44 protein-coding genes and 3 pseudogenes are annotated in these 50,838 nt (G+C 60.4%); 35 read left to right on the top strand and 12 right to left on the bottom strand.

Features of this window, described 5'->3' with window-relative positions:
• A pseudogene (locus SOP97_RS13460) lies at positions 1–134 on the top strand (group II intron maturase-specific domain-containing protein); the annotation flags it as partial.
• Between the two features lie 86 nt (positions 135–220).
• Here the strand turns inward: SOP97_RS13460 and SOP97_RS13455 are convergent.
• Entirely contained in the window at positions 221–859 is a 639-nt protein-coding gene (locus SOP97_RS13455) for a 2'-5' RNA ligase family protein (RefSeq protein WP_322949532.1), read from the bottom strand.
• Positions 860–863: 4 nt separating this feature from the next.
• The gene (locus tag SOP97_RS13450; protein ID WP_322949530.1) at positions 864–2,060 is read right to left on the bottom strand and encodes a CaiB/BaiF CoA transferase family protein; all 1,197 of its coding nucleotides are present in this window, start codon (positions 2,058–2,060) and stop codon (positions 864–866) included.
• Positions 2,061–2,238: 178 nt separating this feature from the next.
• Here SOP97_RS13450 and gtfA point away from each other — a divergent pair, with 178 nt between their 5' ends.
• The 3 genes from gtfA (at position 2,239) to recJ (ending at position 6,208) form a co-directional block, all read left to right on the top strand.
• Positions 2,239–3,681, top strand: coding sequence for a sucrose phosphorylase (gene gtfA / locus SOP97_RS13445; protein ID WP_322949529.1), 1,443 nt, complete (start codon positions 2,239–2,241; stop codon positions 3,679–3,681).
• A gap of 73 nt (positions 3,682–3,754) precedes the next feature.
• Entirely contained in the window at positions 3,755–4,294 is a 540-nt protein-coding gene (locus SOP97_RS13440) for a YaeQ family protein (protein ID WP_274086921.1), read from the top strand.
• Between the two features lie 201 nt (positions 4,295–4,495).
• Positions 4,496–6,208 (top strand): single-stranded-DNA-specific exonuclease RecJ, encoded by a 1,713-nt coding sequence (gene recJ, locus SOP97_RS13435; protein WP_322949527.1) that lies wholly within the window; start codon positions 4,496–4,498, stop codon positions 6,206–6,208.
• A 6-nt stretch (positions 6,209–6,214) separates the two neighbouring features.
• Here the strand turns inward: recJ and SOP97_RS13430 are convergent, their stop codons facing one another.
• On the bottom strand, positions 6,215–6,877 hold the full coding sequence (locus SOP97_RS13430) for a transglutaminase-like cysteine peptidase (RefSeq protein WP_322949525.1): 663 nt from the start codon (positions 6,875–6,877) through the stop codon (positions 6,215–6,217).
• A 286-nt stretch (positions 6,878–7,163) separates the two neighbouring features.
• On the opposite strand from SOP97_RS13430, the gene SOP97_RS13425 reads away from it, so the two are divergent.
• From SOP97_RS13425 to SOP97_RS13350, 16 genes are all read left to right on the top strand, one after another.
• Entirely contained in the window at positions 7,164–7,916 is a 753-nt protein-coding gene (locus tag SOP97_RS13425; protein WP_322949533.1) for a tellurite resistance TerB family protein, read from the top strand.
• 101 nt (positions 7,917–8,017) lie between these two features.
• Positions 8,018–8,812: a hypothetical protein gene (locus SOP97_RS13420; protein ID WP_322949524.1), complete on the top strand. Its 795-nt coding sequence runs from the start codon at positions 8,018–8,020 to the stop codon at positions 8,810–8,812.
• A gap of 286 nt (positions 8,813–9,098) precedes the next feature.
• Positions 9,099–10,733: a methyl-accepting chemotaxis protein gene (locus tag SOP97_RS13415; protein WP_322949522.1), complete on the top strand. Its 1,635-nt coding sequence runs from the start codon at positions 9,099–9,101 to the stop codon at positions 10,731–10,733.
• Between the two features lie 2 nt (positions 10,734–10,735).
• Positions 10,736–11,239 carry a chemotaxis protein CheW gene (locus SOP97_RS13410; RefSeq protein WP_322949521.1) on the top strand — a complete coding sequence of 168 codons (504 nt, stop codon included), beginning with the start codon at positions 10,736–10,738 and terminating at the stop codon, positions 11,237–11,239.
• Entirely contained in the window at positions 11,236–12,477 is a 1,242-nt protein-coding gene (locus tag SOP97_RS13405; RefSeq protein ID WP_322949519.1) for a protein-glutamate O-methyltransferase CheR, read from the top strand. Before SOP97_RS13410 ends, SOP97_RS13405 begins: the two co-directional genes overlap by 4 nt.
• Positions 12,467–13,135: a chemotaxis protein CheW gene (locus SOP97_RS13400; protein WP_322949517.1), complete on the top strand. Its 669-nt coding sequence runs from the start codon at positions 12,467–12,469 to the stop codon at positions 13,133–13,135. Before SOP97_RS13405 ends, SOP97_RS13400 begins: the two co-directional genes overlap by 11 nt.
• On the top strand, positions 13,132–15,384 hold the full coding sequence (locus SOP97_RS13395; protein ID WP_322949515.1) for a hybrid sensor histidine kinase/response regulator: 2,253 nt from the start codon (positions 13,132–13,134) through the stop codon (positions 15,382–15,384). The genes SOP97_RS13400 and SOP97_RS13395 overlap by 4 nt, the downstream gene beginning before the upstream one ends.
• Entirely contained in the window at positions 15,381–16,385 is a 1,005-nt protein-coding gene (cheB, locus tag SOP97_RS13390; protein WP_322949513.1) for a chemotaxis response regulator protein-glutamate methylesterase, read from the top strand. Before SOP97_RS13395 ends, cheB begins: the two co-directional genes overlap by 4 nt.
• Before the next feature lie 77 nt (positions 16,386–16,462).
• Positions 16,463–17,485, top strand: a complete 1,023-nt coding sequence (locus tag SOP97_RS13385; RefSeq protein ID WP_322949512.1) for a diguanylate cyclase domain-containing protein — start codon at positions 16,463–16,465, stop codon at positions 17,483–17,485.
• Between the two features lie 211 nt (positions 17,486–17,696).
• Positions 17,697–18,792, top strand: a protein-coding gene (gene prfB / locus SOP97_RS13380) for a peptide chain release factor 2 (protein ID WP_322949510.1) whose coding sequence is annotated in 2 segments (ribosomal slippage) — positions 17,697–17,768 and positions 17,770–18,792 — 1,095 coding nt in all. Because the reading frame shifts where the segments join, the coding sequence is not laid out codon by codon here.
• Between the two features lie 102 nt (positions 18,793–18,894).
• On the top strand, positions 18,895–20,412 hold the full coding sequence (gene lysS / locus SOP97_RS13375; RefSeq protein ID WP_322949508.1) for a lysine--tRNA ligase: 1,518 nt from the start codon (positions 18,895–18,897) through the stop codon (positions 20,410–20,412).
• 112 nt (positions 20,413–20,524) lie between these two features.
• Complete coding sequence (locus SOP97_RS13370) at positions 20,525–21,238, top strand: TetR/AcrR family transcriptional regulator (protein ID WP_322949506.1); 714 nt, start codon at positions 20,525–20,527, stop codon at positions 21,236–21,238.
• Positions 21,239–21,268: 30 nt separating this feature from the next.
• A complete protein-coding gene (locus tag SOP97_RS13365) occupies positions 21,269–21,820 on the top strand; it encodes a hypothetical protein (protein ID WP_274086899.1) in 552 nt (183 codons plus the stop codon).
• Positions 21,821–21,912: 92 nt separating this feature from the next.
• Positions 21,913–23,208 carry a flavohemoglobin expression-modulating QEGLA motif protein gene (locus SOP97_RS13360; RefSeq protein ID WP_322949504.1) on the top strand — a complete coding sequence of 432 codons (1,296 nt, stop codon included), beginning with the start codon at positions 21,913–21,915 and terminating at the stop codon, positions 23,206–23,208.
• Positions 23,209–23,412: 204 nt separating this feature from the next.
• The gene (locus SOP97_RS13355) at positions 23,413–24,159 is read left to right on the top strand and encodes a TIGR00266 family protein (RefSeq protein WP_322949502.1); all 747 of its coding nucleotides are present in this window, start codon (positions 23,413–23,415) and stop codon (positions 24,157–24,159) included.
• 93 nt (positions 24,160–24,252) lie between these two features.
• On the top strand, positions 24,253–24,558 hold the full coding sequence (locus tag SOP97_RS13350) for a hypothetical protein (RefSeq protein WP_274086896.1): 306 nt from the start codon (positions 24,253–24,255) through the stop codon (positions 24,556–24,558).
• Positions 24,559–24,561: 3 nt separating this feature from the next.
• Here the strand turns inward: SOP97_RS13350 and SOP97_RS13345 are convergent, their stop codons facing one another.
• Positions 24,562–24,903 (bottom strand): pilin assembly protein, encoded by a 342-nt coding sequence (locus SOP97_RS13345; protein ID WP_322949498.1) that lies wholly within the window; start codon positions 24,901–24,903, stop codon positions 24,562–24,564.
• A gap of 156 nt (positions 24,904–25,059) precedes the next feature.
• Between SOP97_RS13345 and ppc the strand changes: the two genes are divergently transcribed.
• From ppc to SOP97_RS13320, 5 genes are all read left to right on the top strand, one after another.
• Positions 25,060–27,696 carry a phosphoenolpyruvate carboxylase gene (gene ppc / locus SOP97_RS13340; protein ID WP_322949496.1) on the top strand — a complete coding sequence of 879 codons (2,637 nt, stop codon included), beginning with the start codon at positions 25,060–25,062 and terminating at the stop codon, positions 27,694–27,696.
• A 245-nt stretch (positions 27,697–27,941) separates the two neighbouring features.
• Positions 27,942–28,589, top strand: coding sequence for an adenylate kinase (gene adk, locus SOP97_RS13335; protein WP_274086893.1), 648 nt, complete (start codon positions 27,942–27,944; stop codon positions 28,587–28,589).
• A gap of 195 nt (positions 28,590–28,784) precedes the next feature.
• Positions 28,785–29,465 carry a tRNA (adenosine(37)-N6)-threonylcarbamoyltransferase complex dimerization subunit type 1 TsaB gene (tsaB, locus tag SOP97_RS13330; RefSeq protein WP_322949494.1) on the top strand — a complete coding sequence of 227 codons (681 nt, stop codon included), beginning with the start codon at positions 28,785–28,787 and terminating at the stop codon, positions 29,463–29,465.
• A gap of 143 nt (positions 29,466–29,608) precedes the next feature.
• A complete protein-coding gene (locus tag SOP97_RS13325; protein WP_322949492.1) occupies positions 29,609–29,950 on the top strand; it encodes a hypothetical protein in 342 nt (113 codons plus the stop codon).
• 1 nt (position 29,951) lies between these two features.
• On the top strand, positions 29,952–30,812 hold the full coding sequence (locus SOP97_RS13320; RefSeq protein ID WP_322949490.1) for a DUF72 domain-containing protein: 861 nt from the start codon (positions 29,952–29,954) through the stop codon (positions 30,810–30,812).
• A gap of 28 nt (positions 30,813–30,840) precedes the next feature.
• On the opposite strand, the gene SOP97_RS13315 is transcribed toward SOP97_RS13320, so the two are convergent.
• Positions 30,841–31,593, bottom strand: a complete 753-nt coding sequence (locus tag SOP97_RS13315; protein WP_322949488.1) for a hypothetical protein — start codon at positions 31,591–31,593, stop codon at positions 30,841–30,843.
• A 106-nt stretch (positions 31,594–31,699) separates the two neighbouring features.
• Between SOP97_RS13315 and SOP97_RS13310 the strand changes: the two genes are divergently transcribed.
• Positions 31,700–32,488 carry a class I SAM-dependent methyltransferase gene (locus SOP97_RS13310; protein ID WP_322949486.1) on the top strand — a complete coding sequence of 263 codons (789 nt, stop codon included), beginning with the start codon at positions 31,700–31,702 and terminating at the stop codon, positions 32,486–32,488.
• Between the two features lie 24 nt (positions 32,489–32,512).
• Here the strand turns inward: SOP97_RS13310 and SOP97_RS13305 are convergent, their stop codons facing one another.
• Positions 32,513–33,151: a TetR/AcrR family transcriptional regulator gene (locus SOP97_RS13305; protein WP_322949485.1), complete on the bottom strand. Its 639-nt coding sequence runs from the start codon at positions 33,149–33,151 to the stop codon at positions 32,513–32,515.
• 90 nt (positions 33,152–33,241) lie between these two features.
• Here SOP97_RS13305 and SOP97_RS13300 point away from each other — a divergent pair, with 90 nt between their 5' ends.
• From SOP97_RS13300 to SOP97_RS13290, 3 genes are all read left to right on the top strand, one after another.
• Entirely contained in the window at positions 33,242–34,345 is a 1,104-nt protein-coding gene (locus tag SOP97_RS13300) for an efflux RND transporter periplasmic adaptor subunit (protein ID WP_322949484.1), read from the top strand.
• Positions 34,346–34,350: 5 nt separating this feature from the next.
• Positions 34,351–37,431, top strand: a complete 3,081-nt coding sequence (locus tag SOP97_RS13295; RefSeq protein ID WP_322949482.1) for an efflux RND transporter permease subunit — start codon at positions 34,351–34,353, stop codon at positions 37,429–37,431.
• 371 nt (positions 37,432–37,802) lie between these two features.
• A complete protein-coding gene (locus SOP97_RS13290; RefSeq protein ID WP_322949480.1) occupies positions 37,803–39,242 on the top strand; it encodes a high affinity choline transporter 1 in 1,440 nt (479 codons plus the stop codon).
• 322 nt (positions 39,243–39,564) lie between these two features.
• On the opposite strand, the gene SOP97_RS13285 is transcribed toward SOP97_RS13290, so the two are convergent.
• The 3 genes from SOP97_RS13285 to plsB form a co-directional block, all read right to left on the bottom strand.
• Positions 39,565–40,242 carry a DUF4197 domain-containing protein gene (locus tag SOP97_RS13285; RefSeq protein ID WP_322949478.1) on the bottom strand — a complete coding sequence of 226 codons (678 nt, stop codon included), beginning with the start codon at positions 40,240–40,242 and terminating at the stop codon, positions 39,565–39,567.
• A gap of 95 nt (positions 40,243–40,337) precedes the next feature.
• On the bottom strand, positions 40,338–40,565 hold the full coding sequence (locus tag SOP97_RS13280; RefSeq protein ID WP_322949477.1) for a hypothetical protein: 228 nt from the start codon (positions 40,563–40,565) through the stop codon (positions 40,338–40,340).
• A gap of 19 nt (positions 40,566–40,584) precedes the next feature.
• Entirely contained in the window at positions 40,585–43,068 is a 2,484-nt protein-coding gene (gene plsB / locus SOP97_RS13275) for a glycerol-3-phosphate 1-O-acyltransferase PlsB (protein ID WP_322949476.1), read from the bottom strand.
• Positions 43,069–43,292: 224 nt separating this feature from the next.
• On the opposite strand from plsB, the pseudogene SOP97_RS13270 reads away from it, so the two are divergent.
• The 3 genes and pseudogenes from SOP97_RS13270 to SOP97_RS13260 form a co-directional block, all read left to right on the top strand.
• Positions 43,293–43,562 (top strand): annotated as a pseudogene (locus SOP97_RS13270) (HvfX family Cu-binding RiPP maturation protein); the annotation flags it as partial.
• Positions 43,563–43,789: 227 nt separating this feature from the next.
• Entirely contained in the window at positions 43,790–45,106 is a 1,317-nt protein-coding gene (locus SOP97_RS13265; RefSeq protein WP_274086879.1) for an OprO/OprP family phosphate-selective porin, read from the top strand.
• A gap of 561 nt (positions 45,107–45,667) precedes the next feature.
• The gene (locus SOP97_RS13260; protein ID WP_322949472.1) at positions 45,668–46,795 is read left to right on the top strand and encodes a GNAT family N-acetyltransferase; all 1,128 of its coding nucleotides are present in this window, start codon (positions 45,668–45,670) and stop codon (positions 46,793–46,795) included.
• Between the two features lie 24 nt (positions 46,796–46,819).
• On the opposite strand, the gene SOP97_RS13255 is transcribed toward SOP97_RS13260, so the two are convergent.
• The 3 genes from SOP97_RS13255 to SOP97_RS13245 are packed head-to-tail and all read right to left on the bottom strand — an operon-like array spanning position 46,820 to position 49,132.
• Positions 46,820–47,374 carry a peptidylprolyl isomerase gene (locus tag SOP97_RS13255; RefSeq protein ID WP_322949469.1) on the bottom strand — a complete coding sequence of 185 codons (555 nt, stop codon included), beginning with the start codon at positions 47,372–47,374 and terminating at the stop codon, positions 46,820–46,822.
• Positions 47,368–48,192 (bottom strand): alpha/beta fold hydrolase, encoded by an 825-nt coding sequence (locus SOP97_RS13250; RefSeq protein ID WP_322949468.1) that lies wholly within the window; start codon positions 48,190–48,192, stop codon positions 47,368–47,370. Before SOP97_RS13250 ends, SOP97_RS13255 begins: the two co-directional genes overlap by 7 nt.
• Positions 48,193–48,205: 13 nt before the next feature.
• Complete coding sequence (locus SOP97_RS13245) at positions 48,206–49,132, bottom strand: LysR family transcriptional regulator (protein WP_322949466.1); 927 nt, start codon at positions 49,130–49,132, stop codon at positions 48,206–48,208.
• Between the two features lie 89 nt (positions 49,133–49,221).
• On the opposite strand from SOP97_RS13245, the gene SOP97_RS13240 reads away from it, so the two are divergent.
• The 3 genes and pseudogenes from SOP97_RS13240 to SOP97_RS13230 form a co-directional block, all read left to right on the top strand.
• Positions 49,222–49,536 (top strand): 3-phosphoglycerate kinase, encoded by a 315-nt coding sequence (locus SOP97_RS13240; RefSeq protein ID WP_274086874.1) that lies wholly within the window; start codon positions 49,222–49,224, stop codon positions 49,534–49,536.
• Positions 49,537–49,707: 171 nt separating this feature from the next.
• Positions 49,708–50,307: an FMN-dependent NADH-azoreductase gene (locus SOP97_RS13235; RefSeq protein ID WP_322949463.1), complete on the top strand. Its 600-nt coding sequence runs from the start codon at positions 49,708–49,710 to the stop codon at positions 50,305–50,307.
• A gap of 248 nt (positions 50,308–50,555) precedes the next feature.
• Positions 50,556–50,838: pseudogene (locus SOP97_RS13230) on the top strand (EamA family transporter RarD); the annotation flags it as partial.

Raw genomic sequence — 50,838 nt, 5'->3', positions numbered from 1 at the left:
CCTTCACTGGCCGAGGCCCGTGGTGGAACTCAGGAGCGCCGCATATGAATCAGGCGCTGCCGAAGAAGCTATGGGACAGACTTGGACTGGTCTCGATACTGGATACGATCAATCGGCTTAACCGCATGGCCTGAACCGCCGTGTACGGAACCGTACGCACGGTGGTGTGGGAGGACGGCGGCCGTGAGGCCGCCTCCTACCCGATCCGCTAGGTTTAGCCTCAGTCGCCGAGGTGCAGGCTGTGCTGGATGCGCAGCGTGCTGAATAGCTGGCGCGCGCGGTAGTGGCCGTACTGCAGGGTATTAACCTTGAGCGAGCGTGGGCTGAACTCACTCAGCGCATCTAGACGCTGACGAATCAATGCGGCATCAGCGCTCCGCTGATACAGGCCCAGGGTGATATGGGCGTGGTAGGGGCTTTGGCGAACTTCACGAGTGTGCTCACCGAGGCATTCGCGCCATGCCAGTAATTGCCCTGTTGGGTCGTCGATCGGCAGAAAAGCCGCGCTGGCAAAACTGTCGGGTTGGCCAATCGATAAGCTCAAAGCGTGACGCGGTTGTTGGCCTAGTGCCTTGAGTTGTCGCTGTAACTGCGACTTGCTGAAATCATCGTCACGCCGCTGCACACCACTGGCAAAGCCGCAGACAAACAGGGTGATATGCGCCTGACGCCGGCCTGGCGGGTGCAGCAGGTCGGCCAGTTGCTGCTGGATGAACGTGATGCGTGCGAGCAGAGCAGGGCACTGCACCGGCAGTATCCACACGCCATAGCGGTTACGGCCCTGATGCCACTCGGGGTAGTCACGCAGCTCGGTAACTACGCTCCGCGGTGGGCTGTTGATCGGGTCAGAGAACAGCACCGGGTTAAATGGCCCCGAGGGTTTTCAGTTCGGCGATCTGCGCATTGCTGTAGCCGAGGGCGTTGAGCACGGCCTGGTTATGTTCACCCAACTCCGGGCCGACCCATTCGACGCCGCCAGGCGTTGCAGACAGCTTGGGCACGATGCCGGGCATCTTGAAGGGCTTGCCGTCGGGCAGCTTGGCCGACAGGAGCATCTCGCGGGCGAGAAATTGCGGGTCGTGGAACATGTCCTCGGCGCTGAAGATGCGGCTGGCTGGCACCTCGGCCTGCTTCAAGGTCGCCAGCACCTGCTCCAGCGGCAGTGCGCCAACCCAGCGGTCGATCACGCCATACAGTTCATCACGGCGCGCATCACGGCCGTCATTGCTGGCCAGGTCTGGCGCGGTGGCGAGATCGTCGCGACCGATGGCCTGCATAAAGCGCTTGAAGATCGCATCACCGTTGGCGCCGATCTGCACGTGTTTGCCATCGCCGCTGGTGTGGATCGAGGAGGGCGTGATGCCCGGCATGATATTGCCCGTGCGTTCGCGGATAAAACCGAACACGTCGAACTCAGGGATCATCGACTCCATCATGGCGAATATCGCCTCATACAGCGCCACGTCGACCACCTGGCCTTGGCCGCCATTCACTTCACGGTGGCGCAGCGCCATCAACGCACCGATCACACCCCACAGCGCGGCAATCGAGTCACCAATCGAGATGCCGGTACGCACCGGCGGGCGATCCTCAAAGCCGGTGATGTAGCGCAGGCCGCCCATGGACTCACCCACCGCGCCGAAGCCTGGCTGATCCTTCATCGGGCCTGTTTGGCCGAAGCCGGATAGGCGCACCATCACCAGTTTGGGGTTGAGGGTGTGCAGCACCTCCCAGCCCAGGCCGAGTTTTTCCAGCACGCCGGGGCGGAAGTTTTCGATCAGGATGTCGGCTTCGCTTAGCAGCTTCTTCAGCACCTCGCGCCCGGCCTCGTGCTTGAGGTTGAGGGTGATCGACTGCTTGTTGCGCGCCTGCACAAACCACCACAAGGAGGTGCCCTCATACAGCTTGCGCCACTTGCGCAGCGGGTCGCCGCCATCGGGCGACTCGACCTTGATCACCTCAGCACCAAATTCGGCGCAGATGCGTGAGGCAAACGGGCCGGCGATCAGGGTGCCAAGCTCAATGACTTTCAGGCCAGCTAAGGGTTTGTTCGGGCTCATGGCGGTTCCAGGGCAAAAAAGCAGGGTTAAGCCTATGCGATTGTGTGGCTACAGGGAAAATATGCACAGGGTATGTCGAGGGCGGCTACGCGCTGGTCATGACCGCGATGTCTCGCTAAGGTCAGTCACAGCCCTGCTGCAAACAGCAGGCGGGTGTTTTGGCAAATGAGGAGCGAGCATGGCATTGCGCAACGCGATTCAGTTGATCACCTATCCAGATCGCTTGGGTGGCAATCTTGGCAGCCTCTACACGCTGCTCGACCGACACCTGGCTGATGCCTTTTCTGGCGTGCATTTGCTGCCGATGTATCCGTCCAATGCGGACGGTGGCTTTTCACCACTGACTCACATGGAAGTCGACCCGCGCTACGGCGACTGGGCGGATGTCGAGCGCATCTCGGCGCGTTTTGATCTGTGTGTCGACCTGGTGATTAGTCATATTTCTGATGAGTCGCCGGAGTTTCTCGATTTTGTTGCCCATGGCCAGGACTCACCCTACGCCGACTTGTTTGTGCAGGTCGATAAGCTGGGCGAGATCAGCCTGGAAGACCTGGCCAAGATCCATATCCGCAAGGAGAAAGAACCGTTTCGTGATGTGCACCTGGCCAATGGCGAGACGTGCCGCGTGTGGTGCACCTTCACTGAGCGGCAGATCGACCTCAACTACGAATCCCCGCTGACCTATCAGCTGATGGAACGGTACATGGCCTTTCTCGCCGCGCGCGGGGTCAAACTGTTCCGCCTGGATGCGTTTGGGTACACCACCAAGAAGATTGGCAGCAGCTGTTTTCTGGTAGAGCCGGATGTTTATCGCATCCTCGACTGGTTCCGTGAAACCGGCGAGAAGTACGGCGCGGAGATGCTGCCCGAGGTGCATGACCACATCAGCTACCAGTACGCCATCTCACGCCGGCATATGCGCCCCTATGCATTCGCCCTGCCGCCGCTGGTGCTGCATGCCTTTCTCAGCGGCCAAAGCCGTTACCTGAAACAGTGGCTGCGCATGTGCCCGCGCAATCAGATCACCGTGCTCGATACCCATGACGGCATCTGCATCCCGGATGTCGAAAGCATGCTGCCGGAGGCGGAAATTCGCTTTCTGGTCGATGAAGTCTCGACCCGCAGTGCCGACCCGATCATGCGTCGCTCAGCGGTCAGCGTGCACAGCGTGGGGGCGATTTATCAGCTGACCTGCACCTTCTATGAAGCCCTGCTGCGCAATGACGATGCCTACATTGCCGCGCGAGCGATTCAGTTTTTCACCCCCGGTATTCCTCAGGTTTACTACGTCGGCCTGCTGGCCGGCTGTAACGATTTTGAGCTGTGTAGCGCAACCGGCGAGGCGCGCGACGTCAATCGGCACTACTACAGCCTGGAAGAGGCCGAAGAGGCGCTGCGGCAGCCGTTGGTACAACGCTTGTTGCCGCTGATGCGCCTGCGCAATAGCCATCCGGCCTTTGACGGGCGCTTTGAGTTGAATCAGTCCGGCGAACGCAGCGTGGCCATGGCCTGGCGTCATGGCGAGCATTACTGCCGCGTGTATGTCGACCTGAGCACGTGCCAGGCGATTATTGATTACCGTGATCCTGAGGACGGCAGCGAGCGGAAAATGCGCTGTTGAGTGGGCGTGCCCTGCGGGCGAGGGGCGTTTCGGGTTAGACTTGCGCTCTTTTCGCCCAGTAAGAAGTCCCAGCATGGCCCTGCCGTCTACCACCTACAAAATCGAGCTTAACCTCACCGACATGGACCGCAGCGTCTATGAAAACCTGCGTTTCACCGTAGCCAAGCACCCTTCGGAAACCGAAGAGCGCCTGGCCGCGCGCCTGGTGGCTTATGCCTTATTCTATCACGAGCATTTGGCGTTCGGTCGCGGCCTGTCGGATGTCGATGAGCCCGCCCTGTGGGAAAAGAGCCTGGATGATCGCGTGCTGCACTGGATCGAAGTTGGCCAGCCGGACAGCGAGCGCATGACCTGGTGCTCGCGGCGTACCGAGAAATTCAGCCTGGTGGCCTACGGCAATCTGCGCGTCTGGCAGACCAAAGAACTCGATCCGGTGCGTACCCTGAAGAACATCAACGTGGTGGCGCTGGACCAGGAAGCCCTGGCCAAGCTGGCGCTGGATATGCCCCGCTCACTGAACTGGAGCGTGATGATCAGCGACGGCGAACTGTTCGTCACCGATGAGCGTGGCCAGCATGAGCTGCCTATTGAGTGGTTGATCGGCGAGCGCTAAGAACCTATTTGCGATCTGCTGCGCGTCGGCCCTGCTGCGTTAAAAACAGGCTCGGAATGCTCATTTACAGCCAGTAAACTCCGCTTCCTCGCCTGTTTTTGCCTTGCATGACTCTAGCTCGCGAGATCGAAAACAGATTCTCTGCGTCTCCCTAATAAAAAATAGGAGCGGACGTTCCGCACCGTTTGTACCGGAATCCTGATGCGTATCGAAGCCCGCCCGTTACCTGCCACTCTGCCTGATCTGGGCGCTCTGCCACCGCTGCTGACCCGCCTGTATGCCGCCCGTGGCGTGCAGTCTGCCGTTGAACTGGATAAAGGCCTGGCACGACTGATTCCGTATCAGCAGCTCAAGGGCATGGATGCGGCAGTCGATTTGCTGGTGCAGGGGCTGCAGCAAGGCCAGCGCATGCTGATCGTCGGCGACTTCGATGCCGATGGTGCCACCGCCAGTACGGTCGGTGTGCTGGGTTTGCGCATGCTCGGCGCGGCGCATGTCGATTATCTGGTGCCCAATCGTTTCGAATACGGCTATGGCTTGACCCCGGAAATTGTTGCGGTGGCGCTTGAGCGCCAGCCGCAATTGCTGATTACCGTGGACAATGGCATTTCCAGCGTCGAGGGCGTCGCCGCCGCCAAGGCTGCTGGCTTGACCGTGCTGGTAACCGATCACCACTTGCCCGGTGCCGAGTTGCCGGCAGCGGATGCCATCGTCAATCCCAACCAGCCGGGCTGTGAGTTCCCCAGCAAGGCGTTGGCTGGGGTGGGGGTGATGTTCTATGTGTTGCTGGCGCTGCGCGCGCGCTTGCGCGAGATGGGTTGGTTTACTGCGCAGCGGCCTGAGCCGAACCTCGGTGAGTTACTGGACCTGGTTTCCCTCGGCAGCGTCGCTGACGTGGTGCCGCTGGATGCCAACAACCGCATTCTGGTGCATCAGGGCTTGGCGCGGATTCGTGCCGGCCGGGCGCGGCCGGGCTTGCGCGCCATTCTTGAAGTGGCGGGGCGCGATCATCGGCGCATCACCTCCACCGACCTCGGCTTTATCCTCGGACCACGGCTGAATGCGGCGGGGCGGCTGGATGACATGGCGCTGGGCATCGAGTGCCTGCTCTGCGAAGACGAAGCCCTGGCCCGCGATATGGCTGTGCAGCTGGATCAGCTTAATCAGGACCGTAAGGCGATTGAGCAGGGCATGCAGCGCGAGGCCTTGGCCCAGCTCAAGGACCTGCCGCTGGAAGATATGCCGTTCGGCCTGTGCCTGTTCGAGGCCGATTGGCACCAAGGTGTAATCGGTATCCTCGCCTCGCGGATGAAAGAGCGTTATCACCGTCCTACCATTGCCTTTGCCGATGCTGGCGACGGCGTATTGAAAGGCTCGGCGCGTTCGGTGCCGGGATTTCATATCCGCGATGCGCTGGATGCGGTGGCCGCTAAGCATCCGCAGCTGATCAGCAAGTTTGGTGGGCATGCCATGGCGGCGGGGCTGTCACTGCCTGAAGCCTATTTCGCTGCGTTTGCCGCGGCCTTTGATGCGGAGGTGCGCCGCCAACTCTGTGAGGATGATCTGACCGGCCGCCTGTTGTCTGACGGTGCGCTGTCCATCGAAGAGTTTCATCTGCCGCTGGCCAAAGAGCTGCGCAATGCTGGGCCTTGGGGCCAGCATTTCCCTGAGCCGCTGTTTCATGGCGTATTTCAGTTGGTGCAGCAGCGAGTTGTCGGCGAGCGGCACCTCAAGGTGGTGCTGAAAAGCGAATGCGGCAGTGTGCAGCTCGACGGTATCGCCTTTGGTGTGGACCGCGAAATCTGGCCAAATCCGACCGTGCGCTGGGTCGAGCTGGCCTACAAGCTGGATGTAAATGAGTTCCGTGGCCAGGAATCCGTGCAACTAATGATCGCCCATATCAGCCCGCGTTAATTGGCTCTAGCTCTGCGGTGAGCGTGCGGCCGAACCATCGGCCAGTGCGCGCTCACTCAGCTCATTCCAGCGCGCAAGAAACTCCGGTGGTTGGCTGACGCGCTGCGGCGACTTGGCCAGAAACACGCCGTGGTTATTGAAGGAATACACCGGCAGCAGATCACCACGCTCACTGGCCGGGCGAATGCGTGGGTCAAGGTTGTCGAGAATCAGCGGTTGCTCGCTGGCGCTGGGGTAATAGGCCAGCACCATATGCGCCTGGTTCTGCTTGAGCGCTTTGACGAACGTCAGGCGCAGCTTCTCGCTGGATATGCCCATGCGCACCAGGCTGAAGTATTTGGCGATGGCGAAATCTTCGCAGTCACCTTTACCTAGGCTCAGTGTCTGCGCAGGCGTCGCCCAATAGTCATCGGCGCCCCAGGCCTGCTGGTCGCTAACAAAACGCACTGAACGATTGATGAAATGATTGACCCGCTCCAGCTGGGCGCGTTCGTCGTCATGCGCGGAGTTGTCGAGCAGGGTTTGCCAGCTGGCTATTCGCGCACCGCTGAGTGCCGCCGATAAAGCGCTAGGTTGACGAGTTGTCGCATCGGCCACCAGTACGGGGCTGAATAGCCAGCAACTGGCAGCTGGCTGCGGAGTAAACGGTGGGTATAGCGGTTGACGCATGGCTGCATGGAGCAGTTCTCCGGTGTTGGCTCTTAATAGCCTTTTACCGTTGCGGGTCTTTGTGTTCGCCATCCTATCGGCGCCAAATATAGATCGACCACCCGCACAGTGTGATGGTGACCACTATTTGACATGTTTTGTGCCGGCTAACCGACGAATAGCCGTTTTGGGTGCGGGTTACGCGCGTTGGCAATCTTTCGAAGCACTCTGGTGTTAGGTGGTGGTAAACCCGGCTCTCTAGAATCTGTCTGTGTGCTTGCACAACTATTTTTAGGGAGAGCGCTTGATGATTACCCGTGGCTTGCTTGATCAGTTGTTGAAATCCGGTCAGGACCTGATGCAACAGAAATCCGCTGGCAGCTCCGCAGGTGGATCGGCCGGTGGTTTGGGGGGCGCGCTGGGTGGTTTGCTTGGCGGCGGCGGTAAGGGCGGTCAGAGCGGTGATCTGGGTACGCTGCTCAAAGGGGCAGGTGGTGGCGCGTTGGCGGCAGGTGCGCTGGGCTTGCTGCTGGGCAACAAGAGTGCGCGCAAGATGGGCGGCAAAGCGCTGACCTATGGCGGCCTCGCTGCGCTGGGCGTCGTCGCCTACAAGGCTTACAACAACTGGCAGGCGCAGCAGGCCAATGCGCCGCAGGTCGAACCGCAAACCCTGGACCGCTTGCCGGCACCGCAGGCTGAGTTGCACAGCCAGGCGATTCTTAAGGCGCTGGTGGGGGCGGCCAAAGCCGATGGCCATGTCGATGCACGTGAGCGGCAATTGATCGAGGGCGAGTTGGTCAAGCTCACCAGTGACGCCGAATTGCAGCATTGGCTGCAGGCCGAGCTGAACAAGCCGCTGGACCCCGCCGAAATCGCCCGCGCAGCCAGTACCCCGGAAATGGCCGCAGAAATGTATGTCGCCAGCGTGCTAATGGTCGATGAAGAGCACTTTATGGAGCGTGCTTATCTGGAAGAGCTGGCCCGTCAACTCAAGCTGGATCCGGCGCTCAAAACCGAGCTTGAGGCGCAGGTGCGGCAGGAGCTGGTCGCGAGCCAATAGTGTTATTAGCCGTCGAATAAGGCGGCTAGCTAAGGTTTCTGGTCGCTGTTGTCGGTCCGCCTCCCTATAATCCGCGCCTTTACGCGACGGATATAGAGTCAATGCGCGGCGCCTACTCCTATTACCTGCTGAGCCTCGCGCTCGTTGTTTTCAGCTCGATGTTGCAGGCTGCTCCTGATGTAGCGCTGACGCAGGTACAGCTGGCGCAGGTGCAGGTGTTTCGCGCCGGCACGGATCTGTTTGTGCATCGTGGTGAAGGTGGCTATGCCGAGCTGGCGACTAAGGTGCAGGTTGATCTGGATAAATTGCGTGCGAGCGTGGAGACCTTGCAGGCGCAGCCCTTGGCCGATTCCGCACGTTTGGCGATGGCGCAACTGCAGCCGCCGCTGGCCGCCTTTATTACGCTGGTTGAGCAAACGCTGGCGTATAACCCCGGCGAACCAGACCTGCCGTGGGCGTTCAACTTCCAATACAGCAAGGCCCAGCGTGAGTTGCTGGTGGCACTTGAAACGCTTGAGCTACAGCTGCTCAAAGGCCTGGCGCTGCCACTGCCGCCGGCGGATCTGCGTTTGCAAAGCCTGCCGGCCAAGGTGCAATACCTGGCGGCGCGCTACACCGCGCGTGCCTATGTCGGCGGTATCGAGACCTTGCCTGAGCAACAGGCGCATTACCTGAATCAGGACATCGATGTGCTGGCCAAGCAGGTCGATGGCGAACTCGCCAGCCTGGCTCTTGAACTGACGCAGGCGCAGCAGCAGCGATTACAGCGAGCGCTGACGCGCTGGACGTTTATCTACGCGCGTCTGGTTGGCTACAGCGACAATCTGGTGCCGTTGGTGGTCGAGCGGCATGCAGCCGAGCTGGCTGACCAGTTGCTGCGTCTGCGGGCTCAATAATTATCCGCCAGGGGGCAGGTTACCCCTACGGAGGTCACGCCGTTGGCGAGGGCTTGAGCCTGGTGCACGCGATAAATATCAAGGCGGGCAGCAGCGACGCCGACCCTCTGCTCTGGCGGTGGCATGGCTCAGTTGTTTGCAGGGCGCGGGCTGAGAGTCGGTGCCTTTGTCTTTCCTGCTGTTTCAAGGCTTGCCGCTGGCTAGGGCAATCTCTAGAGTCCTTGCATCTATTTATCCGCGATCAGCCTGTGGCTGGCCGGGTGCGTTTAACCGAGTGGGGAATATTGTGAAGAACTTGACTGTCCGGCAACGCATCATCGCGAGCTTTTCTGTGGTGGTCGTTATCCTTCTGCTGCTGTCTGCCACAGCCTATTACCGCTTGGCGACAGTCGAGCAGGCCGCGATCAAGGTGAGTACATCGGCTGCGCCGGGTATGCAGTTGGTCGGCTTGGCGCGGTTGGCCTGGGCTGATCATCTGCTGGAAAGCCAGCGCCTGCTGATCGTTAGTCAGGAGGGCGCGGCCGGTCTGAGCCTGAGTGCCACCGAGCGTAAAACCTTCGAAGAGCTGTTGCAGCGCCTGGAGACAACCTGGGCGGATTACCAGAACACCATCAGCAGTGAGGCGGAACGTGTTGAAGCGCAGCGTTTCGTGCTCAAGCGTGATCAGTACCTGACGCTGCACGCTCAATTTCTTGAGTTGATTGCCGCCGGGCGTGCCGAGGAGGCTTCGCAGTTGGGCCGTGAGCAGCTGTTGCCGGCCTGGACGGAGGCCCGCGCGGTATTGAGCCAATTGTTCGAATTGAATCGGCAATATGCTGAGCAGGCGGTGCAGCAGATTGTGACTGAGGTTGGCGTGACCAAACTGAGCCTGGTGCTGGCCATTCTGATTGTTCTGGGTGTGGCGGTCCTCAGTTCAGTCAGCCTGCAGCGGGCGATTAGCTTGCCCATCATTGCCGTGGTGGAGACCTTCAAGAAGCTCGGTTCCGGTGATCTTTCGGCGCGTTTGGATATGGGCCGGCGGGATGAGTTCAATGCCATCGAGGAAGGCTTCAACAGCATGGCTGATGAGCTCAAGACCCTGGTGGCCCAAGCGCAGCGCTCGGCGGTGCAGATGACCACGTCCATCACCGAGATTGCGGCTACGTCCAGGCAGCAGCAAGCCACGGCCACTGAAACGGCCGCCACCACCACGGAAATCGGCGCCACCTCGCGGGAGATTGCCGCAACGTCGCGCGACCTGGTGCGCACCATGAGTGAGGTGTCCGGTACCGCTGAACACACCTCGGTGCTGGCCGGTTCGGGTCAGTTAGGTCTGGCCCGCATGGAAGATGTAATGCGCCATGTGGTGGGGGCTGCGGAGGTGGTGAATGCCAAGCTGGCGATCCTTAACGAGAAGGCCGGCAACATCAATCATGTGGTGACCACCATCGTCAAAGTGGCGGATCAGACCAATCTGCTGTCCCTGAACGCCGCGATTGAGGCCGAGAAAGCAGGCGAATACGGCCGTGGCTTTGCCGTGGTGGCCACCCAGGTGCGTCGCCTGGCCGATCAGACGGCAGTCGCTACCTATGACATTGAACAAATGGTGCGCGAGATCCAGTCCGCGGTGTCGGCCGGTGTCATGGGCATGGACAAGTTCTCCGAAGAGGTACGCCGAGGGAATAGCGAAATGGCCCAGGTCGGTGATCAGCTGACGCAGATCATTCATCAGGTGCAGGCGTTGGCACCGCGGGTGCAGATGGTTGACGAGGGCATGCAGGCCCAGGCAACGGGGGCCGAGCAGATCAATCAGGCGCTGGTGCAGTTGAGCGAAGCCAGCGGCCAGACGGTGGATTCGCTGCGCCAGGCCGGTGCGGCGATTGATGAGCTGAACCAGGTAGCCGGTAGCCTGCGTAGCGGCGTCAGCCGATTCAAGGTCTGAATATGCCGAGCCCGAATGCTGGCCAGGCGTCTTCTGCGCGTGAGGCGGGCGAGCTTTATCTGTTGTTCAGCCTGGATCAGGACCGCTATGCGCTCAATGTGCACGAGGTGGTTGAGGTGTTGCCCTTGCGTCGTCTGAAGGCTTTTCCGCAGGCGCCGGCCTGGGTTGCGGGTGGCTTTGAATACCGTGGCGCGTTGGTACCAGTGATCGATCTGCTGGTACGTGCCTGTGGGCGGCCTGCTGCTGCATTGGCCAGTACCCGGTTGGTGCTGGTGCATTACCGTCCAGCCAATCGTGTGCTGGGGCTGATTCTGGAGAAGGCCACCGATACCCTACGCCTGGCGGATAGTGCTTTCCGTGACGCCGGCCTGAGCGCCGGTGAGGCGCACTATCTGGGCGCTGTGCAGGCGTCTGCGCAGGGGCTGGTGCAGCGCATCGAGGTTGCTGGGCTGCTGCCGGACGATGTCTGTGCGTTGCTGTTTCCCAGTGGCGGCGCGGCATCATGATTGCTCAGGTGGAGCACCTGCTGAAGCGGCTGATCGGCCTGGAGGCTGAGTCGGTTGGGCGGCTGGTGATCGAGCGTGCGATTCGTCAGCGCATGCAGGCACAGGGTATTTCTGCGCAGGCCGATTATTGGCAGCACGTGAATGGCTCAACGACCGAGCAACAGGCGCTGGTTGAGGCTGTGGTCGTGCCGGAAACCTGGTTTTTCCGCTACCCAGAGTCGTTTGTCGCATTGGTTGAACTGGCGCTCAAGCGCAAGGCGGTACTGTGCGGCAGTCGTCCGTTGCGCCTGCTCAGCCTGCCGTGCTCCAGTGGCGAGGAACCTTACTCGATTGTCATGGCGCTGCTGGATGCCGGCTTCGCCCCCGCGTCTTTTCAGGTCGAAGCGCTGGATGTCAGTGCCCGGGTACTGGAGCTGGCGCGACTGGGCCACTATGGTCGCAACTCGTTTCGTGGTCAGGATTTGAGTTTTTGCGAGCGTTATTTCGACGCCACGGCCAGCGGTTTTCAGTTGCAGGCGCGCGTACGCGACAGGGTCAAACTGCGCTGTGGCAACTTGATGGATAGCCATGTGCTGGGCGGCGAAGCGCCTTTTGACTTTATCTTCTGCCGCAACTTGCTGATTTATTTTGATCGCCCTACGCAGCATGCAGTGCTCGATGGCTTGCAGCGCTTATTGCACGACGGCGGCACCTTCTTCGTCGGCCCTGCGGAGGCCAGCTTGCTCACCCAGCGCGGGATGCAGGCGTTGAAAACGCCGCTGACCTTTGCTTTCCAGCGTGCGCTTGCGGCACCTGCATTCAAGGCGCCGGCGCAATGGATCGCGCCAGCCCCCGTTCGCCCGGTACGGCCTTCACCGGCTTCGCGTGTGCGTGCTGAACGGCCTGTGGTGCCTGCTGCGCCGCTCGATGAGGCGGCCAGTGCGTTGGCCCGAATTGTAGCGCTGGCCGATGCCGGTCACAGTGCCGAGGCCCTTCAGGGCTGTGAGCGTTATCTGCTTGAGCATGGCCCCAGCGTCGATGCGTTTTACTGGATGGGCTTGCTCAATGACATGGCCGGCCAGGGCGATGTTGCCCAAGGTTACTACCGTAAAGCGCTTTACCTTGAACCCGAACATGTTGAGAGCCTGGTGCACTTGGCGGCGCTGTTGGCGGCGCGCGGTGACCATGGCGGTGCCAAGCGGTTGCAACAACGGGTCAACCGAGCGAGCCCTTCTGGAGTGAAGCGCGATGAGCGATAACCTGATACCGACGCAGAGCGCCGCACGTATCGATGATTGCTGGAACCGCATTGGGGTTCGGGGCGATAAAAGCTGTGAGCGCTTGGTTGAGCACGTGCACTGCCGCAATTGTGAGGTCCACGCTGCCGCCGCTATCCAACTGCTTGAGCGCTATGCTGCCATGCAAGACGATGTTGAACTGGTGGTCGATGAGCCGCTCGTCGAGCATTGTTCGCTGCTGTTGTTCCGGGTGGCCGAGGAATGGCTGGCGATCGCCACGCGTAGTTTGGTCGAAGTGGTGGCGCAGTTGCCGGTTCATTCATTACCCCATCAGCGCTCACGCAGCCTGCTGGGGGTCGCCAATGTGCGCGGTACGCTGGTGGCCTGCCTGTCGCTGGCTGAGCTATTGGGCATCCCCGCGGGTACTGCTCAGGCTTCTGGTCAGCGCGTTATTGCCCGCATGCTGATCCTGACCGGGCAGGGCGGGCCCGTGGTGGTGCCGGTGGACGAAGTCGAAGGAATTCATGCGATTACGCGACATATGGTGCAGCCGGCCGTGCGCGATGGCGGGCTGGCGGTCAGTCAGTTTTCCAGCGGGGTGTTTCAGTGGCAGGGGCGCAGTATTACCCAGCTCGATGATGAGTTGCTGCGTCAGGCCATGAGCAGGAGTTTCGCATGACGCCCGGTCAGATGAGGGATGCTTCGCTGCTGGAACTCTACCGCATGGAGGCGGATGCCCAAGCGCAGGTGCTGGATGCCGGTTTGCTGATACTGGAGCGTGAGCCTAATCATGCCGGGCAACTGGAAGCCTGCATGCGTGCAGCGCATTCGCTCAAGGGGGCGGCGCGAATCGTTGGCTTGGATGACGGCGTTAAAGTGGCTCACGCCATGGAAGATTTGCTGGTGGCTGCCCAGGAGGGGCTGTTGCGGTTACTGCCTGAGCAGATTGATGGGCTGTTGCAGGGCACCGATTTATTGCGCCGGGTCGGCGCACAGGATGCGGCTGATGCCCCCTTGGCCGAACGGATTGAGCAACTGGTGGCCTTGCTCGAGCGTCAGCTGGCGACGGCCGTGCCGGCTCTGGGGCGTGGCACTGCAGCAGAGCCGGTTTTGCCGCAAACCACCCTGGCTCCGCAGGTGGCGGCGCAGGAACCTGCAGAGGAGCTGCCTGATGAGGGGCGCGGGCGGGTTTTACGGGTTTCGGCCGAGCGCCTTGATCACTTGTTGGACATGTCCGGTAAAGCCTTGGTCGAGTTTCAGCGGATCCAACCGCTGACTGACTCCTTGCAACGGCTTAAACGCCAGCAAACAGCGGTTCGGCGCGCCCTGGACGGGTTGCGCGATTTAACCTTGAACAGTTCGCTAGAGCCGCAGGCGCAGGCGTTGCTGGATGAGTCCCGGGCGCAATTGGCCGAGTGTCAGCAATTACTGCAGACGCATTTCGAGGCCTTTGATGAGTTTGCCTGGGAGGGTGGCCTGCGCAGCCGCTCACTCTACGATGCTGCACTGTCCTCACGCATGCGCCCGTTGGCCGATGTGCTGGTCGGGCGTGCGCGGATGGTGCGTGACCTCGGGCGCTCGCTGGGTAAACAGGTGCGCCTGGACATTGAAGGGGACGCCACGCAAGTTGATCGCGATGTGCTTGAACGACTCGATGCTCCCTTAACCCATTTGCTGCGTAACGCCCTTGACCATGGCATCGAGCTCCCCGAGCTGCGCGTACGCAAGGGTAAAGCCGAGGAAGGGCGACTGCTGCTGCGGGCCCGTCACCGTGCCGGCATGCTGGTGCTGGAGCTTAGTGATGACGGCGCTGGCGTCGATGTGGAGCACCTGCGTGAGGTGGTCGTCACGCGTAAATTTGCCAGTGCCGAGACCGCCGCCAGGCTTAGCGAGGACGAGCTGCTGGCGTTTCTCTTCTTGCCGGGGTTCAGCCTGCGTGAGCAGGTCAGTGAAATGTCTGGCCGAGGTGTGGGGCTGGACGCGGTGCAGCACGCCTTGCGTCAACTGCGTGGCAGCGTACGCCTTGAGGCTCGCCGTGGTGAGGGTAGTACCTTCATCCTGCAGGTGCCGCTGGCGCTGTCCGTGGTGCGCAGTCTGGTGGTGGAAATTGCCGGTGAAGCCTATGCCTTCCCCTTGGCGCATATCGAACACATGCTGCGGGTGAGCGTCGAGGATGTCGTGCAGTTGGAAGGGCGTCAGCACTTCTGGCATGGCGATCGGCATGTCAGCCTGATCGCGGCCAGCCAGTTATTGCAACGCCCGGAGGGTCGCTGCGAGGACGCGGGGATTGCGCTGGTGCTGATCCGTGAACGTGACAACCTTTACGGCATTGCCGTGGATCGTTTTATTGGCGAGCGCACCCTTGTAGTCATGCCGCTCGACGCGCGGCTGGGCAAAGTGCGCGACGTGTCGGCGGGTGCCTTGCTGGATGACGGCACGCCGGTGCTGATTCTCGACGTTGAAGACTTATTCAGCTCAATTGGCAAACTCCTGGGCAGTGGTCATCTGGAGCGAGTCGATCGGCGCAGCCAGGGTGTTCAGGAAGCCGCTCGCAAACGTGTATTGGTGATCGATGACTCACTGACGGTGCGCGAGCTTGAGCGCAAGCTGTTGCTCAGTCGAGGCTACGACGTGGCGGTTGCCGTGGACGGCATGGATGGTTGGAATGCGCTGCGCGACGAACACTTTGATTTGTTGATTACCGATATCGACATGCCGCGCATGGACGGTATCGAGCTGGTGACCTTGCTGCGTCGCGATAGTCGCCTGCGCACGTTGCCAGTGATGGTGGTGTCTTATAAAGATCGTGAGGAGGATCGTCGCCGAGGGTTGGATGCCGGCGCGGATTACTACCTGGCCAAAGCCAGTTTTCATGATGAGGCGCTACTGGATGCGGTGCAGGTATTGATAGGTGAGGCACAGGGATGAGAATCGGAATAGTCAACGATATGCCGCTGGCCGTGGAGGCGTTGCGTCGCGCGCTGGCGCGGGCGCCGGAGCATCAGGTGGCCTGGGTGGCGGGCAGTGGTGCAGAGGCTGTGCAGCGCTGTCGTGACGACACCCCGGACTTGCTGTTGATGGACTTGCTAATGCCTGAAATGGATGGCGTTGAAGCCACCCGGCAGATCATGGCCGAGACGCCCTGCGCCATCTTGATCGTCACCTCAGATGTCGAGCGTCATGTCAGCCGGGTGTTCGAGGCTATGGGCTATGGCGCGCTGGATGTGGTGGCCACGCCCGTGTTGGGTGAGGCCGCGTTGCCGGATGCCGCCATGCTGCTGCGCAAGATCCACAACCTGGGCTTGCTCTTGGGGCAAAAAAATGTCCGTAAAGCCGCGCCGTCAGCCCCGCGTGAGAGCAGCAGTTGCCGCCAGCGCTTGGTGGTTATTGGTGCGTCGGCCGGTGGGCCGGCGTCCTTGGTTGAGTTGCTCAAGCAACTGCCCGCGGGGTTTCCCGCTGCCATCGTGCTGGTGCAGCACGTGGACGAGACCTTCGCTGCCGGTATGGCGCAATGGCTGGCCAGTGAGTCGCCGCTGCCGGTCCGTTTAGCCCGCGCAGGCGACGTGCCGCAGCCTGGGACGGTGTTGTTGGCGGGCAGTAATGATCATCTGGTCTTGCAGCGTAATGGCGAGTTGACCTACAGCGCCGAGCCCAGTGCGCATATTTATCGGCCGTCGATCGATGTGTTTTTTGACAGTGTGGTCGCCAACTGGCAGGGCGACTCCGTCGGTGTATTGCTCACTGGTATGGGCCGCGATGGTGCCCTGGGGCTGCTGAATATGCGCCAGCGCGGGTTCCTGACGATTGCACAGGATCAGGCCAGTTGTGCGGTGTATGGCATGCCCAAAGCGGCTGCGCAGCTTGATGCTGCATCGGAAATATTACCGCTGACCGAGATTGGTCGGCGTCTTGTGGCGCTGTTTGATTAACGGCCGGTGTCGCTTAAGTGTTGTTGGCTGTTGCAGGGTCTATAACGATAGAGGGCGTCGAGCCCGGAGAATGTGGTATGCAGGATTTTACTCAGTTTAACGGTGCTCAGGAGGACGCGCCGGTATCGACTCCATTGATGGTCTTACTGGTTGATGATCAGGCGATGATTGGTGAGGCTGTACGTAGAGCGTTAGCGAATGAGGCGAATATTGCATTCCATTTTTGTTCGGATCCTTTGCTGGCCGTCAGTTTGGCGGAGCAGATAAAACCGACGGTTATCTTGCAAGATCTGGTCATGCCGGGGGTCGATGGCCTCGAATTGCTGGCCCAATACCGTGGCCGCCGGGCGCTGCAGGATGTACCGATTATCGTGCTGTCGACCAAGGAAGACCCCAAGATCAAGAGCCTGGCATTTTCTCGCGGGGCCAATGATTACCTGGTCAAGCTGCCTGATGTGATTGAATTGGTGGCGCGCATTCGTTACCACTCACGCTCTTACTTAGCCTTGCAGCAGCGTGATGAGGCCTTCCGTGCGCTGCGCGAAAGCCAGCAGCAATTACTCGAGGCCAATCTGGTGCTGCAGCGCTTGATGAGGTCTGACGGCTTGACCGGCCTGGCCAACCGTCGGCATTTTGATGATTGCCTGAGCAGCGAGTGGTCACGTGGGTTGCGTGAGCAAAGCGAGGTGTCGCTGCTGATGATCGATGTCGACTATTTCAAAGCCTTTAATGACCGCTTTGGTCATGTGGAAGGGGATGAAGCCTTGCGTAAAGTCGCGACTTGCATGAGTGAAATGTGCAGCCGCTCCTCGGACCTGGCTGCGCGTTATGGCGGGGAAGAGTTCGCCATGATCCTACCGGGTACTTCGCGTGGCGGCGCACGCTTGCTGGCTGAGAAGGTCCGGCTCTGCGTGCAGGCCTTGGCGATTCCCCATGAACAGCCCGGCCAAGACTCGATTGTCAGCATCAGCCTGGGCGTTGCCACGCTCACCCCGCAGATGGGCATGGCTGCGACCGATCTGGTCGAGTTGGCCGACCGTGGCTTGTACCTGGCCAAGCAGAACGGGCGTAATCAAGTCGGCGTAGCCGAGCGAGATTGAGCCATAACGCGCAGTGGTGGCGTGATGGCCAGCCTCCCCACCGTGTTACGCGCAGGCTGCAAGCCGGCTATTGACTGCGCTATACTCGCCGGCTTTTCTAAAACTTCGGGGCCACGGTCAGGTCGCCGCGTCCGCTGAGCAGCCGTGATGCTTGCTCGTCGGGCCGCACTAGGCCGCTGTACACCTCAATCGCCTGCGAGTGCTGAACGCCATGGAAATTAACCCGATCCTCAACAGCATCAAAGACTTGTCCGAGCGCACCCAAACCATTCGGGGGTATCTTTGACTACGATCACAAACATGATCGCCTGGTCGAAGTAAACCGCGAGCTCGAAGACCCTAATGTCTGGAATAACCCTGAGTACGCGCAGAATCTAGGCCGCGAGCGTGCCTCGCTGGCATTGATCGTCGACACCTTGGATGATCTGAACAGCAGCTTGGCTGATTCGCGCGACCTGCTGGAAATGGCCGCTGAAGAAGACGACCAAGCGGCCGCCGATGATGTCGCGGCCGAGGTTGAGCGCCTGCGCGATATCCTCGAAAAGCTTGAGTTCCGCCGCATGTTCAGTGGCGAGATGGACGCTAACAACGCCTACTTGGACATCCAGGCCGGTTCCGGCGGTACTGAGGCTCAGGACTGGGCCAATATGCTGCTGCGCATGTACCTGCGCTGGGCCGACAAACGCGGTTTCGAAGCCATCATCATGGAATTGTCTGCCGGCGAAGTTGCCGGGATCAAAGGTGCGACCCTGCATATCAAGGGCGAGTACGCCTATGGTTGGCTGCGCACCGAGATTGGCGTGCACCGCTTAGTACGCAAGAGTCCATTTGACTCGGGTAACCGCCGCCACACTTCGTTTACCGCAGTGTTCGTCTCGCCGGAAATCGATGACAACATTGAAATCGATATCAACCCGGCGGATCTACGCACCGACACCTACCGCTCCTCGGGTGCGGGCGGTCAGCACGTTAACACCACTGACTCAGCGGTGCGTATCACCCACGTACCGACCAACACCGTGGTCAGCTGCCAGAACGAGCGCTCCCAGCACGCCAACCGTGACACGGCGATGAAAATGCTGCGGGCTAAGCTCTACGAGCTAGAAATGCAGAAACGCCGCGAAGCCTCCCAGGCGCTGGAAGACACCAAGTCGGATATCGGCTGGGGTCATCAGATTCGCTCCTATGTGCTTGATGCTTCGCGGATCAAGGATCTGCGCACCAACGTTGAGCGCAGCGACTGCGATAAAGTGCTCGACGGCGATATCGACGAATACCTGGTGGCGAGCCTGAAACAAGGGCTCTAACCGCCGAGAGATGGTTTTAGGCCGGTTGGGTGGCGTTACGCGCCGCCCAACCACCCGCCGGGCCCGTGCCCAAGCAACGATTTACAGGACAGACAACCGACCATGAGCGACCAACAACTCGACCCCCAAGGCCTTTCTCACGAAGACCAGCAACAGGAAGAAAACAAGCTGATTGCCTTGCGCAAAGAAAAGCTTGCTGCCATCCGTGCGCAGGGCAACGCCTTCCCGAATGACTTCCGCCGCGAGAACTACTGCGCCGACCTGCAGAAACAGTACGCCGAGAAGACCAAGGAAGAGCTGGCCGAGGCTGCCATTCCGGTCAAGGTTGCCGGGCGCATCATGCTCAACCGTGGCTCCTTTATGGTGCTCCAGGACATGACCGGGCGTATTCAGGTCTACGTCAACCGTAAGACCCTGTCCGAAGAAACCCTGGCCGCGGTAAAAACCTGGGACATGGGCGACATCATTGCGGCTGTGGGCACCCTGGCCCGTTCCGGCAAGGGCGACCTGTATGTGGAAATGACGGAAGTGCGCCTGCTGACCAAGTCACTGCGCCCGCTGCCGGATAAACACCACGGCCTGACTGACACCGAACAGCGCTATCGCCAGCGCTATGTTGACCTGATCGTCAACGAAGACGTGCGCCAGACTTTCCGCGTGCGTTCGCAAGTCATCGCGCACATCCGCAGCTTCCTGATGCAGCGCGACTTCCTCGAAGTGGAAACGCCGATGCTGCAGACCATCCCTGGCGGCGCCGCGGCCAAGCCGTTTGAGACGCACCACAATGCGCTGGACATGGAAATGTTCCTGCGTATCGCGCCTGAGCTGTACCTCAAGCGTCTGGTGGTGGGCGGCTTTGAGAAGGTCTTCGAGATCAACCGCAACTTCCGTAACGAAGGCGTCTCGACCCGGCACAACCCTGAATTCACCATGTTGGAGTTCTACCAGGCTTACGCCGACTACGAAGACAACATGGACCTGACTGAAGAGTTGTTCCGCGAACTGGCGCAACTGGTCCTCGGCAGCACCGACGTGCCCTACGGCGACAAGGTGTTCCACTTCGGTGAGCCGTTTGTGCGCCTGTCGGTGTTCGACTCGATCCTCAAGTACAACCCCGAGCTGACTGCCGACGACCTCAACGACATCGACAAGGCCCGTGAGATTGCTAAAAAAGCCGGCGCCAAGGTGCTGGGTTTTGAAGGCCTGGGCAAACTGCAGGTGATGATTTTCGAAGAACTGGTCGAGCACAAGCTGGAGCAGCCGCACTTTATTACCCAGTACCCGTTTGAAGTCTCGCCGCTGGCCCGTCGCAACGACGACAACCCGAGCGTCACCGACCGTTTCGAGCTGTTTATCGGCGGCCGTGAAATCGCCAATGCCTACTCCGAGCTTAACGACGCCGAAGACCAGGCCGAGCGCTTTATGGCGCAGGTGGCGGACAAGGACGCCGGCGACGATGAAGCGATGCATTACGATGCCGACTTCGTCCGCGCTCTGGAATACGGCATGCCACCAACCGCGGGTGAAGGCATCGGTATCGACCGCCTGGTGATGTTGTTGACCAACTCACCGTCGATTCGCGACGTGATCCTCTTCCCGCATATGCGCCCGCAAGCCTGATGTTTAAAAAGCCGCCCACGGGCGGCTTTTTATTGTCTGCCAGTGGACTATCTTTGCGATTAGCTGACTAAGTTAAACATCGCGTTGAATCACCGACAGAGGATTGCCCGTTGTGACTGCTAACCCCGCCCAAGAAAGCGCCACGCTGGTGGCCAGCGCCGTCGCTGAGAACGTCCAATACCAAGGGCGTAAAGCCAGTCGACAGGGCAGTGAACAGCGCCGCCAGGCCATTCTCGATGCCGCCATGCGCATTATCGTGCGTGACGGCGTGCGTGCTGTGCGCCACCGGGCGGTGGCCGCCGAGGCCGGGGTGCCGCTGTCCGCGACCACCTATTACTTCAAAGACATCAATGACCTGATCAGCGATACCTTTACCCAGTTTGTCGAGCGCAGCGCCGCGCATATGGGGCGGTTTTGGCAAAGTACCGAAGGTTTGTTGCGTGAGCAGGTTAGCCGCCTGGATGGCAGTGCCGAGGCGCGTCGGCGGCTGGCCAATGAAATCGCCCGCCTGGCTGTGGAGTATGTGCGTCAACAACTGCTCACGCGCCGCGAACACCTGCTGGCCGAGCAGGCTTTTCAGCAGGAGGCCTTGCTCAACCCGCGCTTGCACGGGCTTATGCGCGCCCACCGGCGGATTTTGCTTCAGGGCGTGACGCATTTCTTCGAGGTGCTGGGCTCAGCGCAGGCGGAGCAGGATGCCAAGCTGTTGACGGCGATTATCGTCCGCATGGAATATCAGGGCCTGCTCGAGGGTGCCGAGCATCTAGACAGTGAAGAGATGTTGGCCCTGCTTAAGCGTTATATGCATTTGGTGTTGGGCCTCTAATCCGGCCAATCCGTTCACAAGGAGAGTTCAATGATCGTCTGGCGCGCGCTGCTTGCCGTGTCCTTCCTGTTACTGGGTGGGTGCCTGGTGACTTTTAAAGACCCCATCCCTGCCCATGAGGCCGCCCCAATACCGTTGCTTGGCGAGTGGTCGCGCAAGAATGAGTGGGGCGAGCTGCAGTATTTGCAGATCACCCGTGCCGGCTCCAATGTTTACAAAGCGCGGACCTATGTCGACAGCCTGGATAACCTTGAAAGCGCTGAGGAGTATGGCTTTACCGTGGCTCATCACGGGCGGCGTTGGTACCTGTCGGCAGGGCTGCCGAAAAGTATGGGGGCGAATTTCGCCATCGCCGGTTTTGAGCTGACCAGCGATAACGAACTGGTGATCTACAACCTCGATGTGGACCGCATTCTTCAGGAAGTGGAGCAGGGCGTGTTGCAGGGCGAGGTAGTGGAGGCCGCTGAAAGCGACGGTGTGCTCATCAGCAGCCCGTTGGAGCAGGTATTCGGCTACCTTGATGATCAGGCTAATTCGGATGTATTTATCGAAGTCGCGCGCTATCAGCGTGCAGGTGATTAGCGTCGCGCCATGAGTAATCGGTCGCTGCCACAGAGGCTGGCAGTGCTCGGCATCATATGGTTGAAGTGACATTAGTGGGTAATAGGGAGCGCATGAACAGTCATACCGGGTTGGACGATTATCAGTTGATTGTGCGCGCACTGTCCGACCGTTTGGTCGAGGCGCAAACGCCAATTCGAGTACTGGACGCGGTGAAATGGGACGACTCGATTCGCAGTGAATTTCTCAAGCACCAGGGTAAAAAGCTGCCCGTCGTCGACCGTGCTTATTACGCAAGTCGGCCGCTGCCCTTTGATGCTGCCGCGAAGAAACTGGAGTTTCAGAATATCGAGCGCGACATCACCCGCCAGCTCGGTCAGTTCAATCCGGTGGGCAAGATCATGCGGCGCATGTGCCGCGAGTACCGCATGGTTATCCGCATGCTGGAAGCGCGCGGTACCGAAGATTTTGGCCTGATCAGCCAGGAGCTCTACGGCGCCGCCTCGGACGCCTTTCATGCTGGTGATCCAACCCTGGCCGATCTTGGTCTGATGTTTTCCGACTTTCTCAACAACATCGACAAGCGCGGCGACCTTAAAGATGAGGCCAAGACGCTGACCGCCAAAGAGGCTGTCAACTTGCTGCAACAGCGCCTCAACAAGGTGTTTGGCGAGGCCGAAGATACCATTCGGGTCTTCGAGTCCGACGGCATTCTTGCTGACGCCGCAGCGGGTGCGGACTACATCAAGATCCGCGCCGACGCGATGTTCAACGAGCGCGACGTTAAAGCCCTGGAAGTGCACGAAGGCCTGGTGCATGTGGCGACCACCCTGAATGGCCTGAGCCAGCCGGTGTGCACCTTTTTGGCGAAAGGCCCGCCGTCCTCGACGGTGACTCAGGAAGGCCTGGCGATTCTCATGGAGGTGATTGCCTTCGCCTCTTACCCCACCCGTTTGCGCAAACTGACCAACCGCACCCGCGCCATTCATATGGCGGAAGAGGGCGCGGACTTTCTGCAGGTTTTCGACTTTTACCGCGAACAGGGTTTCAGCCAGGAGGAGAGCTATAGCAATGCCAGTCGGGTGTTTCGTGGCTCAACGCCAACAGGGCTGCCGTTCACCAAGGACCTGTCCTACCTGAAGGGCTTTATCATGGTTTACAACTACATCCAGTTGGCCGTGCGTAAAGGCAAATTGGAGCAGATTCCGCTGCTGTTTTGCGGCAAAACCACGCTGGAGGATATGCGCTCGTTGCGTCAGTTGGTGGATGAAGGGCTGGTGGTCGCGCCCAAATACCTGCCGCCGCAGTTCAGCGACCTCAACTCGCTGTCGGCCTGGATGTGCTTCTCCAACTTCCTCAATCACCTGAGTCTCGATCGGATCGAAGCCGACTACGCCAATATCCTCTGAAAGCTGCTGCGAGCTCGCACATCATGCGGCGTTGCAGGCCTTGTGACCCACATGGATGTGGGAAATGCCGCTACCTGTAGGGAACGGGTGCGGCCCTGCTCTTCGCTCGCGCTGCTTTCATCCCAGTAAATAAGGTCGTTTTTTAGCCCGGATGAAACTCTGGGACCCTTCACCGAGTCGTTGCCTAATTGCCAGGAGCTACACATGCCCAGCCACCAACTCGACTACGAAATCCTCGGTGCCTCCGCGCAGAGTGTGGAGATCATTCTTGATCCCGGTGAAACGGTGATCGCCGAAGCCGGTGTGATGAATTACATGACCGACGGCGTGCGCTTTGAAACCCGTATGGGCGATGGTTCAACCAGCGGGGTGCTGGGCAAATTGTGGGGCATGGGCAAGCGCATGCTGACGGGCGAGTCGCTGTTTATGACGCACTTCTCCAATGCCGGCAAAACCCCGGCGCGGGTGGCGTTTGCCGCGCCGTATCCAGGCACCGTGGTGCCGATCCAGCTGGCGGAGCATGGCGGCACGCTGATCTGCCAGAAGGATGCCTTTCTCTGTGCGGCCTACGGTACGGCGGTTGGCATCAGCTTTAACAAACGCCTGGGGGCCGGCTTCTTCGGCGGTGAGGGGTTTATTCTGCAGAAGCTTGAAGGTGACGGCTTGGCCTTTGTCCACGCCGGCGGCACGGTGATCCGCAAGCAGCTGAACAACGAGACGTTACGCCTGGATACCGGTTGCCTGGTGGCTTTTACCGCCGGTATCGATTACGACATCGCCCTGGCCGGCGGGCTAAAAAGCATGCTGTTTGGCGGCGAAGGCATTCTCTTGGCCACGCTCAAGGGCACGGGGACGGTGTGGGTACAGAGCCTGCCGTTCTCGCGGTTAGCCGAGCGCATTTATGAAGCGACCTTTAAGGCCCGTGAGGAAGTCCGGGCGGGCGGCAAGTAATGCGGCAATCTGGGGCTTTGCAGGCGGTTGGCTTTGTTGCAAGCTGCGCCGCCTGATGCATTGCCCGCCTAATTGTTAATCCGAGAGCCTGTTATGAGTGAAGTCAATCCCATCCCGCTGATCCTTACCGCTATCGGCAGCATCTGCGCCACCGTGGCCGTACTTGGGTTTTACGGTTATTTGCACGTTGCCAAGCCGGAAGATGCGCTGCTGCTGTCTGAGTTCACCATGCTCAAGACCGTGCCGGGTGAGGACTATAAAGTCTCGCTCAAGCCTGCCAGCCAGGTCGCCCAGTGCATCGACGGCGTGCTGGTGATGTTTGACCTGGAGCAGAAAGGCCTGAGCGGTGTGCTGGTTGATCAGCGCAAGCAGGCGGTGCGTTGCACTGACGGCCAGTAACGCCTAACCCGCAGGGTTTTTCTGTTCGCTAAGGCGCTGCAGATGGCGGCGTGACAGGGCGAGGAAGCGCGGCGTCAGGCCGATGTCTTCATACAGCGGGTCGCCCTGCTCGTCGGTGGCCACCACCTTGCTGCCCTTGACGTAGGGCAGGCTGGCCTCCAGTTCGTCCAGCGCTGCGCCGAGCAGTTCCCCGAGCAGCTCTTCTACGTGGTGTTTGGGGTACATCTCTTGCAGCGCCGCCAGGCGCGCAGCGGCTTCCAGGTCGAGATGGATTTGATAGGGGGTGGCGCTCAGGCGACCCTGGGCGTTTTCCTGCCAGTGCTGCACCAGCTCACGAATCTTCATGATGGCCTCGTGTCCGTTCGGCGCCCGGCGTGTGTTGCCCAGGCTTGCCCTATCAAGACTAGTGCGTGCGCTGATAAGTGCGCTCAGGGCGTCGCGCACTTGTAAGAAGTTGGCGCGCTGGGCACTCTGCAAGGAGGATCAGCGGAGGCAATAGTCATGGCAGAAATCGATGCGCGTTTGCGCGAAGACGTCCACCAGCTCGGCGAACTGCTGGGTGACACCATCCGGGTGCAGCATGGGGCGGCTTTTCTCGACAAAATTGAACGTATCCGCAAGGGCGCTAAAGCCTCTCGTCGAGGCTCGAAGGACGGTGCGGAGCAACTCAGTGCAACCCTGAATCAGCTGGCGGATGACGAGTTGCTGCCGGTGGCGCGGGCGTTTAACCAGTTTCTTAACCTGGCCAATATTGCCGAGCAGTACCACCGCGTGCGCCGCCGTGCGCCGGGTGAAACGCAGCCCTTTGAAGACAATATTCTCGCCGAGCTGCTGCAGCGCCTGGCCAGTCATGGCCATAAGGGCGAGGCCCTGGCGCGCCAGTTTGGTCGGTTGGATATCGAGCTGGTACTGACCGCGCACCCCACCGAAGTGGCGCGCCGTACGCTGATTCAGAAATACGACGCCATGGCCGAACAGCTGGCGGCCGGTGACCATAGCGACCTCTCGGCGGCTGAACGCGAGCAGGTCAAGCAACGTCTGCAGCGGCTGATTGCCGAGGCCTGGCACACTGAGGAAATCCGCCGCAGCCGGCCAAGTCCGGTGGATGAGGCCAAGTGGGGCTTCGCGGTGATTGAGCACTCGCTCTGGCATGCCATCCCCAATGTGCTGCGCAAGGCGGATCAGGTGCTGCATGGTGCGACTGGGTTGCACTTGGCGTTGGATGCAGCGCCTATTCGCTTCGCCTCCTGGATGGGCGGCGATCGCGATGGCAACCCCAATGTCACCGCCAGCGTGACCCGTGAGGTTTTGCTGTTGTCGCGCTGGATGGCCGCCGATCTGTACCTGCGTGATATCGACCAACTGGCCGCTGAGCTGTCCATGCAGCAGGCCAGCCCGGCCTTGTTGGCGCAGGTGGGGGAGAGTGCCGAGCCCTATCGCAGCCTGCTCAAGCAGCTGCGCGAGCGTCTGCGGGCTACTCGCAGTTGGGCGCAGGCGGCCTTGCATGAAGATTTACCGGCACCCAGTGCCGTGCTGCATAGCAACCGTGAGCTGTTCGAGCCTTTACAGTGCTGTTACCAGTCTCTGCATGACTGCGGCATGGGCGTGATTGCCGATGGTCCGCTGCTCGACTGCCTGCGCCGCGCAGCCACCTTTGGCTTGTTTTTAGGGCGTTTGGACGTGCGTCAGGACGCCAGTCGCCACGCTGCCGCCCTGACTGAAATCACTGATTACCTGGGCTTGGGGCGATATGCCGAGTGGGATGAACAGGCGCGCCTAGAATTTCTGCAACAAGAGCTGGATAACCGTCGGCCGCTGTTGCCGGGGCACTTCAAACCGAGTGGCGAAACCGCAGAGGTGCTGGCCACCTGCCGCGAAGTGGCCCGCGCGCCTGCGGCTTCTCTGGGGTCCTACGTGATCTCCATGGCTGGCGCGGCCTCTGATGTGCTGGCGGTGCAACTGCTGCTTAAAGAGGCTGGGTTGCAGCGGCCGATGCGCGTGGTGCCACTGTTTGAAACCCTGGCCGATTTGGATAACGCCGGTCCGGTGATCAGCCGTCTGCTGGCCTTGCAGGGCTACCGCGCGCGTTTGCACGGGCCGCAGGAAGTGATGATTGGTTATTCCGATTCGGCCAAGGATGCAGGGACTACCGCCGCGGCCTGGGCGCAGTACCGTGCTCAGGAAACCCTGGTGCAGGTGTGCCGCGAGCAGGACGTCGAGTTGCTGTTATTCCATGGTCGCGGCGGCACGGTGGGGCGCGGCGGCGGCCCGGCCCATGCGGCAATTCTGTCGCAACCACCGGGGTCGGTGGCGGGCCGTTTCCGCACCACCGAGCAGGGGGAAATGATTCGTTTCAAATTTGGCTTGCCGGATATCGCTGAGCAGAACCTCAACCTCTACCTGGCAGCGGTGCTAGAGGCCACCTTGCTACCACCACCGAGCCCGGAGCCAGCCTGGCGCGAGCTGATGGACAAGCTGGCCAGCGATGGCGTCAGTGCGTACCGCGCAGTGGTGCGCGAGCACCCGCAATTCGTCGATTACTTTCGTCAGGCCACGCCGGAGCAGGAGCTCGGTCGTTTGCCCTTGGGCAGCCGTCCGGCCAAGCGGCGCGAGGGCGGGGTGGAGAGTCTGCGGGCGATTCCGTGGATTTTCGCCTGGACCCAGACGCGCCTGATGTTGCCTGCCTGGTTGGGTTGGGAGGCTGCTCTGGACAATGCGTTACAGCGCGGTGAAGGTGAGTTGCTGGGGCAGATGCGTGCGGGCTGGCCATTCTTCCGCACCCGTATCGATATGCTGGAGATGGTGCTGGCCAAAGCTGACGAATCTATCGCCCAGTTGTATGACGAGCGTTTAGTCGAGGCCGCCTTGCAACCTTTGGGCACACATTTACGCGGCCTATTGTCGCAGGCGGTGGCCGCCGTACTGGGGCTTACGGGGCAGTCCCAGCTCTTGGCGCACAGCCCGGAAACCCTGGAGTCGATCAGCGTGCGTAATACCTATCTGGACCCGCTGCATCTGCTCCAAGCCGAGCTATTGGCCCGCGCGCGGCAGCGTGATAATCAGGCTGATAGCCCTCTGGAGCAGGCATTATTGGTCAGCGTGGCGGGTATCGCAGCGGGTTTGCGTAACACCGGCTAGTGCATTCAGTGGGACCAATTGAGGGTTCGGCGGCGTGCCTCTGGCGCACCGCCGGCAGCGTTATCTGGCTGAGGCGGTCGCAGGCGTATCCGACTTTCGGCGGCTTGTGCGCTACCGGTGCGCTGTGTATCTTGAGCGGCCTTTTGGCACTCTGGCCCTTGTTGGCAGCGCGCCTGAACCATTCTGAGATTGGCCCCATGAGGCGAGTCCGACCGATTTCTACTTAAATTTTGAGGAGCACATCGATGCGCGTAATTTTGCTGGGTGCGCCCGGTGCTGGTAAAGGCACCCAAGCGGGTTTCATCACCAAGAAATTTGGTATTCCGCAAATTTCCACCGGTGACATGCTGCGTGCTGCGGTCAAGGCCGGCACTGAACTAGGTCTGGTTGCCAAGAGCGTAATGGACAGCGGTGGCTTGGTGTCTGATGACCTGATCATCAACCTGGTCAAAGAGCGCATTGCTCAAGCCGACTGTGCCAATGGTTTCCTTTTTGATGGCTTCCCGCGCACCATTCCCCAGGCTGAAGCCTTGAAGGAAGCAGGCGTGGTTATCGACAACGTCCTCGAAATTGCTGTCGATGATGAAGAAATCGTCGGCCGTATTGCCGGTCGTCGCGTGCACCCCGCATCGGGTCGCGTTTACCACACTGAGCACAATCCACCGAAAGTCGCCGGTATTGACGACGAAACCGGTGACGAGTTGATCCAGCGCGAAGACGACAAGGAAGAAACCGTGCGTCATCGCTTGTCGATCTATCACTCGCAGACTAAGCCGTTGGTAGATTTCTACCAGAAGCTGGCCGCCGTTGACGGCACCCCGAAATACAGCGCGATTGCTGGCGTTGGTTCGGTTGACGAGATCACCGCGAAGGTACTCGCTGCACTCAGCTAAGTACGTGCCGTAATCAGACAACGCCCCGCTTTTGCGGGGTGTTTTCGTTTGTGGCGATCAAACCAGTGGGCGTCTATGGCGGGCGCAGGGCTGGATGGGCGAGGACCAGTCTGTCGCCTGGCAGGTCGAGGTGCTGGCAAAAAATACGCTAAACCGTTTTAATGCCCGCCCATTTGTTGACCTGCCTGAATCACGATGACCACTCTGCTGGCCCTGGATACTGCCACCGAAGCCTGCTCCGTTGCTTTACTGCATAACGGTGAGGTGCTCAGCCACTATGAAGTGATTCCGCGCATGCATGCCCAATGCTTGCTGCCGATGATCAAGCAGCTACTGGCTGATGCTGGCGTGTCACTGTCGGCGCTGGATGCGATTGCCTTTGGCCGCGGCCCGGGTGCGTTTACCGGCGTGCGGATTGCCGTTGGGGTGGTGCAGGGGTTGGCCTTCGCACTGGATCGCCCGGTATTGCCAGTGTCCAATCTGGCCGTGCTGGCCCAGCGCAGCCTGCGTGAGCATGGCGCACAGCAGGTCGCTGCGGCCATCGATGCACGTATGGATGAGGTTTACTGGGGCTGTTATCGCGCGGAACAGGGCGAGATGCGCTTGCTCGGCGTTGAGGCGGTATTGCCGCCAGAGCGTGCCTGCCTACCCGCTGATGTTTCGGGTGACTGGTTTGCCGCCGGCACGGGCTGGGGTACTTTTGCTGCGCGTATTCCGGTGGCAGTCAGCGGGCAGGACGCCAGCATGCTGCCGCATGCCGCCGACCTGCTTAGCCTGGCGCACTTTGCTTGGACGCGTGGTGAAGCGGTTATCGCCGACCTGGCGCAGCCGGTTTACCTGCGCGATAAGGTGGCCACGCCTAAGGCGCCGGTCTGAGCGGCCATAAAGTGAGGGCGTTGCTGCACCTGCCGTCACTTGCCTATGTACATTCACCGCGGCTAATTGCCAAACGCCCACGTGGAGGGCTAAATTGCCTTCACTCGTATCCATCGCTAGCTAGGCAGTCTGAGCAGTAATTAATGCGTATCGACGGTTTTACCTCCTCTTATTCGCCAGACCGCAGTTCCCGCCCGGGCTCTGCGGTTACGCCGTTTCGCGAAGCGCAGCGCGAAATCGAGGCGCGTCGTGAGCAGCCAGCATCACCGTCGAGCACCCAGGGTTTTGAACAAGTTGCCCAGGCGCGTAAGGTTGAAGCGAGCAACTCCAGCAGCAATAACCTTCCTGCTCGCCTGCAAGACCAGCTATATCAGCCCCCACTGAACAATCGCGCGGCCCAGGCTCTGGCCAGCTACAACGCAACCGCCAGTTTCGCCAGCGAGGCGGATGCCGAGCAGGTTATGGGGCTCGACCTCTACGCTTAATATGCTGCCTTACTACCTCGGTTGCCCGTCCTGGAACGAACCCGCCTGGCGCGGTTCGTTGTACCCGGATGGCAGTCGCAGCGCTGACTTCTTGCCCTTGTATGCCCAGGTATTCAATGCGGTTGAAGGCAACACCACCTTTTATGCATCACCTTCTGTCGAAACAGTGGCTCGCTGGGCTGAACGGATGCCGGCGCACCTGCGCTTTTGCGCCAAGTTGCCGCGTGAGATCAGCCATGCTGGCGATTTACGCGAACAGCTGAGTGCCGCCGAGGGTTTCCGCCGCTTGCTGGCGCCATTGGGTGAGCGGGTGGCGCCATTCTGGCTGCAGTTGCCGGCGAGTTTTGGCCCACAGCGTTTGGCAGAACTGGTCGGTTTTATCGGGCCCTGGCAGGGTGGGGAGCTGGCTGTTGAGGTGCGTCACCCGGCCTTCTTTGCCAAAGGTGAAGAGGAGCGCAGCCTTAATCGCCTGCTGCATGAACGTGGCATTGAGCGTGTGTGTTTGGATTCGCGTGCGCTGTTCAGTTGTGTGTCCAGCGCGCCGGCGGTGCTGCATGCCCAAGCCAAGAAACCGCGCTTGCCGCTGCGGCCCACTGCCTTCAGCCAGTCACCCCAGCTGCGCTTTATTGGTCATCCTGAATTGTCGGCCAATGATCCGTTTATGGCGCCTTGGCTGGACAAGGTGGCCGACTGGATCAACGAAGGCCGCACGCCCTATGTCTTCTTGCACACCTCGGACAATCGCCTGGCCCCGCAGCTGGCGCAGCGTTTTCATCAGCAGTTGAGGCAGCGCCTGCCCTGTTTGCCGGCCTTGCCACAGGTGCAGGTCGAGGGTCGGGTCGAGCAATTGGGACTGATCTAGTAGGCCGCTAAAACAATCACTGGCGTACTTAACGTTGCGCCAACAACAGATCGGCGGCCTGGCCACTGCGCCCGTCAGCGAATTCGAAACGCCCGAGCTGGGCGATTTCATCGTAGGCGCCGAGGGCGATCTTCACGTCGCGCGCTTGCAGGTCGATGGCGCTGACGCCTGCTTGGCTGAGCGATTGGCTGGATTGTCGGCCCTGACTATTAAAACGCAGCAGGCTCAGGCGTTCGAAGATCGCATCTTGGGCGTCGATGCGGCCGTCGCCGTTGTCATCGTATTTGCGCAGTTCGGCAAAGCCGTTAGCAGCGCCGTTCTGGTCGCCGAACAGCTCGCTGCCATCGTCAATGCGGCCATTGCCATTGCGGTCGAGTGCCAGCAGCGCGTCATCACCTGTAGGCACGCTGATTTGTTCAAGCTGGCCATCGGCATCCAGGTCGAAGCTGACTGTGCGGCTTAGGCCGCTGGTGCTAAAGCCATTGCCGGCCAGGTCCAGGGCCAAGGGGTCGGTCCGCTGTGGCTCGGCATTGATGCTGACGTTCAATTCCAGCTCGCGCTGGCTGGCCAATGCCTGAAAATCACTGGCTTGGACCGTTACGCTCGGTGGCTCGGGCGAGCTCGGCGGTAGTTCATCGGCCACTTCGTCCGGCAGCAGGGTGCGCCGCAGAATCTGGTAATTCAGCGAGGCGCGCTTGCCATCCTCCAGCGTTTCGCTGATCGAGCTGGTGTTGGCGGCCGACGGTGCGGCGCTGCGTGGGGCAGAAATCACATCGAACATGGCGAACTCGGTGCGGCTGGATGCTGCCGGGTCTGGCAAAATGCCGCTTAGGCAGGTTGTCGGCCGCTGCGGCGGTCAATTGAGTGATTTTTGAGCACATTTTCTGATGAGTGATGAGCGGCTAATAGCCAGAATTCGTATGCAGGCCCTGGCGCCCCATTTGCAGGCCGCGGCCGAACAGTGGGCGCAGCGCCTGGGCTTGCCGCTGGAGGGTGACAGCGAGTTTGCCCTGCAACTGGGCGAGGGCGGCTTGCAATTGGTAGAGCTGGGGCCGCAGGCGCCAGGCCCGGTCAAGGTGGATTTTGTCGAAGGCGCGGTGGCGCACCGGCGATTATTCGGGGGTGGCAGTGGGCAGATGATTGCCAAGGCGGTCGGTGTGCAGGCCGGAGTACGTCCGCGCGTGCTGGATGCCACAGCAGGCCTGGGGCGTGATGCCTTTGTGCTGGCCAGCTTGGGCTGTGAGATGACCTTGATCGAGCGTCAGCCGTTGATCGCCGCGTTGCTGGAAGATGGCTTGGCGCGCGCGGCGCTGGACCGCGAGGTCGCGCCGATTGCGGCGCAGATGCGCCTGCTCAATGGTAATGCCATCGAACTGATGCATGCCTGGCAAGGCGAGCCGCCACAGGTGATCTACCTCGACCCGATGTTCCCGCACCGCGACAAGAGCGCGCTGGTGAAAAAGGAGATGCGCCTGTTCCGTCCCTTTGTCGGTGATGACCTGGATGCGCCAGCGTTGCTCGAAGCAGCGCTGAACCTGGCCAGTCACCGGGTGGTGGTCAAACGTCCGCGCAAGGCGCCGCTGATTGAGGGGGGCAAACCGGGTTATGCCCTAGAGGGTAAATCCAGCCGCTACGACATCTACCCGAAGAAGAAGCTGCAAGCGGCTAGCGAGTAAGCGGGTCGCCGTGCGCGCTTTTCGCTACTCGACGCGGAACGCGCGCAGGAAAACCCCGACCGCATCGCGCACATAGGTTTCGGCTTCGGCGCCTTGCAGGGCTTCGCCACAGCCGATCAGCAGGCGGAAGTTGGCGCCGCCCTTGATCAGGCAGAAGAACTGATCGGCTGCGCTCAGCGGATCAGCCACACGCAGCTTGCCGTTCTGGTCGGCCTGGCGCAGCAGCTCTGCCATGCCCTGCAGCACCCGCTGGGGGCCGGCCTCATAAAACATCTTTGAGAGCTTTGGGTTCTGCGCGGCGCGGTTCACCATGACCCGGTGCAGCTCCAGCGACTCACGGCTGTTGATCAACTCACTAAAACCACGTGCGATGCTCAGCAGTAGCTGCTCTACGGGCACGTCATCGCTGAGTTCGAACAGTAGCGTTGGCAGTTGCTCTTCACATTTGGACTTCACCGCCTCGGCAAACAACTTCTCCTTATCGGTGAAGTGGCTGTACACCGTGAGCTTGGAAACTCCGGCTTCGGCGGCAATCGCATCCATGCTGCTGCCGTCATAGCCATTGCTGAGAAAGAGGGTCTTCGCCGCTTCCAGAATGGCTTTGCGTTTGGCCAAATCTTTCGGTCGGCCAGGGCCGCTGTAGGGCAACATTTTGTTCGGCATAGGTCGGTTTTAATACTGGACTAGTGAGTTTGCTATTTTTACTATACCCGCCAGTATAAATATTCAAAAGCCTCTGAAAGGTTAGTCATCATGTTTCGTCATGCCCTGTCTGTTGCTGTGCCTGCCATTCTTATTGTGTTGCTTGCTGCCTGCGGCAATGGTGAACCTGCAGCGGTCGCCATCCGCCCGGCCATGGTGGTGCAGCCACAGTTGGCCGGTGAGCTGATGGATGCCTACCCCGGTGAAGTGCGTGCGCGTCTGGAGCCTGAGCTGGCCTTTCGCATCGGCGGCAAGGTGAGCAAGCGGTTGGTCGATGTCGGCGCGCAGGTCAAGAAGGACCAGGCGCTGGCCGAGCTGGACCCACAGGATGTGCGCCTGCAGCTGGAGGCGAGCCGGGCTCAGTTGGCGGCGGCCGAGGCCAATCTGCAGCTGGTGCGGGCCGAGCGTGATCGTTACAAAACCCTGTTGGCGCGCAATTTGGTTAGCCGCTCGCAGTATGACAACGCAGAAAACACCTACCGCGCCGGCGAAGCACGGTTGAAGCAGGTGCGTGCCGAGTTCAATGTGGCCAACAACCAGGCCGGCTATGCCGTGCTGCGCGCGCCTCTAAATGGAGTGATCGCGCGGCGTATGGTTGAGGTCGGGCAGGTGGTGGCCGCCGGGCAAACGGTGCTTACCCTGGCGGCTGATGGTGAGCGTGAAGTATTGATCAATCTGCCGGAGCAAGCCTTCGAGCGCTTTAAGGTCGGCCAGGTGGTGGCGGTCGAATTATGGTCGCAGCCCGACCAACGCTTCCCTGGGCGTATCCGTGAAATGTCGCCCTCGGCTGACCCGCAATCGCGCACCTTCGCCGCCCGTGTGGCCTTTACCGAGGGCAAGGTGCCGGCCGAGTTAGGCCAAAGCGCCCGCGTGTTTATCGCCCATAACGGTGAAGTGCCGTTGGCTGTGCCGCTGTCGGCGCTGACCGCCGAGAAAGGCCAGCCCTACGTCTGGGTGGTCGACCCCAAGAACTCTACCCTCAAACGCACGAGTGTGCGCATCGGCGCTTATGGTGAGAAAACTGTGCCGATCCTTGACGGGTTGCAGGCCAGCGACTGGGTCGTGGCGGCCGGTGGCCAAGTGCTGCGTGAAGGCCAGCAGGTGCGCCCGGTTGACCGTGATAACCGTATTGTTCAACTGACGGCCAAGGAGTAATCCCGATGGATTTCAACCTGTCCGCCTGGGCGCTGCGTAACCGCCAGATTGTGCTGTATCTCATGCTGCTGTTGGCTGTGGTCGGCGCGCTGTCCTATACCAAGCTCGGTCAGAGTGAGGACCCGCCCTTTACCTTCAAGGCCATGGTGGTGCGCACCAACTGGCCGGGGGCGAGCGCCGAAGAGGTGGCCCAACAGGTCACCGAGCGCATTGAAAAGAAGCTGATGGAGACTGGCGAGTACGACAAGATCATCTCGTTCTCGCGTCCCGGCGAGTCCCAGGTGACTTTCGTGGCCCGTGACTCCATGCACTCGGTGGATATTCCCGACCTGTTCTATCAGGTGCGCAAGAAGGTCGGTGATATCCGCCACACCTTGCCGCAGGGCATTCAAGGGCCGTTCTACAACGACGAATTCGGCACCACCTTCGGCAATATCTATGCGCTGACCGGTGAAGGCTTCGACTACGCCGTGCTCAAGGACTATGCCGACCGCATCCAGCTGCAATTGCAGCGGGTTAAGGATGTCGGCAAGGTCGACCTGCTCGGTCTGCAGGATGAGAAGGTGTGGATCGAGCTGTCCAACACCAAGCTGGCGACCCTCGGCTTGCCACTGGCCGTCGTGCAGCAGGCGCTGGAAGAGCAGAACGCCGTGGCGACGGCTGGCTTCTTTGAAACCAGCACCGACCGCGTGCAGCTGCGCGTGACCGGGCGTTTCGAGTCGGTTGATGAAATCCGTAACTTCCCGATCCGCGTGGCGGATCGCACCTTCCGCATCTCCGATGTCGCCGAGGTCAAGCGCGGCTTCAATGATCCCCCCGCGCCGCGTATGCGCTTTATGGGTGAGGATGCCATTGGTCTGGCCGTCTCGATGAAAACCGGCGGCGACATTCTGGTTCTCGGTGAAGCGCTGGAGGGTGAGTTCGCCCGTCTGCAGGAAACCCTGCCTGCCGGCATGCAACTGAGCAAGGTGTCGGACCAGCCGGCGGCGGTAAAAACCGGGGTGGGCGAGTTTGTCCGGGTTCTCACCGAAGCGGTGATCATCGTGCTGCTGGTGAGTTTCTTTTCCCTCGGCCTGCGCACCGGCCTGGTGGTGGCGCTGTCGATTCCGCTGGTGCTGGCGATGACCTTTGCGGTCATGTACTACCTCGGCATTGGCCTGCACAAAATCTCCCTCGGCGCGCTGGTGCTGGCGCTGGGCCTGATGGTGGATGACGCGATCATTGCAGTGGAGATGATGGCGATCAAAATGGAGCAGGGCTTTGATCGCATCAAAGCGGCCAGTTTTGCCTGGACCAGCACCGCCTTCCCAATGCTCACCGGCACACTGATCACCGCCGCGGGCTTCCTGCCGATTGCCACCGCGCAGTCCGGCACTGGCGAGTACACCCGCTCGATCTTCCAAGTGGTGACCATTGCCCTGTTGGTGTCGTGGGTCGCCGCCGTGGTGTTCGTGCCGTACCTGGGTGCCAAGTTGTTGCCCGATCTGGCCAAGCTGCACGCCGCCAAGCACGGCGGCAGCGCAGAGGGGCACGACCCTTACGGCACGCCGTTCTACCAACGCGTACGTTCGGCGGTGGAATGGTGCGTACGTCGGCGTAAAACGGTGATCATGCTGACTATTGCGCTGTTCGTTGGCTCAATCCTGCTGTTCCGTTTTGTCCCGCAGCAGTTCTTCCCAGCGTCCGGTCGTCTGGAGTTGATGGTTGACCTCAAACTCAGCGAAGGTGCGTCCCTGGCGGCGACCGAAGAGCAGGCCAAGCGTTTTGAGGCGCTGCTCAAAGGGCGTGAAGGTATCGATAACTACGTGGCCTATGTCGGCACTGGCTCACCGCGTTTCTACCTGCCGCTGGATCAACAACTGCCTGCGGCCAGCTTTGCCCAGTTCGTCGTGTTGGCGAAAAGCATCGAAGACCGTGAGGCCATTCGTAGCTGGCTGATTGATGTGCTGCACGAGCAGTTCCCGACTCTGCGCACGCGTATCTCGCGCCTGGAAAACGGCCCGCCCGTGGGCTATCCAGTGCAGTTCCGGGTATCCGGCGAGCATATTGATGAGGTGCGTCAGCTGGCCCGTCAGGTGGCCGATAAAGTGCGCGAGAACCCGCATGTGGCCAACGTGCACCTGGATTGGGAAGAGCCGAGCAAGGTGGTGCGCCTGAATATCGACCAAGAGCGTGCCCGCGCCCTTGGAGTGAGCACAGCCGACCTGTCGCGCTTCCTGCAAAGCTCGCTCACCGGCTCGCCCGTCAGCCAATACCGTGAAGGTAATGAGCTGATCGAAATCCTCCTGCGTGGCACTCCGAGCGAGCGCCAGGAGCTGAGCCTGCTGCCGAGCCTGGCCGTGCCGACCGACAATGGCCGCAGCGTGCCACTGTCGCAGGTCGCCACCCTGGAATATGGCTTTGAAGAGGGCATCATCTGGCACCGCAATCGCCTGCCGACGGTCACCGTAAGGGCCGATGTGTATGGCAAGGAACAGCCAGCCAGCCTGGTTAAGCAGATCCTGCCAACCCTCGAACCGGTGCGCGCGCAATTGCCCGACGGCTACGGGCTGGATGTGGGCGGCACGGTGGAAGACTCCAGCCGTGGGCAGAAGTCGGTCAACGCTGGCGTACCGCTGTTTATCGTGGTGGTGGTGACCCTGCTGATGTTGCAGCTGAAGAGCTTCTCGCGTTCGGCCATGGTGTTCCTCACCGCGCCGTTGGGGCTGATTGGCGTGACCCTGTTCCTGCTGATCTTCCGTCAGCCGTTCGGCTTCGTCGCCATGCTCGGCACCATCGCCCTGTCGGGGATGATCATGCGTAACTCGGTGATTCTGGTCGACCAGATCGAGCAAGACATCGCCGCCGGCATGGACCGCTGGCACGCGATTATCGAAGCCACCGTGCGGCGCTTCCGACCCATCGTGCTGACTGCCCTGGCGGCGGTGCTGGCGATGATTCCGCTGTCGCGCAGCGTGTTCTTCGGGCCGATGGCCGTGGCCATCATGGGTGGCCTGATCGTTGCGACGGCGCTGACCTTGTTGTTCCTGCCGGCGCTGTATGCCGCCTGGTTCCGGGTCAAGGAAGTGGAGCGTCAGCCAGGCTGAGCCGGCGTTTGAGCATAAAAAAGCCAGGCCTCAGTGCCTGGTTTTTTTATGCCTGCTGAACTGAACCCTGGAGGCGATGCTGCTCGGTGGCTGTTAAAAATATGCAACTGTTGCTCGCCAGAGCCATGCATTTTCTGTAGCGATTACAGTCTTTTATCCCGTCACCGCTTCACTGGCTTGGGCTTTTTTTCTTACGCTTTGTCGTTTTTATTTGACATATTTTGTGTTTTGCCAGACTGCGCGACCTCGGTGGGTGCGTGCAATTACCCATCGGCAGTGGTCATAACAAAAACCTGTAGCTCACCGTTCTGACCTGCGCAGCTTGCGCGGGCTATGCATGCGGTGGACTGACGTCTGTGGAACGGGAAAACATGCTGATTTGGTTCGTTGCACTCTATCTACTGGTGACTGTCGCCATCGGTTTCTACGCCTCCACTCGGGTGCATAACACCCGCGACTTTGCCTCTGGTGGGCGCAGCATGGGCTTCCCCATCGTCGCTGCCATGGTGTTTGCCACCTGGTTTGGCTCCGAGGCCGTACTGGGTATTCCCGCCACTTTTCTTGAAGACGGTTTTGCCGGCATCGTTGAAGACCCGTTCGGTTCGTTCGGCTGCCTGTTTCTGGTCGGCCTGATCATCGCCCGGCCGTTGTACCGGATGAACCTGCTGACCATTGGCGACTACTTTAAAAAGCGTTTCGGCCCGCAGGTCGAACTGATCATCAGCCTGGTCATCGTCATGTCCTACCTGGGCTGGATCGCCGCGCAACTGATCGCCCTCGGCCTGGTGTTCAACGTCATCTCCGACGGCAGCATCAGCACCACCCAGGGCATGTTCCTCGGCACCTTTATCGTGCTGCTGTACACCCTGTTTGGCGGCATGTGGTCGATTGCTCTGACCGACTTCTTCCAGATGATCATCATCGTTGTCGGCCTGATCTACCTGGTCTGGCTGTTCAGCGACATGGCTGGTGGTGCCGATCTGGTGATCAGCAAGGCGGCCAGCGAAGGCAAATTCACCTTTATGCACGCCTTCGAGCCCAAGGATATCGTCGCCTTTATCGGCGCCGCGGTGACCATGATGCTCGGTTCCATCCCCCAGCAGGACGTGTACCAGCGGGTGATGTCGGCCAAGAGCGAAAACATTGCCGCGCGCGCCTCGATGACCGGCGCGGTGTTCTACCTGGGCTTCTGCATGCTGCCGATCTTCCTGGTCTACGCCGCCTCTATGATCGACCCGGCGCTGGTTGAGAAGTGGCTGGCCGAAGATTCGCAGATGATTCTGCCGCTGCTGATCCTCGACAAAACGCCGCTGTTCGCCCAGATCATGTTCTTCGGTGCGCTGCTCTCGGCAATTATGTCCACCGCCTCCGGCACCCTGTTGGCACCGTCGGTGACCCTGACTGAGAACGTGCTCAAGCGCTTCTTGCCGGTGCTTACCGACAAGCAGTTCTTGCTGCTGATGCGCTGCACCATTTTTGTGTGCGCGGTGGCGACCCTGAGCTTTGCCCTGTACTCGGATGCGAGCATCTACGAGATGGTCGGCAACGCCTACAAGGTGACCTTGGTGGCGGCTGTGGTGCCATTGTTCGCCGGGTTGTTCTGGAAGCGCGCCACCACCCAAGGCGCGCTAGTGGCCATCGCCTTTGGTCTGGTGTCGTGGATCTACCTGGAGCTGACCTGGAGCGAAGCCGCCTTCTGGCCGCCACAGCTGGCGGACCTGCTGTTTAGCCTGGCCGGTATGCTGATTGGTACGCTGCTGCCGCAGTGGAGCCGTAATCAGAATGACGTGCTGCTGGCGCAGGCGGAATAAGCCTGCAGCCAACTAACAAAACCCCGCTGATTGGCGGGGTTTTGTTTTTGCGTCTGGCAACGGTTGTGAGCACTGCCTGTCTGTAGGAGGGGCTTTAGCCGCGAGTTTTACTGTTGCGGATTGAGTATGGCTAGCTGCCTAGGATGGGTGGCGTGCAGCGATCTCCAACTATTCATTAACCGCATGGGTATCGCGCTGCTCAACCCATCCTACGGGGCTTCCTCAATCCTGTAGGAGCGGCCTTGGCCGCGATGCTTGTGCGTTGCCATGACGAAAAAGCCAGACCCTAAGGCCTGACTTTTTCACATCCATCCAATCCGTTTTACAACGCCCCAAACACCTTCTTCGCCAAGCTGGTCGCTGCGCCCGCCGGGTTTTGGCGGATGCTGGCTTCCTGCTCGGCGATCATCGCAAACAGGCCGTCCAGCGCCTGCTCGGTTACGTAGTTCTCGATATTCGCGCTTTTCGCGTCGATCACGCCGAAGCTCGCGGCTTGGCCGGCGAAGCTGTTGTATTGCTTGGCCAGGCCGACCTGGTCGGTGGCTTGTTTGACGATGGGTAGAAACTTGGCGCGGATCTGCTCGCGGCTGGTCTTGTTCAGGTACTGGGTGGCGGAGTCTTGCGGGCCGCTAAGGATGCTTTTGGCGTCCTGCACGGTCATCTTCTTCACCGAATCCACCAGCAGCGCCTGGGCTTGCGGTACGGCGGCTTCGGCGGCTTTGTTCATGCTCGCTTCGAGCTGATCAACCTGCGCGCCCATGCCCATCATTTTCATGGTTTTTGCGGCTTTGCCGAGGTTGCCTGGCAGTTCGATGCGCACGTCTGGGTTGTTGCTGAAACCGCCCGGTTTGCCCAGTTGCTGCACGGCCACTTTGGCGCCTTGGGTGAGGGCATCTTTAAGGCCGCCGCTGGCGTCACTTTGCGTGAGGTCGGCGAGGGAAATGGCGAAGACGCTGCCGGAGAGGGCGAGGCCGGCGGCCAGGGAAATCAAACGAAGCATGATGGGCATCCTTGTGCGAGGGGGAAGGCAGTCATTGGAGCTTAATGGAGTGTAGTGCGTCGGAAAATACACAGCCGTTTCGGCGGTCGCGCGGGCTATTGGCCGGCGCTGTCACTCAGGTGCTGCAACTCGCGGCGTACCATCTGTGCATAAGCGGCGGGTTTGAGCGCGTACAGTTCGGCGGCCACCCAGCTGAGCCAGCGCCCGCCCAGTTGCGCCTTGGCCGCCAGCAGACGCTGGGCCTCGGCTTCGGCGCGGGCTTGATTGGCCTGGTGGAACGCCGCGCGTGAGGCGCGCGCGGGTTGCTCGTGGTGTTCGCTCATGGCGGCGCGGCGTGCCGGTTTACACCGGCTCGGCCACATCCTCGTTGCGGTCCATGGCCACCTGGCGAATCGACAGGCGAATCTCTGCCGGCAGCACACGTTTGGCCGCGCCTTCGGCCAGTTCGCTGAGCAGCGGGTGATGGCTGAGCTTGCCGGCTTCGTCCTGGCGCAGCACACCTTGGTCGAGCAGGCTCTGGATAAAGTGGCGGAACAGGCTCTTGTCGAAGAACTCCGGGGCGTTGAGGCCATGCAGGATCGACAGGCGTTGGGCCATGACGGTGCACAGGTCTTCCAGTTCTTCGGCGCTGATGGCGTTCTGCCCGGCATTCAGCAGCAGGGCGGTGGCCATATAAAAGCGCTGCAGAGTCTGCACGATGGCGCGGGCCAGCAGGGTCAGCAGCACGAACTCACGCGAGCTGGGCGCGGGGCGCACATAGGTGTCGCCATCCAGGGTCAGCAGCCCTTGTTCGACAAAGGCGGCTAGCCATTGGTCGACCACGGCGTCCAGCTCATCCAGCTCCCAGCGGATAAACAGTTCCGATTGCAGGTAAGGGTAGAGCGCCTTGGTAAACCGCAGGATCTGCTCGCGGCTCATCCGCGCGCTGCTCTGGAAGAAGCTCGCCAGCAACGCCGGTAGGGCGAAGATGTGCAGCACGTTGTTGCGGTAGTAGGTCATCAGAACGGCATTGTGCTCGTCCAGATAGAGGATCTTGCCCAGCGGATCGGTTTGCTCAGCCAACAGGTCCATGCCTTGTACGTATTCGATCAACGCCTGGCCATTGCCGTCGGGCAGGGTGGTATGCGGCGAGTAGGGCACCCGGCGCAGCAGCGCCAGGTAAAGGTCGAGTACCCGCGCTAGGGCGCGCTCGTCCAGCGCCAGCTTGCTGGTGGACAGTAACGCCAGGGCGACCAGGTTGACTGGGTTGATCGCGGCGGCCTCGTTGAGGTGCTGGGCCACACGTTCGCCGAGGCTGTTGGTGGCTTCATTCAGCCAGGCCGGGCGGTACTGGGTGCCGTAGTCCTGTTCGCGCCAGTCGGGCTGCTCACTGTCGAGGAATTCGGCCAGTTTGATTGGCTCGCCAAAGTTGACCCAAACATGGCCAAAGCGCTGCTTGAGTGCGCCGATGACCTTGAAGATGTCGAAGATCGACTCTTTCTTCTTGCTCGCGCCACGCAGCTCGCCCAGGTAGGTGCGGCCTTCCAGCACGCGCTCGTAGCCGATATACACCGGCACGAACACCACCGGCAGGCGGTTGCTGCGCAGGAAGCTGCGCATAGTAATGGCCAGCATGCCGGTTTTCGGCTGCAGCATGCGCCCGGTGCGCGAGCGCCCGCCTTCAACGAAGTACTCCACCGGGAAGCCCTTGCTGAACAGGGTGTGCAGGTATTCGTTAAATACTGCGGTGTACAGCGGGTTGCCCTTGAAGGTGCGGCGCATAAAGAACGCGCCGCCACGGCGCAGCAGGCCGCCGATCACCGGCATATTCAGGTTGATGCCGGCGGCGATGTGCGGCGGCGTTAAACCATTCCTGAACAGTAGATAGGACAGCAGCAGGTAGTCGATATGGCTGCGGTGGCAGGGCACATAGATCACCTCATGGCCCTGGGCGACTTCCTGCACGCCTTCGATATGGTTGACCTTGATGCCGTCGTAAATCTTGTTCCAGAACCAGCTCAGTACCAGTTCGAGAAAGCGGATGGCGGTGTAGGTGTAGTCCGAGGCGATCTCGTTGCCATAGCGCAGGGCCTGGCTTTCGGCCTTCTCCAGGCTGATGTTCTCGCGTTCGGCTTCTTCGATGATCGCCTGACGCACTTGCGGGCCGTGCACCAGGCCTTTGACCAGGTTGCGCCGGTGCGACACGTCCGGGCCGATCACGGCGGCTTTCTGGTTGCGAAAGTGCACGCGCAGGATGCGCTGGACCATGCGCAGGGTGCGTTCGTGGCCTTTGTCCTGCTCGACCAGCTCGCGCAGATGGATCGGCGTGGAGAATTGCACGCGGGTCTTGCGGCCGAGGATCAGGATGCTCACCAGGCGGCGCAAGCGCCCGGTGACCGCCCAGCTGTCGGCGAACAGCAGCTTCCACGGGCTGGTTTCACGGTCCGGCGACTGGCCCCAGAACACGCTGACCGGAATGATCTGCGCATCGTCCACGGCATGCTGGCTCAGCGCGCTGACCAGGCGTTGCAGGGTCGGCGAGATGCCGCGTTTGTCCTGCCGGCCGAGCCAGTCGGGCTCCGGCGTCAGGTAGAAGAAGGCGGCAGGCTCCAGCAGTTCCCCCACCGCCACCGGCAGAATCGGCCGTGGCAGGCCGGCCTTGCGGCACTCGGTGTCGACCACCGCCAGATCGCTCGGCGACGGCTGTTGCAGCACGTAGAACACCGGCTTGCTGCGGTCGAGCTTAAGGGTAAAGGCCGATTGGTTGATGGTTTCCGAGCGCACCCAGAGGTACAGCACGCGGCGCAGGGTGCCAAAAACGAGGCGGCGGAGCGGGGATCGGGTCATACGGAGTCTGCAGGCTGGAAAACGAGCATTTGCTCGGGGCGCGTAGTGTGCCGGATCGCTAGGCCGGCGGCAAAAATCTTCTAGGGTTTAGCCGGTTGTGAAGTTTTTGGCTATGTACCCACAAGCTGTTGTTTGCGAAGGGTAGGTTGGCGTTGAGCGCAGCAGGCCTTGGTAAGCCCTGTTGGGCTTTGTCGCATTGCTCCTCAAGCCAACCTTCGACTGCGGGCTGGCCGGCGATTGCCGATGCCAGTGCGCCGTTTGCCAATGAGCGGCTCATGGCGTCGGTGGACAAGCTGGAGCGCGTCCGTGAGCTGCTCAAACAGCATGGCAATTACGACTGGCTGACCAGCAGCGGCAAACTGGTGGTGCTGAACAACGGCATCGAGTTTGCCGCCACCTACCTGGTAATGCTGGTGGCGCTGTTTTTCAGCGGTGCCGGGCGCTGGTTAAGCCTGGATTACTGGCTGAGCAAGGCATTGCGCAAGCAGCCTTGAGCCGAATAGGCCCGTCGCCGCAAGGGCGGTGGGCCGCTGGAAAAGCAGCGGCCTAGAGCGGCTTTTACTGTTTATAGGCAAAGGAAGTAAAAAGTTCCGCTGTAATCAAATATTTATATATCAGCAACGGCCCTGAAATATCCCGCCGCCAAGATTCCCTCCAGCACGAACGAGCCCCCAGCGCTCGGGTGTTTTCAACACTTAAAATCCATTTAGAGGAATCTTCGATGATCCGTAAGCACAGCTTTCGTGGAGTCATGGCCGGCTTCGCAACCAGCGCTCTGGCCCTGGCCGTTTCCGCCCAGGCTTTCGCTGGCACCGTCACCACTGACGGCGCCGACATCGTGGTCAAGACCAAGGGTGGTCTGGAAGTAGGCACCACCGACAAGGCATTTTCCTTCAAAATCGGCGGCCGTATCCAGGCGGATGCGGACAGCTTCGATGGTTTTTACACCAAGAATGGCAACCGTGCCGATGAGTCTTATCTGCGTCGTGCACGCCTTGAAATCTCCGGTGTGGCATACACCGACTGGAGTTATACCTTCGCCCGTAACTTTGGTGACACTGGCACCAAAGACAACTGGAATGAAGCGTCCATCTCCTATGATGGCTGGAAGCCTGTTCAAATTTCGGTCGGTCGCATCAATCCAACTTTCGGTTTGGAAGAGGCTGTCAGCTCCAAGTGGATCACTGCCATCGAGCGTTCGGCCATCTACGACCTCGCGCCTTGGCTGAACAGCCATGAAGATGGCGAAGGCATTCGACTGCGTAGCACTTTCGCCGATATGTTCCATGCCGAGGTCGGAGGTTATCGTCAAGACGGCAACCAGGACGAAGATGGCCAGAACAACACCACTTTCGTCGCGCGCGGTGTATTTGCCCCGATCGTCCAGGATAAGCAGGTTCTGCACTTCGGCCTGAACTACGCGACCCGTGAAGTAGAAGCGGGTTTCAGTGACTCGATCAAGTCGCGGTTATCGGTTCGCGGCACTAGCGAAGATACCATTAACGGCAACCGTGGCACCTTCGGTGGCGCTAAGCTGGATGGCACCGATCAGGCATGGGGCGCGGAAGCGGCCTATATGATGGGGCCGTTCTCCATCCAGGGTGAGTACCTGACTCGCACCGCCGATGGCGATGCGGTGGCCAATGGCAACGACAACGATCTGGAAGCCAGTGGCTACAACGTGCAAGTGGCCTACACCCTGACTGGCGAATCGCGCAGTTACAAGCTTGATGGTGGCAAGTTCGACAAAATCAAACCCAGCGACAAGAAGCTGGGTGCCTGGGAAGTGTTCTACCGCTACGACGACATCACGGTTGATGAGAGTGCTATTGCGCCCTCCAACGCCGGCTTGCTTGGCCTGACTTTCGACACCGCTGAAGCCAGCGCCCAGACTCACACTGTCGGTGTGAACTGGTATGTCAACGAAGCGGTGAAGATCTCCGCCAACTACCTGAATACCAGCGTCGACGATATTGTAAACGCCAATGGCGATGATGACGGCGATGCCATCAGCCTCCGCGCGCAATACGTGTTCTAAGGCAATAGCGTTTAACCGCTGCTCCTATCCTTGAGCCCCGCCTAGTGCGGGGTTTTTTTGGCTATGTACCAGTGATGTGTTGAATCGCCCCGGATGGCGCAGCGGTGCAAGGCAGCGCGGTATTATGTAGGGTGGGTTAGGCGCAAACCGGGATCAGGCAAACTGCATCAACTCCCAACGGGCCGTAACCCACCATGGCGGTCTACCGACAAACCGCAATGGTGGGTTACGCGGCGCTTGGGTCGTGTGGATATACCCATAAGCAGTCTCAGCGCCGCTAACCCACCCTACAAAAGCGGTCTGCAACACGGCTTTGGGACAGAGCCTTTTTTTTCGTCTGCGCTTTTGTGTCGGGAAGCATCTGCTGGGCATCTGCGCTCAGTTGTCACCGAGGGCATGGTTGAGCGGTACAACCGGACGGAGGATTGCCGGGCGTCCGGGCCGGCGGAGTAACTGCAGGTGAGTCGCCCCAGGTTTTCAACGGCCCGTCAGTAAAACCATGGCAGCGCCAAGGCAAACGGCTATATATAGTGCAGCCTTGCCTGACGCGCCGAGCTGCTGATGTTGCTGAACCAACTGAACTCCATCCATGAAATTGCCGCCAGCCAGTGGGATGCTCTGCTCACTGACGCGCAGCCATTCTTGCGTCATGCCTTTCTCTCTGCACTGGAAGACAGTGGCAGTGTGGGCGGGCGTACCGGCTGGCAACCTGCCCATGCCGTGTTGCTCGATGCGCAAGGCGGGCTGCAGGCGGCCATGCCGGGTTATGTGAAGAGCCATTCCTATGGTGAGTACGTGTTCGATCATGGCTGGGCCGATGCCTGCCACCGTGCGGGTATCGACTATTACCCCAAGCTGCTCGGCGCGATTCCCTTCTCGCCAGTGACCGGTCAGCGCCTGCTGGGCGCGCCGTTAGCTGCAGGGCTATTGCTCGACGAGCTAAGCGCCAGCCTGGAACAGCAGGGCCTGTCGAGTCTGCATATCAACTTCACCAGCGCGGCCGAAAATGCCCTGCTGCAGGGCCGTGACGGCTGGTTGCAGCGCCTGGGTTGTCAGTTCCATTGGCGTAACCGCGGCTATCGGGATTTTCAGGACTTTCTCGACGCGCTCAGTTCGCGCAAGCGCAAGCAGATGCCTAAGGAGCGTGAACAGGTGGCGGGCCAGGGCATCGCGTTTGACTGGCGCGCGGGCCATCAGCTTAGCGAGCAGGAGTGGGATTTCGTCTATCTGTGTTACGCCAACACCTACCGCGTGCGCGGCCAGTCACCCTACCTGACGCGCGCCTTCTTCAGCCTGCTGGCCGAGCGCATGCCGGAGATGATCCGCGTGGTGCTCGCCCATCAGGCCGGCAGGCCGGTGGCCATGGCCTTTAGCCTGGTCGGTGGCGACAGCCTGTATGGGCGTTACTGGGGCTGCCTGGCCGAGTTCGACCGCCTGCACTTCGAAACCTGTTTCTACCAGGGCATGGACTACGCCATCGCCAATGGCCTGCAACGCTTCGATGCCGGCGCCCAGGGCGAGCACAAACTGATTCGCGGCTTCGAGCCGCAGATCACCCATTCCTGGCATTACCTCTGTCATCCCGGCTTGCGCACGGCCGTGGCGAACTTCCTTGCTGAAGAGCAACTGGGCGTGCGCGACTATGCCGAACAGGCGCGCACGCTGTTGCCATATCGCACGACTGAGTAGCGCACTACCCAGCCGGCGGCGCTGTTACAGGCGCTTGGCTGCTGTGATCAGCACAGGCTCGCGCGGCACATTCTGATGGCCGCCACGGTTGGCGGTCGGTACCTGGGCGATCTTGTCGACCACATCCATGCCACGGGTCACCTTGCCAAACACCGCGTAACCGAAATCACGCGAGCCGTTGTCGAGGAAGGCGTTGTCCTTGTGGTTGATAAAGAACTGGCTGGTGGCGGAGTCACGTACCTGAGTGCGGGCCATGGCCAGGGTGCCGCGTACGTTGTGCAGGCCGTTGTCGGCTTCGTTCTTGATCGGTGCCTGGGCGTCTTTCTGCTGCATGCTGGCATCGAAGCCGCCGCCCTGCACCATAAAGCCAGGGATTACCCGGTGGAACTGGGTGCCGGCGTAGTAGCCGCTGTCGACATAGCTGAGGAAGTTGGCGGTGCTGACTGGCGCCTTCTCAGCGTTCAGTTCGATTTCGATCTCGCCGAGGCTGGTGGTTAACAGCACCTTGGGGTTTTCCGCAGCCAGCAGGCTGCCGGCAAACAACACAGAGCAGGCGGCGAGGGTGAGTTTTTTCAACATGCGTTTGAGTCCTTATTGGCAGTGGGTGCAGCCTGTTCGACTTCAGCAAGGAAGGCTAACAAACTGCTGTTGAAGTGTTCGGGTTGGTCCAGCGGTGTGGCGTGACGTGAATCTTTGATCACCAGCAGGCGTGCATTGGGCAACTCATCGACGTAAGCCTGCTTTTGCGCCACCGGGGTGTAATCGCGGTCGGCTGTAATCACCAAGGTCGGACAGCTGATCCGCGCCAGGCGTTCCCGCACGCCCCAGCCGATGATCGCATCGAGGCTGGCCAGGTAGGCGCGCTTGTCGTTCTGCGGCCAGCGCTGGAGGATTTTCTGCCGCAGCTCGGCTTGCTCGGGTTTGGGGAACAGCAGTTTGCCTAGGGCTTTGGCGATGGTGTCGAGGCTGAGCAGGCGCGACAGGCTCCAGCGCTTGGCGATCTCAATATAGTCGCGTGGGCGTTTCGCCTTCACTTCCGGGCCGCTGTTGACGATGCACAGGCTCTTGAGTAATTCGGGGTGATCCACGCCGAGCTGAAAACCGATCATGCCGCCCATGGAGATGCCCACCAGATGCACCTGCGGCAATTGCAGGTGCTCGATCAGCGCCGCCACATCCTCGGCAAAACCTTGGATGCTGTAGCGCTCGCGGGGTTTGTCCGAGCGGCCATGGCCACGCACATCGAGGGCGATGACCCGGTAGTGACGGGCCAGTTCGGGGATCTGGTATTCCCAGTCGCGGGTGCTCGAACCAAGGCCGTGGACCAGCAGCACCGGTGCGCCGTGGCCGTATTCCTCGTAATGCAGTTGGCAACCGTCGTTATCGAAATAAGACATCTATAGGTTCCTCTCAAGCGGAGGGCAGGGGCGCCGCAAAGGCGGCACTCAACGGTACTGCATCGAAGCGCTGGATCAGCTCGACAAGAATTTGCGAAGCCGGGCCCAGGGTATTGTCTTTATTTGAGTAGAGATAGAAGAGTGGGTTGCGGCTGCCGCCCTGGTCCAGCAGCAGGGGCTTGAGTTGGCCGTCCTTGAGCTCGCGTTCGATCAGGTGGCGCGGCAGCCAGGCAAAGCCCAGGCCGTTGCTGACAAAGGTGGCAGCGGTGGCCAGGCTGCCGACTGTCCAGCGCTGCTCGGCGCCAAGCCAGCCTACATCGCGCGGTTGCTGCCGCCCGGAGTCGCGGATCACCACCTGCATTTGGGTTTCTAGGTCTTGGAAGGTCAGCTTGCGCTGTAGGCGATGCAGCGCGTGGTCAGGGTGGGCGACGGCGACAAACTCCACCGTGCTCATCTCGGCCCCGAGGAAGCCGGGAATGCTCAGCGCACTGATTGCCAGGTCGGCTGTGCCTTCCTTGATCACCTCCTCGACGCCGGACAGCACTTCCTCGCGCAGGCGCACGCGGCAACCCCGGCTTTGCGGCATAAAAGCGGTCAGCGCCCGCACCAGGCGCGCACTGGGGTAGGCGGCATCGACCACCAGGCGCACTTCCGCTTCCCAGCCCTGCTCCATATGGTGGGCCAGGTCTTCCAGCTGGCTGGCGTGTTTAACCAGTTGCCGCGAGCGGCGCAGCAGCACGTCGCCGGCTTCGGTGAGCACGGCCTTGCGCCCGTCGATGCGTAACAGGGGCACCCCTAGCTGCTCTTGCATCCGCGCCACGGTGTAGCTGACCGAGGATTGCGAACGGTGCAATACATCAGCTGCCTGGGCAAAACCGCCATGGTCAACCACGGCTTGCAAGGTGCGCCACTGGTCAAGGGTTACGCGGAGGGCTTTCATATTCAGTTCCTGTACGCGCTCAAGTTCTAGGGTGCAAATACTGACTCAATCAACCTAAACTGACAGTCTTTTGCCGGAGGACTGCCCTGATGAAAAAGCTCTGTTGCGCGCTGCTGGCCTGCTTGCCGCTGACTGTTATGGCCTACCCGATCGAGGTGGAGAAGCAGCTCAACGGTGCCGAGATATCGGTCAGCACCCAAGAAATCGATCACAACATGGGGGCCTTACAGCTTTACAACTACGGCCGTAGCGACGCCAAGTGCACGGCGGTCTTTCGCAGCGGTCCCGAGGCGCCGCGTACCCGTAAGGTCAACCTGTCTGCCGGAGAAAGCAGCAACCTGACGGTGAAGTCCACCCGCAGCATCATCAAACTGCGCGTCAAACTGACCTGTGAGTTGTCCTAAAGCCCTTACACAGCCGACGCAGGCCAATAGTCAGCCCAGAGACTAAGCGCGGGCTGGCTATAAATCAAATTATTAGATTGTTTGCTGCAGTATTTTGCGCTTTTTAATCGGATTGTATGTCCATATTCTTTGCCCATCGACGTTCAATAACCCTTCGGTAGAGCACATTACATGGCAACTATTCAGGTAATCGAAAGCAGCGCCCGTCAACAAGGCTCGGTTTCGCGTGAGCTGACTGAGCAATTTATCGCCACTTGGCAAGCGGCTCATCCCGAAGACCAGATCAAGGTGCGTGACCTTGCTGTGGATCAGGTGCCGCACCTGGATGCCAATCTACTGGGCGGCTGGATGACTCCGGTCGAGCAACAGAGCGAAGCCGAAAAGGCCGCTCTGGCACTGTCCAATCAGCTCACCGACGAAGTGCTGGCCGCTGATGTGCTGGTGCTGGCCGCGCCGATGTACAACTTCGCCATTCCCAGCACCCTGAAAGCTTGGCTCGACCACGTGCTGCGCGCCGGTGTGACGTTCAAATACACCGAAACCGGCCCGCAGGGCTTACTGAGCGGCAAGCGTGCTTTTGTCCTGACCGCGCGTGGCGGCATCTACGCCGGTAGTACCCAGGATCACCAAGAGCCTTACTTGCGCCAAGCGCTGGCTTTTATCGGTATCCACGATGTCAGTTTTATCCACGCCGAAGGCCTCAACTTGGGCGGCGACTTTTTGCAAAAAGGCGTGAGCCAGGCTAAGGCACAACTGGCTCAAGCCATCTGATTCTTCACGCTGCATTCAGCTCTCCTGGCGTCTGGTGCTCCTAGACGTCTCTCTCCCCGCGCGGCGAATGCTGTGCGGGTTTTTTTATGGCCCGCGTTTTACCCCGCGAGCTGTGATTGCCCGGGGCGTACCAGGCTTGCCGAGCTTTTTTAGGCGCGAGCGGGTAAGGTCGCGGCCGTGCTGCTTGGCCTCCGTGGTCTTAACTTCAGCTAGGCAAGCGTTTGGATCTGAATGAGTAGGGTGATGTGATGCAACTGTCTGGGCGCGGTGTGGCGCTGTCGATTATCGCCTCGGTGTTGTTTGCCCTGGTACCTGGCTATGTGCAGTTGTTGGCTCCGCTTGATGGCTTGCAAGTGTTTGCCCAGCGGGTGCTCTGGTCGTTACCGGCGGTGTTGCTGCTGGTGACCGTGTCGCGGCAATGGCCGCTGCTGCTGGCGGCCTTCGCTCGACTGCGGCGTGAACCGTTGCTGTTGGCCAGCCTGCCTGTGGCTGCATTGCTGATGGGGATTCAGTGGGCGCTGYTTATACACA

Origin of the sequence: Pseudomonas spirodelae (assembly GCF_034653255.1) — a bacterium.
Classification (GTDB): domain Bacteria; phylum Pseudomonadota; class Gammaproteobacteria; order Pseudomonadales; family Pseudomonadaceae; genus Aquipseudomonas; species Aquipseudomonas spirodelae.
The sequence above is the reverse complement of the archived record's forward strand: the minus strand, read 5'-3'. Positions and strand labels throughout refer to the sequence as shown.

Bases quoted from the DNA above. Each gene is read 5' to 3' on its own strand.
- SOP97_RS13285 (WP_322949478.1), bottom strand. From the start codon at position 40,242: ATGCTTCGTTTGATTTCCCTGGCCGCCGGCCTCGCCCTCTCCGGCAGC.
- SOP97_RS13440 (WP_274086921.1), top strand. From the start codon at position 3,755: ATGGCCCTGCCGTCTACCACCTACAAAATCGAGCTTAACCTCACCGAC.
- SOP97_RS13425 (WP_322949533.1), top strand. From the start codon at position 7,164: ATGATTACCCGTGGCTTGCTTGATCAGTTGTTGAAATCCGGTCAGGAC.
- SOP97_RS13310 (WP_322949486.1), top strand. From the start codon at position 31,700: ATGAGTGATGAGCGGCTAATAGCCAGAATTCGTATGCAGGCCCTGGCG.
- adk (WP_274086893.1), top strand. From the start codon at position 27,942: ATGCGCGTAATTTTGCTGGGTGCGCCCGGTGCTGGTAAAGGCACCCAA.
- SOP97_RS13395 (WP_322949515.1), top strand. From the start codon at position 13,132: ATGACGCCCGGTCAGATGAGGGATGCTTCGCTGCTGGAACTCTACCGC.
- SOP97_RS13430 (WP_322949525.1), bottom strand. From the start codon at position 6,877: ATGCGTCAACCGCTATACCCACCGTTTACTCCGCAGCCAGCTGCCAGT.
- SOP97_RS13300 (WP_322949484.1), top strand. From the start codon at position 33,242: ATGTTTCGTCATGCCCTGTCTGTTGCTGTGCCTGCCATTCTTATTGTG.
- gtfA (WP_322949529.1), top strand. From the start codon at position 2,239: ATGGCATTGCGCAACGCGATTCAGTTGATCACCTATCCAGATCGCTTG.
- SOP97_RS13410 (WP_322949521.1), top strand. From the start codon at position 10,736: ATGCCGAGCCCGAATGCTGGCCAGGCGTCTTCTGCGCGTGAGGCGGGC.
- SOP97_RS13355 (WP_322949502.1), top strand. From the start codon at position 23,413: ATGCCCAGCCACCAACTCGACTACGAAATCCTCGGTGCCTCCGCGCAG.
- SOP97_RS13325 (WP_322949492.1), top strand. From the start codon at position 29,609: ATGCGTATCGACGGTTTTACCTCCTCTTATTCGCCAGACCGCAGTTCC.
- SOP97_RS13360 (WP_322949504.1), top strand. From the start codon at position 21,913: ATGAACAGTCATACCGGGTTGGACGATTATCAGTTGATTGTGCGCGCA.
- SOP97_RS13320 (WP_322949490.1), top strand. From the start codon at position 29,952: ATGCTGCCTTACTACCTCGGTTGCCCGTCCTGGAACGAACCCGCCTGG.
- SOP97_RS13265 (WP_274086879.1), top strand. From the start codon at position 43,790: ATGATCCGTAAGCACAGCTTTCGTGGAGTCATGGCCGGCTTCGCAACC.
- SOP97_RS13315 (WP_322949488.1), bottom strand. From the start codon at position 31,593: ATGTTCGATGTGATTTCTGCCCCACGCAGCGCCGCACCGTCGGCCGCC.
- lysS (WP_322949508.1), top strand. From the start codon at position 18,895: ATGAGCGACCAACAACTCGACCCCCAAGGCCTTTCTCACGAAGACCAG.
- SOP97_RS13240 (WP_274086874.1), top strand. From the start codon at position 49,222: ATGAAAAAGCTCTGTTGCGCGCTGCTGGCCTGCTTGCCGCTGACTGTT.
- SOP97_RS13405 (WP_322949519.1), top strand. From the start codon at position 11,236: ATGATTGCTCAGGTGGAGCACCTGCTGAAGCGGCTGATCGGCCTGGAG.
- SOP97_RS13245 (WP_322949466.1), bottom strand. From the start codon at position 49,132: ATGAAAGCCCTCCGCGTAACCCTTGACCAGTGGCGCACCTTGCAAGCC.
- SOP97_RS13255 (WP_322949469.1), bottom strand. From the start codon at position 47,374: ATGTTGAAAAAACTCACCCTCGCCGCCTGCTCTGTGTTGTTTGCCGGC.
- SOP97_RS13385 (WP_322949512.1), top strand. From the start codon at position 16,463: ATGCAGGATTTTACTCAGTTTAACGGTGCTCAGGAGGACGCGCCGGTA.
- SOP97_RS13295 (WP_322949482.1), top strand. From the start codon at position 34,351: ATGGATTTCAACCTGTCCGCCTGGGCGCTGCGTAACCGCCAGATTGTG.
- SOP97_RS13345 (WP_322949498.1), bottom strand. From the start codon at position 24,903: ATGAAGATTCGTGAGCTGGTGCAGCACTGGCAGGAAAACGCCCAGGGT.
- ppc (WP_322949496.1), top strand. From the start codon at position 25,060: ATGGCAGAAATCGATGCGCGTTTGCGCGAAGACGTCCACCAGCTCGGC.
- recJ (WP_322949527.1), top strand. From the start codon at position 4,496: ATGCGTATCGAAGCCCGCCCGTTACCTGCCACTCTGCCTGATCTGGGC.
- SOP97_RS13420 (WP_322949524.1), top strand. From the start codon at position 8,018: ATGCGCGGCGCCTACTCCTATTACCTGCTGAGCCTCGCGCTCGTTGTT.
- SOP97_RS13260 (WP_322949472.1), top strand. From the start codon at position 45,668: ATGTTGCTGAACCAACTGAACTCCATCCATGAAATTGCCGCCAGCCAG.
- SOP97_RS13250 (WP_322949468.1), bottom strand. From the start codon at position 48,192: ATGTCTTATTTCGATAACGACGGTTGCCAACTGCATTACGAGGAATAC.
- SOP97_RS13305 (WP_322949485.1), bottom strand. From the start codon at position 33,151: ATGCCGAACAAAATGTTGCCCTACAGCGGCCCTGGCCGACCGAAAGAT.
- tsaB (WP_322949494.1), top strand. From the start codon at position 28,785: ATGACCACTCTGCTGGCCCTGGATACTGCCACCGAAGCCTGCTCCGTT.
- SOP97_RS13235 (WP_322949463.1), top strand. From the start codon at position 49,708: ATGGCAACTATTCAGGTAATCGAAAGCAGCGCCCGTCAACAAGGCTCG.
- cheB (WP_322949513.1), top strand. From the start codon at position 15,381: ATGAGAATCGGAATAGTCAACGATATGCCGCTGGCCGTGGAGGCGTTG.
- SOP97_RS13365 (WP_274086899.1), top strand. From the start codon at position 21,269: ATGATCGTCTGGCGCGCGCTGCTTGCCGTGTCCTTCCTGTTACTGGGT.
- SOP97_RS13450 (WP_322949530.1), bottom strand. From the start codon at position 2,060: ATGAGCCCGAACAAACCCTTAGCTGGCCTGAAAGTCATTGAGCTTGGC.
- SOP97_RS13350 (WP_274086896.1), top strand. From the start codon at position 24,253: ATGAGTGAAGTCAATCCCATCCCGCTGATCCTTACCGCTATCGGCAGC.
- SOP97_RS13400 (WP_322949517.1), top strand. From the start codon at position 12,467: ATGAGCGATAACCTGATACCGACGCAGAGCGCCGCACGTATCGATGAT.
- SOP97_RS13290 (WP_322949480.1), top strand. From the start codon at position 37,803: ATGCTGATTTGGTTCGTTGCACTCTATCTACTGGTGACTGTCGCCATC.
- SOP97_RS13280 (WP_322949477.1), bottom strand. From the start codon at position 40,565: ATGAGCGAACACCACGAGCAACCCGCGCGCGCCTCACGCGCGGCGTTC.
- plsB (WP_322949476.1), bottom strand. From the start codon at position 43,068: ATGACCCGATCCCCGCTCCGCCGCCTCGTTTTTGGCACCCTGCGCCGC.